The 55,626-nt window shown below is 74.1% G+C and carries 49 protein-coding genes, 1 tRNA gene and 2 pseudogenes (1 of these 52 only partly in view); 34 read left to right on the top strand and 18 right to left on the bottom strand.

All coding sequences use genetic code 11. From position 1 onward, the window contains the following. Together ACTSKS_RS06335 and ACTSKS_RS06330 are read right to left on the bottom strand one after the other, a co-directional pair. Positions 1-739, bottom strand: partial view of a putative hydro-lyase gene (locus ACTSKS_RS06335; RefSeq protein WP_317676553.1) — the 5' portion only. 74 nt of this gene lie to the left of the window's left edge; only the first 739 of its 813 coding nucleotides appear in the window; the start codon lies at positions 737-739; its stop codon lies off the left edge, out of view. Next, positions 732-2,015 (bottom strand): NRAMP family divalent metal transporter, encoded by a 1,284-nt coding sequence (locus ACTSKS_RS06330; protein WP_041104497.1) that lies wholly within the window; start codon positions 2,013-2,015, stop codon positions 732-734. The genes ACTSKS_RS06335 and ACTSKS_RS06330 overlap by 8 nt, the downstream gene beginning before the upstream one ends. A gap of 168 nt (positions 2,016-2,183) precedes the next feature. Between ACTSKS_RS06330 and ACTSKS_RS06325 the strand changes: the two genes are divergently transcribed. The 15 genes from ACTSKS_RS06325 to ACTSKS_RS06255 all read left to right on the top strand — a co-directional run bounded on the left by ACTSKS_RS06325 (position 2,184) and on the right by ACTSKS_RS06255 (position 16,014). Further along, complete coding sequence (locus ACTSKS_RS06325) at positions 2,184-2,939, top strand: VIT1/CCC1 transporter family protein (protein WP_041104498.1); 756 nt, start codon at positions 2,184-2,186, stop codon at positions 2,937-2,939. A gap of 465 nt (positions 2,940-3,404) precedes the next feature. Then, on the top strand, positions 3,405-3,641 hold the full coding sequence (gene rpmB / locus ACTSKS_RS06320) for a 50S ribosomal protein L28 (protein ID WP_002858335.1): 237 nt from the start codon (positions 3,405-3,407) through the stop codon (positions 3,639-3,641). A gap of 1 nt (position 3,642) precedes the next feature. Beyond that, the gene (gene rpmG / locus ACTSKS_RS06315; RefSeq protein WP_002858336.1) at positions 3,643-3,810 is read left to right on the top strand and encodes a 50S ribosomal protein L33; all 168 of its coding nucleotides are present in this window, start codon (positions 3,643-3,645) and stop codon (positions 3,808-3,810) included. A 1-nt stretch (position 3,811) separates the two neighbouring features. Further along, positions 3,812-4,117, top strand: coding sequence for a 30S ribosomal protein S14 (gene rpsN, locus ACTSKS_RS06310; RefSeq protein ID WP_002858338.1), 306 nt, complete (start codon positions 3,812-3,814; stop codon positions 4,115-4,117). Positions 4,118-4,346: 229 nt separating this feature from the next. Continuing rightward, positions 4,347-4,628 (top strand): HU family DNA-binding protein, encoded by a 282-nt coding sequence (locus ACTSKS_RS06305; RefSeq protein ID WP_002858339.1) that lies wholly within the window; start codon positions 4,347-4,349, stop codon positions 4,626-4,628. Positions 4,629-4,785: 157 nt separating this feature from the next. Next, complete coding sequence (locus tag ACTSKS_RS06300; protein WP_044658836.1) at positions 4,786-5,481, top strand: hypothetical protein; 696 nt, start codon at positions 4,786-4,788, stop codon at positions 5,479-5,481. 110 nt (positions 5,482-5,591) lie between these two features. Beyond that, complete coding sequence (locus ACTSKS_RS06295; RefSeq protein ID WP_044658837.1) at positions 5,592-6,275, top strand: copper resistance CopC family protein; 684 nt, start codon at positions 5,592-5,594, stop codon at positions 6,273-6,275. A 103-nt stretch (positions 6,276-6,378) separates the two neighbouring features. Beyond that, positions 6,379-7,008, top strand: a complete 630-nt coding sequence (locus ACTSKS_RS06290; RefSeq protein ID WP_044658838.1) for a copper chaperone PCu(A)C — start codon at positions 6,379-6,381, stop codon at positions 7,006-7,008. After that, entirely contained in the window at positions 6,995-8,407 is a 1,413-nt protein-coding gene (locus ACTSKS_RS06285; protein ID WP_095694942.1) for a Dyp-type peroxidase, read from the top strand. The genes ACTSKS_RS06290 and ACTSKS_RS06285 overlap by 14 nt, the downstream gene beginning before the upstream one ends. A 73-nt stretch (positions 8,408-8,480) precedes the next feature. Then, positions 8,481-10,739, top strand: coding sequence for a cytochrome c oxidase assembly protein (locus tag ACTSKS_RS06280; protein WP_044658530.1), 2,259 nt, complete (start codon positions 8,481-8,483; stop codon positions 10,737-10,739). Further along, complete coding sequence (locus ACTSKS_RS06275) at positions 10,729-11,583, top strand: hypothetical protein (RefSeq protein WP_178329097.1); 855 nt, start codon at positions 10,729-10,731, stop codon at positions 11,581-11,583. Before ACTSKS_RS06280 ends, ACTSKS_RS06275 begins: the two co-directional genes overlap by 11 nt. Positions 11,584-11,678: 95 nt before the next feature. Then, on the top strand, positions 11,679-13,778 hold the full coding sequence (locus ACTSKS_RS06270) for an NHL domain-containing thioredoxin family protein (RefSeq protein ID WP_044658531.1): 2,100 nt from the start codon (positions 11,679-11,681) through the stop codon (positions 13,776-13,778). Between the two features lie 40 nt (positions 13,779-13,818). Continuing rightward, positions 13,819-14,298 carry a flavodoxin domain-containing protein gene (locus ACTSKS_RS06265; protein ID WP_134415860.1) on the top strand — a complete coding sequence of 160 codons (480 nt, stop codon included), beginning with the start codon at positions 13,819-13,821 and terminating at the stop codon, positions 14,296-14,298. Between the two features lie 118 nt (positions 14,299-14,416). After that, on the top strand, positions 14,417-15,010 hold the full coding sequence (locus ACTSKS_RS06260) for a hypothetical protein (RefSeq protein WP_134415858.1): 594 nt from the start codon (positions 14,417-14,419) through the stop codon (positions 15,008-15,010). A 44-nt stretch (positions 15,011-15,054) separates the two neighbouring features. Then, the gene (locus tag ACTSKS_RS06255) at positions 15,055-16,014 is read left to right on the top strand and encodes a diaminopimelate dehydrogenase (RefSeq protein WP_036385002.1); all 960 of its coding nucleotides are present in this window, start codon (positions 15,055-15,057) and stop codon (positions 16,012-16,014) included. A 55-nt stretch (positions 16,015-16,069) separates the two neighbouring features. Here the strand turns inward: ACTSKS_RS06255 and ACTSKS_RS06250 are convergent, their stop codons facing one another. Beyond that, positions 16,070-17,050 carry an AEC family transporter gene (locus ACTSKS_RS06250; protein ID WP_442927371.1) on the bottom strand — a complete coding sequence of 327 codons (981 nt, stop codon included), beginning with the start codon at positions 17,048-17,050 and terminating at the stop codon, positions 16,070-16,072. Between the two features lie 260 nt (positions 17,051-17,310). Here ACTSKS_RS06250 and ACTSKS_RS06245 point away from each other — a divergent pair, with 260 nt between their 5' ends. Continuing rightward, the gene (locus ACTSKS_RS06245) at positions 17,311-17,757 is read left to right on the top strand and encodes a DUF2087 domain-containing protein (protein WP_020626108.1); all 447 of its coding nucleotides are present in this window, start codon (positions 17,311-17,313) and stop codon (positions 17,755-17,757) included. Between the two features lie 167 nt (positions 17,758-17,924). Here the strand turns inward: ACTSKS_RS06245 and ACTSKS_RS06240 are convergent. Together ACTSKS_RS06240 and ACTSKS_RS06235 are read right to left on the bottom strand one after the other, a co-directional pair. Beyond that, positions 17,925-17,998 (bottom strand) — tRNA-Gly (locus tag ACTSKS_RS06240). A gap of 99 nt (positions 17,999-18,097) precedes the next feature. Then, positions 18,098-18,286: pseudogene (locus ACTSKS_RS06235) on the bottom strand (cation:proton antiporter); the annotation flags it as partial. Positions 18,287-18,407: 121 nt separating this feature from the next. Here ACTSKS_RS06235 and ACTSKS_RS06230 point away from each other — a divergent pair. The 9 genes and pseudogenes from ACTSKS_RS06230 to mnhG all read left to right on the top strand — a co-directional run bounded on the left by ACTSKS_RS06230 (position 18,408) and on the right by mnhG (position 28,539). Then, on the top strand, positions 18,408-19,937 hold the full coding sequence (locus ACTSKS_RS06230; RefSeq protein ID WP_248086546.1) for a hypothetical protein: 1,530 nt from the start codon (positions 18,408-18,410) through the stop codon (positions 19,935-19,937). A 3-nt stretch (positions 19,938-19,940) separates the two neighbouring features. Next, positions 19,941-20,522: a dCTP deaminase gene (dcd, locus tag ACTSKS_RS06225; RefSeq protein WP_002858370.1), complete on the top strand. Its 582-nt coding sequence runs from the start codon at positions 19,941-19,943 to the stop codon at positions 20,520-20,522. Further along, a pseudogene (locus ACTSKS_RS06220) lies at positions 20,471-21,841 on the top strand (MFS transporter); the annotation flags it as partial. The gene dcd and the pseudogene ACTSKS_RS06220, both read left to right, overlap by 52 nt. A 68-nt stretch (positions 21,842-21,909) precedes the next feature. Next, entirely contained in the window at positions 21,910-25,008 is a 3,099-nt protein-coding gene (locus ACTSKS_RS06215) for a Na+/H+ antiporter subunit A (RefSeq protein ID WP_061867680.1), read from the top strand. Continuing rightward, positions 25,005-25,565 carry an NADH-quinone oxidoreductase subunit K gene (locus ACTSKS_RS06210; RefSeq protein ID WP_002858374.1) on the top strand — a complete coding sequence of 187 codons (561 nt, stop codon included), beginning with the start codon at positions 25,005-25,007 and terminating at the stop codon, positions 25,563-25,565. The genes ACTSKS_RS06215 and ACTSKS_RS06210 overlap by 4 nt, the downstream gene beginning before the upstream one ends. Continuing rightward, positions 25,562-27,193 (top strand): Na+/H+ antiporter subunit D, encoded by a 1,632-nt coding sequence (locus ACTSKS_RS06205; protein WP_044658842.1) that lies wholly within the window; start codon positions 25,562-25,564, stop codon positions 27,191-27,193. The genes ACTSKS_RS06210 and ACTSKS_RS06205 overlap by 4 nt, the downstream gene beginning before the upstream one ends. Next, positions 27,180-27,797: a Na+/H+ antiporter subunit E gene (locus tag ACTSKS_RS06200; RefSeq protein ID WP_036383643.1), complete on the top strand. Its 618-nt coding sequence runs from the start codon at positions 27,180-27,182 to the stop codon at positions 27,795-27,797. Before ACTSKS_RS06205 ends, ACTSKS_RS06200 begins: the two co-directional genes overlap by 14 nt. Next, entirely contained in the window at positions 27,797-28,135 is a 339-nt protein-coding gene (locus ACTSKS_RS06195; RefSeq protein WP_036383645.1) for a monovalent cation/H+ antiporter complex subunit F, read from the top strand. Before ACTSKS_RS06200 ends, ACTSKS_RS06195 begins: the two co-directional genes overlap by 1 nt. Continuing rightward, positions 28,132-28,539, top strand: a complete 408-nt coding sequence (gene mnhG, locus ACTSKS_RS06190; protein WP_036383647.1) for a monovalent cation/H(+) antiporter subunit G — start codon at positions 28,132-28,134, stop codon at positions 28,537-28,539. Before ACTSKS_RS06195 ends, mnhG begins: the two co-directional genes overlap by 4 nt. Positions 28,540-28,617: 78 nt before the next feature. On the opposite strand, the gene ACTSKS_RS06185 is transcribed toward mnhG, so the two are convergent. The 5 genes from ACTSKS_RS06185 to ACTSKS_RS06165 all read right to left on the bottom strand — a co-directional run bounded on the left by ACTSKS_RS06185 (position 28,618) and on the right by ACTSKS_RS06165 (position 34,417). After that, the gene (locus ACTSKS_RS06185) at positions 28,618-28,896 is read right to left on the bottom strand and encodes a DUF4235 domain-containing protein (RefSeq protein WP_036383649.1); all 279 of its coding nucleotides are present in this window, start codon (positions 28,894-28,896) and stop codon (positions 28,618-28,620) included. A 77-nt stretch (positions 28,897-28,973) separates the two neighbouring features. Next, the gene (locus ACTSKS_RS06180; protein WP_036383651.1) at positions 28,974-29,975 is read right to left on the bottom strand and encodes an aminotransferase class IV; all 1,002 of its coding nucleotides are present in this window, start codon (positions 29,973-29,975) and stop codon (positions 28,974-28,976) included. A 64-nt stretch (positions 29,976-30,039) separates the two neighbouring features. Further along, positions 30,040-33,321, bottom strand: coding sequence for an MMPL family transporter (locus ACTSKS_RS06175; RefSeq protein ID WP_134415852.1), 3,282 nt, complete (start codon positions 33,319-33,321; stop codon positions 30,040-30,042). 110 nt (positions 33,322-33,431) lie between these two features. Then, positions 33,432-33,944: a para-aminobenzoate synthase component I gene (locus ACTSKS_RS06170; RefSeq protein ID WP_044658845.1), complete on the bottom strand. Its 513-nt coding sequence runs from the start codon at positions 33,942-33,944 to the stop codon at positions 33,432-33,434. Continuing rightward, the gene (locus ACTSKS_RS06165) at positions 33,941-34,417 is read right to left on the bottom strand and encodes a MarR family winged helix-turn-helix transcriptional regulator (protein WP_044658846.1); all 477 of its coding nucleotides are present in this window, start codon (positions 34,415-34,417) and stop codon (positions 33,941-33,943) included. The genes ACTSKS_RS06170 and ACTSKS_RS06165 overlap by 4 nt, the downstream gene beginning before the upstream one ends. 64 nt (positions 34,418-34,481) lie before the next feature. Between ACTSKS_RS06165 and ACTSKS_RS06160 the strand changes: the two genes are divergently transcribed. Then, entirely contained in the window at positions 34,482-36,776 is a 2,295-nt protein-coding gene (locus ACTSKS_RS06160; protein ID WP_061867625.1) for an MMPL family transporter, read from the top strand. Positions 36,777-36,872: 96 nt separating this feature from the next. Here ACTSKS_RS06160 and ACTSKS_RS06155 read toward each other — a convergent pair whose 3' ends face one another. Continuing rightward, the gene (locus ACTSKS_RS06155; RefSeq protein ID WP_153236557.1) at positions 36,873-38,423 is read right to left on the bottom strand and encodes a hypothetical protein; all 1,551 of its coding nucleotides are present in this window, start codon (positions 38,421-38,423) and stop codon (positions 36,873-36,875) included. A 340-nt stretch (positions 38,424-38,763) separates the two neighbouring features. Here ACTSKS_RS06155 and dnaK point away from each other — a divergent pair, with 340 nt between their 5' ends. From dnaK to ACTSKS_RS06130, 5 genes are all read left to right on the top strand, one after another. After that, on the top strand, positions 38,764-40,623 hold the full coding sequence (gene dnaK / locus ACTSKS_RS06150; protein ID WP_134415850.1) for a molecular chaperone DnaK: 1,860 nt from the start codon (positions 38,764-38,766) through the stop codon (positions 40,621-40,623). Between the two features lie 163 nt (positions 40,624-40,786). Beyond that, a complete protein-coding gene (locus tag ACTSKS_RS06145) occupies positions 40,787-41,449 on the top strand; it encodes a nucleotide exchange factor GrpE (RefSeq protein ID WP_010080231.1) in 663 nt (220 codons plus the stop codon). 69 nt (positions 41,450-41,518) lie between these two features. After that, entirely contained in the window at positions 41,519-42,511 is a 993-nt protein-coding gene (locus ACTSKS_RS06140; RefSeq protein WP_078026125.1) for a DnaJ C-terminal domain-containing protein, read from the top strand. Beyond that, complete coding sequence (locus ACTSKS_RS06135) at positions 42,508-43,059, top strand: heat shock protein transcriptional repressor HspR (RefSeq protein ID WP_095694935.1); 552 nt, start codon at positions 42,508-42,510, stop codon at positions 43,057-43,059. The genes ACTSKS_RS06140 and ACTSKS_RS06135 overlap by 4 nt, the downstream gene beginning before the upstream one ends. Then, complete coding sequence (locus ACTSKS_RS06130; protein ID WP_235186512.1) at positions 43,038-44,105, top strand: alpha/beta hydrolase; 1,068 nt, start codon at positions 43,038-43,040, stop codon at positions 44,103-44,105. The genes ACTSKS_RS06135 and ACTSKS_RS06130 overlap by 22 nt, the downstream gene beginning before the upstream one ends. Before the next feature lie 22 nt (positions 44,106-44,127). Here ACTSKS_RS06130 and trmB read toward each other — a convergent pair whose 3' ends face one another. From trmB to ACTSKS_RS06115, 3 genes are all read right to left on the bottom strand, one after another. Beyond that, entirely contained in the window at positions 44,128-45,123 is a 996-nt protein-coding gene (trmB, locus tag ACTSKS_RS06125; protein ID WP_134415848.1) for a tRNA (guanosine(46)-N7)-methyltransferase TrmB, read from the bottom strand. 70 nt (positions 45,124-45,193) lie between these two features. Beyond that, on the bottom strand, positions 45,194-46,537 hold the full coding sequence (locus ACTSKS_RS06120; RefSeq protein ID WP_043280891.1) for a hypothetical protein: 1,344 nt from the start codon (positions 46,535-46,537) through the stop codon (positions 45,194-45,196). Positions 46,538-46,542: 5 nt separating this feature from the next. Then, entirely contained in the window at positions 46,543-47,289 is a 747-nt protein-coding gene (locus ACTSKS_RS06115) for a DedA family protein (RefSeq protein WP_036382290.1), read from the bottom strand. A gap of 200 nt (positions 47,290-47,489) precedes the next feature. Here ACTSKS_RS06115 and ACTSKS_RS06110 point away from each other — a divergent pair, with 200 nt between their 5' ends. After that, positions 47,490-48,083 carry a hypothetical protein gene (locus ACTSKS_RS06110; protein WP_020626481.1) on the top strand — a complete coding sequence of 198 codons (594 nt, stop codon included), beginning with the start codon at positions 47,490-47,492 and terminating at the stop codon, positions 48,081-48,083. 89 nt (positions 48,084-48,172) lie between these two features. On the opposite strand, the gene ACTSKS_RS06105 is transcribed toward ACTSKS_RS06110, so the two are convergent. Genes ACTSKS_RS06105 through ACTSKS_RS06095 form a run of 3 tightly spaced genes read right to left on the bottom strand, consistent with a single transcriptional unit; the run spans position 48,173 to position 50,626 of the window. Next, on the bottom strand, positions 48,173-48,976 hold the full coding sequence (locus ACTSKS_RS06105) for an amino acid ABC transporter ATP-binding protein (protein ID WP_036339321.1): 804 nt from the start codon (positions 48,974-48,976) through the stop codon (positions 48,173-48,175). Between the two features lies 1 nt (position 48,977). Beyond that, positions 48,978-49,808 carry an amino acid ABC transporter permease gene (locus ACTSKS_RS06100; protein WP_052006995.1) on the bottom strand — a complete coding sequence of 277 codons (831 nt, stop codon included), beginning with the start codon at positions 49,806-49,808 and terminating at the stop codon, positions 48,978-48,980. Next, complete coding sequence (locus ACTSKS_RS06095) at positions 49,805-50,626, bottom strand: ABC transporter substrate-binding protein (RefSeq protein WP_036382225.1); 822 nt, start codon at positions 50,624-50,626, stop codon at positions 49,805-49,807. The genes ACTSKS_RS06100 and ACTSKS_RS06095 overlap by 4 nt, the downstream gene beginning before the upstream one ends. Positions 50,627-50,886: 260 nt before the next feature. On the opposite strand from ACTSKS_RS06095, the gene ACTSKS_RS06090 reads away from it, so the two are divergent. Beyond that, the gene (locus ACTSKS_RS06090; RefSeq protein WP_228062970.1) at positions 50,887-51,639 is read left to right on the top strand and encodes a hypothetical protein; all 753 of its coding nucleotides are present in this window, start codon (positions 50,887-50,889) and stop codon (positions 51,637-51,639) included. Positions 51,640-51,643: 4 nt separating this feature from the next. Here ACTSKS_RS06090 and ACTSKS_RS06085 read toward each other — a convergent pair whose 3' ends face one another. Further along, on the bottom strand, positions 51,644-52,825 hold the full coding sequence (locus ACTSKS_RS06085) for a YihY/virulence factor BrkB family protein (RefSeq protein WP_442927368.1): 1,182 nt from the start codon (positions 52,823-52,825) through the stop codon (positions 51,644-51,646). Between the two features lie 146 nt (positions 52,826-52,971). Here ACTSKS_RS06085 and clpB point away from each other — a divergent pair, with 146 nt between their 5' ends. After that, on the top strand, positions 52,972-55,566 hold the full coding sequence (gene clpB, locus ACTSKS_RS06080) for an ATP-dependent chaperone ClpB (protein WP_442927367.1): 2,595 nt from the start codon (positions 52,972-52,974) through the stop codon (positions 55,564-55,566). The last annotated feature ends 60 nt before the right edge of the window (positions 55,567-55,626 follow it).

Below are 55,626 nucleotides of genomic sequence, written 5' to 3'. Positions count from 1 at the left end.
GCGGGCGGGACTCCATGATCGCCGCCTGCGGCGTCACCCCGCACGCCCAGAACACGGGCAGGTGGCCCTGCGGGACCTCGACGGCGTCGCCGAAGTCCGGTGCCGCCAGGTCCGTGATCCCGAGGCCGGCCGGGTCGCCCACGTGCACGGGCGCGCCGTGCACCGCGGGGTAGCGGGAGGTGATGCGCACGGCGTCGGCCACGCGGTCGGCGGGGAGGGGGCGCATCGAGACCACGAGCGGGCCCGAGAGGCGGCCCGCCGAGGCGCAGCGCCGCGTGGTGCGGTACATCGGCACGTTCACACCGGCGTCCTGGTGGGCCATCCGCATGCCCTCGGCCACCAGGGCGGACTCGAAGGTGAACGAGCAGCCGATCACGAACGTCACGAGGTCGTCCCGCCACACGTCGAGCAGATCCGTGGGGCGGTCCGTCTCGACGCCGTCGCGGTACACCACGTACTGCGGTACGTCCGTGCGGACGTCGCCGTCCAGTGCGGGGCCGTTGACCTCGCCGGCCTCGAACACGCCGAGCAGCGGCAGGGCCTGGGGGTTGCGCTGGGCGAAGAGCAGGACGTCGTAGGCGTGGTCCTGCGGGATCGAGACGAGGTTCGCCTGCGCGTAGCCGTCGGCGATCCCCGAGGTCGGCCGCACGAGCCCCGCGCGGAAGCGCTCGCGGGCCTGCGCGGGGGTCGTGGCGCCGTCCAGCGGCGGCAGCGGTTTCGTCGTGGTCATCTCAGGCACCGGTGATCATCTCGACCATGGGGATGAACCCGCGCACCGCGATGAACACGGAGACGATCCACGCGAGCGCGCCGATCACGAGCAGCCACCCGGGGTAGCGGTAGCCGTGCAGCAGGTCGCGGCGGCGCCAGGCCACGTACAGGAGGGCGGCGAAGCCGACCGGCAGGATCATGCCGTTGAACGCGCCGGCGAACACGAGCAGCGTCTGCGGTGCCTGGCGCAGCGCCAGGTAGAGGGCGGTGCAGACCACGATGAAGGCGACCGTCAGCAGGTTGCGGGTGCGGGCGCTGGTGGTGGAGCGGGTGACGAAGCTGATCGAGGTGTACGACGCGCCGATCACGGAGGTGACGGCGGCGGCCCACAGGACGATGCCGAACATGCGCAGGCCGATGTCGCCGGCGGCGGCCTGGAAGGCGGAGGCGGCCAGGTTGTCCTTGGACAGCACCGCCCCCGAGGCGACGACGCCGAGGATCGCCAGGAACAGGAGGGCGCGCATCAGGCCGGTCACGAGGATCGAGGCCACGGAGCTGCGGGTGATGTCCTGGACGTCGTCCACGCCCTTCACTCCGGAGTCGATCATGCGGTGGGCGCCCGCGTAGGTGATGTAGCCGCCGATGGTGCCGCCCACGAGGGTGACGATCACGAAGAAGTCGACCTCCTCCGGCATCACGGACTGGCGCAGGGCCTCGCCCACGGGCGGGGCGGAGGTGATGGCCACGTACAGCATCAGCAGGATCATGACGGCGCCGAGCGCCACCACGATCCGGTCCAGGGCCACGCCGGCGCGCTTGGAGAGGAAGATCAACAGCGCGATGAGCGCGGAGACGCCGCCGCCGATCAGGGGGTCGACGCCGAGCATGGCGTTCGCGCCGAGGCCGGTGCCGGCGATGTTGCCGATGTTGAAGACCATGCCGCCGAGGAACACGAGCGCGGCGAGGACCCAGCCGAGGCCGGGCAGGACGCGGTTCGCCAGCTCCTGGGCGCGCATGCCGGAGACGCCGATGACGCGCCACACGTTCATCTGGACGGCGATGTCGATGAGGATCGAGACCAGGATGGCGAACGCGAACGCGGCGCCCATCCGGACGGTGAACGTGGCGGTCTGCGTGATGAAGCCGGGGCCGATGGCCGAGGTGGCCATGAGGAACATGGCGCCGAGCAGCGCGGTGCGCCGGGTGGCGCTCGCGGCACGGGAGTCCGTCTTCGGTGCGGTGCCCGAGGGGGTCGAGCCGTCCGGCCCGGCGTGGGGGATGTCTGCGTGGGACACGGTGGTCACCTTCGTCGAGGGCGCCGGGCGAGGTGACGGGCGTCACGAGGCGCTGGGGGAGACGGTAGCTGTTGTTGAACAATCCTGGCAACAGGAAGAGCGAGTGTCGTGGCACCCCGTCCGAAGGAACGCCTCACCTGCCTGGCGCGCCCCGCCCGGCGCCGCGACCATGGAGACATGTCGCACACGTCTGAACAGTCCTCGCCCCTGGCAGATCAGCTCCCGCCGGGCGGTCCCGACGAGCCGCACGCCACCGGCGGCGTGCATGCACGCCTCAACTGGCTCCGCGCGGGCGTGCTCGGCGCCAACGACGGCATCGTGTCCGTCGCCGCCACCGTCGTCGGTGTCGCCGGCGCGACGACGGCGCTCACCCCGATCCTGCTGGCCGGCGCCGCCGCCGTGGTCGGCGGCGCCTTCTCCATGGCGCTGGGCGAGTACGTGTCCGTCTCCTCGTCCTCCGACTCGCAGAAGTCGCTGATCGCCAAGGAGCGCCGTGAGATCGAGGAGGATCCCGAGGGCGAGCTGGAGGAGCTCGTGCGGCTCTACGAGGCGGACGGCCTGAGCCGGGCCACGGCCGAGGCCGCCGCGCGGGAGCTCACCGAGAAGGATGCGCTCGCCGCGCATCTGCGCATGGAGCTGGGCATGGCGGAGGAGGACGTCGTCAGCCCCTGGGCCGCCGCCGGAGCGTCCTTCCTCGCGTTCCTCGTGGGCGCACTGCTGCCCTTCCTGACGGTCGTCCTGGCGCCGGTGGGCCTCCGCGTCCCGTTCACGTTCGGCGTCACCCTCCTGGCCCTCGCCGTCACCGGCTGGGTCGGGGCCCGGCTCGGCGACGCGCCCGCGCTGCGGGCGGCCGTGCGCGTCGTCCTCGGCGGCGCCCTGGCGCTCGGCCTGACCTTCGCGGTGGGCTCGCTGCTGGGGGCGTCGGTCGCCTGATACACGCCGGAGGGGTGGGCCGGCCCAGCGCCCGTGGCCGCGCCGTGGCGCGCGCGGAGCGGTCCTGGAAGCCGAGGACCGTGCGCATACCACAGGCGCCCCCCGTCGAGTTGAAGCGACGCCCACGGTTCGCGTAAGATAGGACGGCGCACGCCGCGTTGTTCTCGTCGTTCCATCGGTCAGGTGACCGGGCGGACGGCGGGTCGGAAAAGCAACGCGCTCCCGCAGACCGGATCCCGGGACGCCCTCAGGGCGGACCGGGGCTCACCGTCCACACCAGCGATCCCATAAGGAACTTCGGTTGGCTCTCACCCAGCCTGGTCCACCTTTTCGAGAAGTCGCAGTAAGAGTGCGGTGTCCACACCCGGGGCGGGGCTCACAACAGGTGTCCGCGGACAGGTCCGCGGCTCGCCGCCATGCGGGTTCCGCCCGTCCTTTTACTACTACTTGCCACGAGGAGTGATCATGGCAGCTCACTGCCAGGTAACCGGGGCTGGGCCGGGATTCGGCCACAGCATCTCCCACTCGCACCGTCGCACCAAGCGCCGGTTCGACCCGAACATCCAGAAGAAGACCTACTGGGTCCCCTCCCTGCGCCGCAACGTCACGCTGACGCTGTCCGCCAAGGGCATCAAGACCATCGACGTGCGCGGGATCGACGCCGTCGTGGCGGACCTGATCGCGAAGGGAGTGAAGCTCTGACATGGCCAAGGACAAGGACGTTCGTCCGATCATCAAGCTGAAGTCCACCGCCGGCACCGGGTTCACCTACGTGACCCGCAAGAACCGCCGGAACAACCCGGACCGCATCACCCTGAAGAAGTACGACCCGGTGGTCCGCAAGCACGTCGACTTCCGAGAGGAGCGCTGAGATGGCCAAGAAGTCCAAGATCGCCAAGAACGAGCAGCGCAAGGCCATCGTGGCCCGTTACGCCGAGAAGCGTCTCGAGCTGCGCAAGACCCTCGTGGACCCGAACGCGTCGGATGAGGCCCGCGAGGCCGCCCGCCTGGGCCTGCAGAAGCTGCCCCGCGACGCCTCCCCGGTCCGCGTGCGCAACCGCGACGCCATCGACGGTCGCCCCCGCGGCACCTTCCAGCGCTTCGGCATCTCCCGCGTGCGCTTCCGCGACATGGCGCACCGTGGCGAGCTGCCCGGCGTGACCAAGTCCTCCTGGTGACCTGAGGCCCGGTCTCCGGGCGCTCGGCACCACCGCGACGGCGGCGTCCCTCCTCAGGAGGGGCGCCGCCGTCGTCGTGCCCCGGGGATGAGGGCCACCCGGGTCACGGGAAATCGCGGATTCTCGCGGTTCAGGGGGCGATTCGCCCGCGGAGAGGTGGTACGTTCACAACTGGCAGCCCGGTCCGAACGGCCCGGGAACCGTAACCGACGTCCCATAGGGAGGACCCATGGCCATGAACCGCAAGGAACTCGTCGCCGCCGTCGCCGAGCGCTCCGGCAACACCCAGGCCGCCGTCAGCGATGTGCTGGACGCCCTCTTCGAGGTGTTCACCGCCCAGGTCAAGAAGGGCGAGAAGGTCTCGATCCCGGGCTGGCTGGCCGTGGAGCGCACCGAGCGCAAGGAGCGCACCGGCCGCAACCCGCGCACCGGCGAGGAGATCACCATCCCGGCCGGCCACTCCGTGAAGGTGACCGCCGGCTCCAAGCTCAAGGCCGCCGCCTCCGAGTGATCCCGGTCGCGGTGCGCGTCCCCGGACCCACGCCGCAGGCCGCAGGACGGGCGTCCCACCCTCGGGTGGGGCGCCCGTCGTCGTCTCCGGCCGCGTAGGATGGGCGGACGATCGTCCGGCCGACGTGGGCCGGGGCCGTCAGGAGAGGAGTCGTGGCATGCGCAGCGCCGTCGCCGCCGCTCCGTGGGCCCCGTCCGGCCTCGAGGACGCCCCTCCGCGCGTCGTGCGTGGGCCGGCCCGTCTGGCCCGGGGCTGGGCCGGGGCCCTGGCGATGACCGCCCTGGCCGCGCTGTTCCACACCGCCGCCGAGCCCGGTCACGGGTTCCCCGAGGTCGGCGTGGTCGCCTTCGCGGCCGTCCTCGCCGCCCCGCTCTGCACCGCCCTGGCGGGCCGCGCCCTCTCGCTGTGGCGCACCGCCGCGGCCGTCGCGATCGCCCAGGGGCTGTTCCACGTGCTCTACGGGCTCGCCGCCGGCGGGCACGCCGTGGCGCCGGCCGCCGGCGTCGACCCGGCCCACCTCGGCCACGCCCGTCCCGGCACCGGGGCCCTCCTGGCGTCGGGGGAGGCCCTGTCCAGCGCCCCCACCGGCCACCTGACCGACCTGCGCATGCTCGCGGCCCACGTGATCGCCGCGGTCCTCACCGTGCTGGCGCTGCGGCGCGGCGAGGCCCTCGTGCTCACCATCGCCGAACGCGTGGTGGCCGCCGTCTGCCCGCCGCCGGCCGCGCACGGCCCCCTGCCGACGCCGGCCCGCGTCCGGGTCCCCGTCCCGCCGGCGCTCCGGCCGGCGACGTCCCTCGCCCTCCTCAGCTCTCCGGGGCGGCGCGGCCCGCCGTTCGCCCTCGCGGCCTGAGGACGCCGGCTCCGTCCGCGTCTCGAGGCCCGACCGCGCCCGACGACCCTTCGGAACGGTCCGCCCGCGACTCCCGTCCGGGACCGCGGCAGACCCGTGAGGACACCACCATGCATCACCAGACCACCCCTGTCCGCCGCGCCGCTCGCGCCGCCGCCGGACTCGCCCTGCTGCCCGCCCTCGTCGTCGCCGGGGCCGCCCCCGCGGCCGCACACGACGAGCTCATCCGCACCGCCCCCGCGGTCGACGAGACCGTCACGACGGCGCCGTCGGAGGTCTCGCTGACCTTCAGCGGCGACCTGATCGACGGCGAGGGCATCCAGAACCTCCTGCAGGTCCGCGACGCCGACCGCAACCAGTGGCAGTCCGCCGCCGGCACCGTGGACGGCCCCACCTTCTCCGCGCCGCTGTGCGAGGGGCTGCCCAACGGCGACTACGAGGTCGCCTACCGCGTCGTCTACTCGGACGGGCACTCCGAGGAGCGCTCGTTCGACTTCGCGGTGGACGACCCGGCCGCACCGGCCGCCGGCACCGCGCCCCAGGGCTGCGGCTCCGCCGTCTCCGGGGCCTCGATCGCCGCCTCCCCGGAGGCCGCGGCAGGCCAGGGCGACGCCGTCTCGGCCGAGGCGACCGCGCAGGCGGACGCCTCCGACGCCGCGCAGCCCGCGGACTCCGACGCGCTGCCCGCCTGGGTGTGGGTCGCCGGCATCGCCGGCCTGGCCGTGCTCGTGGTGGCCTTCCTCCTTATGGGCCGCCGCGCCCGCGCGCTCGGCCACCTCGACGACGGCCGCTGACCTCTGACCCCCGGCCGGCCCCACGAGGGGACCGGCCCCGCCCTCGCGCGCCCGCACGCCCCGCGCGTCGTCGCGCGCCCGCCTGACAAGGAACCCCACAGACATGACCACCTCCTCCCCCCGCGCCCCTCGCCGCCTCGGCGCCGCCGCCGTGCTCGCCGTTGCCGCCCTCGGCCTGACGGCCTGCGCCGGAGACGAGGCCGGCTCCGCCCCGAGCGCGTCGGATGCCTCGAGCGTCGCGCCGGCCACGGGCGCCGCCCCGGCCTCGGATTCCTCGTCGGCCGCGTCCACCGCGGACGGCCAGGCCGCCGGCCTCACGATCACCGACCCCTGGACGAAGGCCACCGAGGAGGGCATGACCGGCTCCTTCGGCATGCTCGAGAACTCCTCGGACCAGGACCTGCACGTCGTCGGCGTCCGCTCGGAGCTGGGTGAGACGGTCGAGCTCCACGAGATGGTCTCCGGCGAGGACGGCCAGATGGTGATGCAGCGGAGCCCCGACGGCTTCACCGTGCCCGCCGGAGGGAGCTTCGAGCTCGCCCCGGGCGGCAACCACGTGATGTTCCTGGGCCTGACCGACCCGATCGAGCCGGGTGAGGACGTGACCTACGACCTCGAGCTGGAGGACGGCTCCACCCTCGAGGTCACCTCCGTGGTCCGGCCCTTCACCGGCGCCAACGAGTCGTACCACGGTGGCGAGTCCCACGAATCGGAGGACCATGCCGACCACTGACCCCGCCGGCCGGCCGGACGACCACCACGGGTCGGGCGGGCGCGAGGGCGCCCGCCCGGCCCCGGGGGGCCCCTCCCGCCGCGGCCTGCTCCTCGGGGCGGGCGCGGTGGGCGGCGGCCTGCTGGGCACGGCACTCGGCTATGGCGCCGGCCACGCGTCGGCCTCGACCGCCCCGGGCGCGTCTACCGCGCCCGGGGCGGGGGCCTCGCCGTCCGAGGTCATGGGCGACACCGGCATCGAGGGCGACGTCGGCCGGGCCGGCTGGGCCGAGCCCGGCGGCCAGGCCGCCCGGGTGGCCGTCAGCTCGCCCGTGGGCACGGACACCGTGCCGTTCCACGGGCCGCGCCAGGCCGGCGTCGACACCCCCGCCCAGGCCCACGCCGTCTTCCTCGCCCTCGACCTGCGCGAGGACGCGGACCGGGTGCGCATCGAGCGGATGCTGCGCCTGCTCACCGACGACGCGGCGCGCCTGACCCAGGGCCGCGCCACGATCGCCGACACCGAGCCGGAGCTCGCCGCCGCCCCCGCGCGGCTCACCGTGACGTTCGGCTTCGGCCCGGAGCTCGTCCGCCGCGTGGCCCCGGACCGGGCCCCGGCCTGGCTGCGCCCGCTGCCGGCGTTCGAGCAGATCGACCGCCTGGACCCCGCGTTCAGCGACGGCGACCTCCTGCTGCAGATCTGCGGCGACGACCGGATGTCCGTGGCCCACGCCCGGCGCATGCTCCTCAAGGCGGCCCGGCCGTTCGCCACCGAGCGCTGGGTGCAGGAGGGCTTCCGCTCCGCCCGCGGCGCCCACCCCACCGGCACCACCATGCGCAACCTCTTCGGGCAGGTGGACGGCACCGGCAACCCGGCCGCGGACACCCCGCACCTCGATCGCGTGGTGTGGGGCGTGGGCGCCGAGCAGGTGGGCGTCACCCCGTGGATCGCGGACGGCACGTCCGTGGTGATCCGGCGCATCGAGATGCTCATGGACACGTGGGACGAGCTCGACCGCCCGGCCAAGGAGAAGGTCATCGGCCGTCGCCTCGGCACCGGCGCCCCCCTCACGGGGGAGCAGGAGCACGACGAGCCGGACTTCGACGCCGTCGGCCCCACGGGCTTCCCGGTCATCTCGGACATCGCGCACCTGCGGCGGGCCCGCGGGGAGGAGCCCGAGTACGGGATGCTGCGTCGCAGCTACAACTACGACGACCCGCGCGGGGCGCTGGAGGCGGGCTCCGGCCTGATCTTCGCCGCCTACCAGGCGGACGTGGACCGACAGTTCGTCCCCGTCCAGGCCCGGCTCGCCGAGTCGGACCACCTGAACCTGTGGACCGTGCCCGTCGGCTCGGCGGTCTTCGCGATCCCGCCCGGCTGCGCCGAGGGCGGGTTCGTGGGCGACGCCCTGTTCGCCTGACCCAGGGGCCCGACGACGGCGGGGCCGCTCCCGTCGTCGCCGGGCGTCCGCACGCTTTGAGAGGATGGACCCCATGTCCGCCGCCACCGCCCCCGCCCGGGGCAGCCACCCCGCCGAGAACGACGACGCCGCCCGCCCCGGTCCGTCGGGGCCGGTCGGTGTGCCCCGGTGGATCTGGGTGCTCGTGGCCGCCGCGGGAGCCGCCGGCCTCGCCGCCGCCGGCTGGCTGACCGGGGTCACCGCCGCACGCCAGCTCTCCGACCCGGGGTGGATCACCCGCTGGGGCGTGCCCGTGGGGGAGCTCGTCTCCAACCTGGCGATGTCCCTGACCATCGCGGCGCTGATCTTCGCGGCCGGGGTCCTGCCGCCGCACGCGGCGGGCACGGAACGGTGGCACCGCTCCGCCCGGCAGCGGCGCGAGGACGCGGACGCCGCACCGCTGCCCGAGCACCCCGCGTTCACCCGCGTGATGCGGATCGCCGCCGTCAGCGCCGGCGTGTGGACGGTGGCCGCGCTGGCCGTCGGCGTGCTGTCCTACTCGGATCTCGCCGGCATCCCCGTCACTGCGGGGCAGGGCTTCACGGACGGCCTGGCGGCCTACGTGGTCGGCATCTCGGTGGGCCAGGCGTGGTTCTGGGTCACCGTGATCGCCGCCGTCGTGACCACGTTGGCGATCGCCGTCCGCTCCCACAACGGCCTGTTCTGGACCGGCATCCTGGCGATGCTCGCCCTCGTGCCCCTGGCCCTGATCGGGCACGCGGCGGGCGGTGACGACCACACCGGCGCCGTGAACTCGATCGGCCTGCACCTGCTCGGCGTCGTCGTGTGGGTGGGCGGACTGCTCGTGCTCGTCGCGATCTCGGACACCCTCGTGGGGCCCAACGGGGCGCAGGGGCGGGGCCGCAGCCTGCGCCGGCAGGGCCCGGCGCCCCTGCTGCACACGGTCCTGACCCGCTACTCCGTGCTCGCCGGGCTGGGCCTGGTCACGGTGGCGCTGTCCGGCGTGGTCAACGCGTCGATCCGCATGGACGATCCGGCCCAGCTGCTGAGCCCCTACGGCATCCTCGTGTCGGCCAAGTTCCTGGCGGCCCTGGGCCTCGGCCTGATCGGCCTGCTGCACCGCCGGTGGGTGATCCCCCGCCTCGACGCCGGCCCGGACCGTCCCAGCCCCGCCCCCGCGCGTCGCCTGCTGTGGCAGCTCATCGCCGTGGAGGCCGTGATCATGGGCGCCGTCATGGGCGTCTCCTCCGTGCTCTCCCGGACGGCCCCGCCCGTGCCGGAGGAGCTCGCGCCGGACGCCTCCCCGGCCCGCATCCTCACCGGCTACGAGCTGCCGCCGGCCCTCGAGGGCGCCCGGTGGATCACGATGTGGCGGTTCGACTGGCTGTGGGTCGCGATCATCGCGTTCCTGACCCTCTGGTACCTGCGCTCCGTGTGGCAGCTGCGCCGCCGCGGCGACCGCTGGCCCGTGCTGCGCACCGTCGCGTGGCTCGCGGGCCTGGCCGTGCTGCTGTGGGCGACCTCCGGGTCCCCGGCCGTGTACGGCCGCGTCCTGTTCAGCGCGCACATGGTGGGCCACATGACGCTGACGATGCTCAGCCCCGTCTTCCTCGTCCTGGGCGCGCCGATCACCCTGGCGCTGCGGGCCCTGCCGTCCCGCACGGACGGGACGCGCGGCCCGCGCGAGTGGATCCTGTGGATCGTGCACTCCCCGTGGGGGCGGTTCATCACGAACCCGATCGTGGCGGGGGTCAACTTCGCCGGCTCGATCCTGGTGTTCTACTACACGGACTTCTTCCGGTTCTCGCTGGAGACCCACGTGGGCCACGAGTTCATGAACGTCCACTTCCTGCTGACCGGGTTCCTGTTCGCCCTGGTCATGATCGGCTCGGATCCGCTGCCGCGCCGGCCCCCGTACGCCCTGCGGCTCGTGCTGCTGATGGCCACGATGATCTTCCACGCCTTCATCGGCGTCGCCATGACCTCCTCCACCGGCCTGATGCAGGCGTCCTGGTTCGGCAACATGGGCCGCGACTGGGGCCCCACCGCCCTCGAGGACCAGCGCATCGGCGGCGCGGTGATGTGGGGCATCGGCGAGTTCCCCACCGTGATGATGGCGGTGATGGTGGCCGTGCTCTGGTATCGCAGCGACCGCAAGAACGCGGTCCGGCTGGACCGGCAGGCCGACCGCGACGGCGACGCGGAGCTGCGCCGCTGGAACGAGATGTACGCCCGCATGCACGGCACCCCGGTCACCGACGCCCCGAGCGGCGCCGAGCCCGTGGCCCGTGACTCCTCCACCGGCCCCGAGGAGGCCCGTGATGTCCGCTGACCTCCTCCCTCCCCTCGGCCGCCCGGCCGCGCCCCGGCGTGGTCGGCTGCGCCTCGCGGCCGCCGTCGCCGCCGGCCTGCTGGCCCTGACGGGCTGCAGGGCCGGGGACGGCGATCCGGCCGCCGCGTCCGCGCCCGCGGACGGAGTCCACGGCGACGCCGGCACCGCGGCGCCCACGGAGTCGGCGGCCCCGGAGGGGCTCGGCCTGGGCGACCGTCAGGACGAGCGCATGGCGCAGGCCGCGGCCGAGCGTGCGGCCACGTTCGGCTTCGTCCGGCAGCGGGCCGCCACGGCGGAGGAGATCGACGCGGCCCGCGAGGACTCCCGGGACCGGCGCGCGGACGCGGACCGGACCACCGTGCAGCCGGCGCAGTGCAAGGCGCCGCTGACCGCCCTGGACTTCTCCCCGATCGCCCTCGACGAGGCCGAGGCCACGCGCGTGGACGTCGGCGCCGACACCTTCACGGGCACGGGCACCGTGGAGGTCGCCCGGCTCACGGGCCAGGGCCGCCAGGACGTCGAGCGCCACATCCAGACCGTCAACGCCCTGCGCGCCGACTGCCGCGAGATGACCATGACCGTGCAGGAGGGGGACGCGACCGTCGACTACCGCCTCGAGGTCTCCGACGCGCCGCTGTCCGACGGCACGCCGGCGCAGTCCGCCCTCGTGTGGGAGCGGACCGTGGCCTCGGAGTCCGAGCCCCAGCTCACGGCCCAGGTGCTCACCGCCGTCACCTCCGACGCCGTGGTGATGGTCTCCTTCGTGGGCCGGCCCGAGGCCGGGCGCAAGGAGTTCACCCTCATCGCCGAGGAGATGCTGGCCGCCGCCCTGGCCGCCGACTGAGCCGGACCCGCCCGGCGGCGTCGTCTTTCCCCCTGTGACGCCGCCGGCGTCCGCTCACGGCTGACGCGTCCGGGGCGTGCGTCATGATGGTGGACATGACCGCACCGCAGACCCCGAACCCCGCCCCGACCGCTGACGCCCCCGCCGCCGTGCCGCGCGCGGCCACCCGGGTGCGCGCGTCCGAGCTCGTGGGCCGCGGCTGGCTGAACACCGGCGGCGAGCAGGTGAGCCTCGAGGACCTGCGCGGCAAGGTCGTCCTCCTCGACTTCTGGACGTTCTGCTGCATCAACTGCCTGCACGTCCTGGACGAGCTGCGCCCGCTCGAGGAGGAGTTCGCGGACGTGCTCGTCACGGTGGGCGTGCACTCGCCCAAGTTCGAGCACGAGGCGGACCCGGACGCGCTCGCGGCCGCCGTCGAGCGCTACGCCATCGAGCACCCCGTGCTGGACGACCCCGAGCTGACCACGTGGCAGGCGTACTCGGCGCGCGCGTGGCCCACCCTCGTGGTGGTGGACCCGGAGGGCTACATCGCCGCGCACCTGTCCGGAGAGGGGCACGTGGCCGGGCTCTACGGGCTCGTGCGCGAGCTCGTGGCCGAGCACGAGGCCAAGGGCACGCTGCACCGCGGCTCGGGCCCCTACGTCCCGCCCGCCCCCGTGGCCCGGGACCTGTCGTTCCCCGGCAAGGCCGTGTCGCTCGGCGGCCGCGGCTCCCGCCCGGGCACGTTCCTCGTCTCGGACACCGGCCACCACCGCCTCCTGGAGGTCGCCGAGGACCTGACCACGGTGCTCCGCGCGTTCGGCGGCGGGGACCCCGCCACGGCGGACGCGGGCCAGGCCGAGCTCGCATTCCCCACGCCCGGGGAGAAGGGCCACGCGGACGGCGGGCCGGACCAGGCGCTGTTCAACGAGCCGCAGGGCCTGGCGCTGCTGCCCGAGGACGTCGCCCAGCGCGTCGGCTACGACGTCGTCGTGGCGGACTCCGTCAACCACCGGCTGCGGGGCCTGCGCCTGTCGGACGGGCACGTCAGCACCCTCGCCGGCAACGGCGTGCAGAAGCTCATCGACTCCGAGCGCGCCAAGGAGGCCGCCGCCGTCGACGACGAGGGGGACGTCGCCGTCGACCTCGCGGACCTGCCCGGGGAGCCGACCGCGATCTCGCTGTCCTCCCCGTGGGACGTCGTGTGGCACCCCGCCCTGGGGCGTGTGGTGATCGCGATGGCCGGCACGCACCAGCTCTTCGACTTCGACCCCGTCACAGACGCGCTCGCGGTGCACGCGGGCACGGCGCTCGAGGGCCTGCTGGACGGCGACGCCGGACGGGCCTGGTTTGCGCAGCCCTCGGGGCTGTCCGTGGGCGCGGACGGCACGCTGTGGGTCGCGGACTCGGAGACCTCCGCGGTGCGCTGGGTGCGGACCGGGGAGGACGGGCGCCGCGAGGTCGGGACCGCCGTCGGGGCGGGCCTGTTCGACTTCGGCCACGTGGACGGGGAGGCGGACCGCGCGCGCCTGCAGCACGCGCTGGGCGTCACGGCCCTGCCGGACGGCTCCGTGCTGATCGCGGACACGTACAACGGCGCGATCCGCCGGTACGCCCCGGCCGGCGAGGATGCCGCGGGCCGGGCGGTCCCGGCCACGGTGACCACGGTGGCGCGCGGGCTGCTCGAGCCCTCGGACGTGCTCGTGGAGCACGACGCGGACGGGAACGACACTGCGATCGTGGTGGTCGAGTCCAACGCCCACCGGCTCACGCGGCTGGCGGTGCCGGAGGAGTTCCTCACCGTGGACGAGGGCGCGCGGCAGACGCAGCGTCCCCGCACCCCGGTGGTGGCCGGCGACCTGGACCTGACGATCGGCTTCGCCGCGCCCACGGGGCAGAAGCTGGACGACCGCTGGGGCGACCCCACGCAGCTGAAGGTCTCCTCGTCCCCGGAGGAGCTGCTGCTCGAGGGCGCGGGCACGTCCACGGGGCTGCACCGGACGCTGCGGCTGAACCCCGAGGTCGAGGAGGGCGTCCTGCACATCACCGCCCGGGCCGCCGCGTGCGACGGGGAGAAGGGGCAGCCGATCCCCGACCACGCCGCCTGCCACCTGTACCAGCAGGACTGGGGCATCCCGGTCACGGTGCACACCCCGGACCGGGCCCCGGAGGGCGCCGAGACCCGCCTGGACCTGGACCTGCGCGGGATACACTGAGCGCGTCGTCCGCCCCCGACCCCGAAGGCTGCGCCCCACCATGACCACGCTCATCGTCACCTCGTCCGCCCACGGATCCACGCGAGAGATCGCCGAGCGTGTCGCGGAGGTGCTGCGCACGTCGCAGGCCGTCCCGACCGTGGTGGAGGACGTCGAGGGCGCCGCCGCGTGGCTGGCCACGGCGGACGCGGTGATCGTCGCGGCCCCGGTCTACACGGGCTCGCTCGCCGCCGACGCGCGGGCGTTCCTCGACACCCGTCGGGCCGAGCTGGCGGACCTGCCGCTCGTGATCCTGGCCTCCGGCGGCGCGCCCGAGCTGGCCCCGCCGGTGCGGAAGAAGCTCGAGTCCTACGGTCCGCGCGAGGTGGCGTACTTCCGCGGGGCGCTCGTCGAGGAGCGCCTGGGCCGGCTGGAGAAGCTCAAGCTCAAGCTCTCCCGCAACGAGCACTACGGCGACTACCGCGACTGGGACGCCATCGAGGCCTGGGCCAAGACCCTCTCCGGCGCCGGCGTCCGCTGACCTCACCTGCCGCTGTCGTCGACGAGACGGTGGGGGCGCCTCCGCAGACGCTGTCGTTGACGAAACGGCGACGGAGGCTCTCGTGTCCGCAGCCGAGGCGAGCGGTTAACCTGGCCGCATGTCCCATGCCGCCCGTCGCCCCGCCGCGTCCTCCCGCCCCGCCCGGCCCCGCCCGACGACGGCGCCCCTCGCTCTGCCCGACCGGCCCGGCTGGGTGCGGCTCGCCGCGGGTGCGGTGGTCCCGGGCGTCGTCGCGGCGGTCGCGGCGCTCGCGGCCCTGCAGGTGTTCGTCCTCAACCCGTTGGCCGCCGCGCCCGGCGACCGCGGCCTCGGGAGGATCTACGCGGACCTGAGCGCGGCGGGCCAGCTCGGCGTCCCCTTCGTCCTTCCGGCCGTGATCCTAGCGGCCGGGTTCGGTGTGGCCGCGATCCTGTGGTTCCTCACGTGGCGTCGCGAGGAGGTCGACCCGCTGGCGGTCCTCGCCCTGGGCCTCGCCTCGCTCGTCGCCGCGTCCCCGGCCTACTTCATGGCCTCGTTCGGGCCGGGCATGGCGCTCGCGGACACCTACGGCATCGGCGGGGGCGACCACAGCCCGTGGGCCTGGCCGATCTACGTGGTCAGCGTGCTGGCGTCGGCGGGGCTGGTCGCCGTCGTCGTGCTCCTGCTGCGCGGTCCGGTGGGCGGACCCGGCGCCCCGCGGCGCCGGGCCTAGGCTGGCGGGACCGACCTGACCACGACCCCACCAGGAGGACGCACATGACCATCCGCGCCGGCATCGTCGGATACGGGAACCTCGGCCGCAGTGTGGAGAAGCTCGTGAAGCTCCAGCCGGACATGGAGCTGGTGGGCATCTTCTCGCGCCGCACCGGCCTGGACACGGACACGCCCGTGCTCCCGGCGGAGCGGGCCGCCGAGCACGCCGGGGAGATCGACGTGCTGTTCCTCTGCCTCGGCAGCGCCACGGACATCCCCGAGCAGGCGGCCGGCTACGCGCGGCACTTCACCACCGTGGACACCTACGACAACCACCAGCTCATCCCGCGGCACCGCGCCGAGATGGACGCCGCGGCCCGGGAGGGCGGGCACGTGGCGATGATCTCCACCGGCTGGGACCCGGGCCTGTTCTCGGTGAACCGGGTGCTGGGCGCGGCGCTGTTCCCGCAGCCGCAGCAGAACACGTTCTGGGGCAAGGGCCTCTCGCAGGGCCATTCCGACGCCGTCCGGCGGGTCCCCGGCGTCCGGCGCGGCGTGCAGTACACGATCCCCAGCGAGGAGGCGATCGCCGAGGCCCGCGCCGGACGGGGCGCCGAGATCACCGGCGCCTCCGCGCACGTGCGTGAGTGCTACGTGGTGGCCGACGAGGCCGACCACGCGGCCATCACCGAGGCCATCACCACGATGCCCGACTACTTCGCCCCGTACGAGACCACCGTGCACTTCATCTCCGAGGAGGAGTTCGAGCGCGACCACCAGGGCATGCCGCACGGCGGCCACGTCGTCACCTCGGGCGACCTCGGCGGCTCGCGCAGCGCTGTCGAGTTCGTGCTGGAGCTGGAGTCCAACCCCGACTTCACCGCCGCCGCGCAGGTCGCCTACGGCCGTGCCGCCGCGCGTCTGAAGGCCCAGGGGGAGACGGGGGCGCGCACCGTGCTCGAGGTCGCCCCGTACCTGCTCTCGCCCACGGGGCTGGACGAGCTGATCCGCCGGGACGTCTGAGCCGCGGCGAGGCGTCCGGCGCGTGACACCGGGCCGGGCGCCGCCGTCGTCGGCCTCAGGCCAGCAGCAGGGCGACGGCGATCATCGCCGGGATCGCGACGATCGTGGTGACCAGGATCGTGTCCTTCGAGACGCGCAGCCCCGCGTCGTAGCGCACGGCGGTGACGAACACGTTCTGTGCGGTCGGCAGGGAGGCCAGGACGACGGCGACGAACACGTGCCGCGCATCCAGGCCGAACACGAACTGCGCGAGCAGCCAGGCCAGCAGCGGATGCACCACCAGCTTCACCGCCGAGGCGAGCAGCACGTCCGCGCGTCGCCCGCCGGCCCGCTCGAGCGGCCGCGAGCCGACCAGCGACATGCCGAACGCCAGGAGCATCGCCGGGATGGACAGCCCGCCGATGAGCTCCACGGACTCCATGAGGGGGCCCGGCAACGACCAGCCGGTGAGGGAGAAGACCAGGCCGGCCACCGAGCCCAGGATCAGGGGGTTGGTGACCGTGTGGCGGACCTGGTCGGCCACGGCGCGCCCGGGGGAGCGGCGCACCGCCCGGCGCCGGCCCGCCGTCGTGCGTCGCCGGACCTCGCGCGCGGTGGCGGCGTCCATCGCGGCCACGTAGAGCGGCGTGTAGATCGCCAGCTGGAAGATGAGCGCCGGGGCGGCCAGGGCGGCGTCGCCGAGGACGTAGGCCGCGATGGGGATGCCGAGGTTCGCCGAGTTCACGAGCGAGGCGCTGAGCGCGGACATGATCCGCTCCGAGGCCGACCTGCCCTTCAGCAGCGGGACCGTCACCGCGAGGTACAGTGCGGCCGCGGTGAACGCGGACAGCGTGGCCACCCACAGCTGGGGGCCCAGCACGGCGCCCACGTCCGCGCGGGAGAGCGTGCCGAACAGCAGCGCCGGGTTGCCGATGAAGAACGCCGCGCGGGAGAGCACGGTGCGGCCGTGCTCGCCGAGCACCCCCGTGCGCCCCACCAGGACGCCCACGAGGATGATCACCCACACGACCGCGAAGCCGGAGAGCACCTGGGTCACGGACGGGCCTCCACAGGTCGGGGTGGGGCGGTCCGCGGCGGGGTCAGGGGCATGGCGCGATCCTACGTCGCGGGCGTCGGCTAGCCTGGATCACGACGGCGGCGCCCACCGCCGAGCGCGCCACGCGGCCCGGTCCCGCGCGGCAGGGCCCTGCAGCCCGGCGCGAAGGGGAGCGGATCCTCGGGCCCACCCGCACGCGACGGACGTCGTCCCCGACCCGCGGCGCGGCATGGCCGGGAGCGCGCCGGCGAGGATGCACCATGACCCGTCAGTCCGACCTCAAGACCCTGATCCGTGCCCGCATGGCCGTCACCGGTGAGCGGTACACCGCCGCGGCGGCGGCCCTCGCTGACGAGTGGCAGTCCGCCGAGCGCTACCACGCGACCGTGCTCACCCGCTTCTTCGACGGGGACCGGCTGCGCTCCATCCCTGCGCGTCGCAAGCCGCGGGTGGCCGTCCTTCTCGAGCTGCTGCGTCGCTTCAGAGCGGGCCGCGCCTACGCGGAGGCCGAGGTCAACGACCTGCTGCGCCCCGCCCACGAGGACGTGGCCACGCTGCGTCGCGAACTCGTGGACTACGGGTTCCTCGACCGCGCCGACGGCGTCTACCGGCTGGCGGACGCCGGGCCCGACCTCGACCCGCGCTTCGCCGCGGACCTGCCGGTCGACCTGGAACGCCGGCTGCGCGAGATCCGCGCGGGCCGTTGAGGGGAGCGGGACCCCGCACGTCGACCTGGAACGCCAGCGGTCGCCATGACGCCGGAATGTGGCCGCATTCCGACGTCTCGCGTTCCCGGTGCGGCCGTGGCGGGGCGACGTGGACCGACACGGCCCCGGGTCCCTCGCGTGAGGGGCCCGGGGCCGTCGTCGTGGTGTGGAGCGGGCGACGGGAATCGAACCCGCGTATCTTGCTTGGGAAGCAAGCGCTCTACCATTGAGCTACGCCCGCGCAACCGCTCAGCTTCCGCCTGCGGCGCGGGCACCACCATACACCAGCCCGGCCGGTGCACCGGCCCCGCGTCGTCATCGAGCCCCGCGGACCCGTACGTCAGTGCACCGGGTCCGCTGCGGCGACCTCGCGCGCCCGCACCCGCCGCGTCGCCGCCCGGGCGCGCGAGCGACCGAACGCGTCCGCGTACCGCGTGAGCACCGGCCCGGCGATCACGATGGAGAACTCCCCGCGGATGGTCAGGGCCGCACCCGCGCGCCAGCGGCCGGCCACGCCGTTTCCCGAACGAAAGCGCACCAGGGGCCGCCGTTTCCCGAACGAAAGCGCGCCGGGGGCCGCTGGTAGAGTCCGAACCGCGCCCGGCCGCGGCCGGACGCGTCCGGCAGCCCCTGTCCCGGAAGGACGTCCCATGCGCGACACCACGGCCGACGCGGCCCAGGTCCCCGCCCGCCCCGACGACGCGGCGGTGTACCGCTACCTCGCGTTCGGGGAGGCGGACCGCCCCTTCCTCGTCGGCGGTCCCCGGCCCGCACCGCTGGCCCCCGCCGCGACGCCGTCCCCGGTCGCCGACCTCGAGTCGGTCCGCGCCGCGATCCGCGCCCACGGCGGCCCCCTGGCCTCGACCGCGCACGTGTGCGGCCGCCCCGCCCCGACGCCTTCGGCCGCCGACGCGCCCCGCGGCCTGCGCGGTGCCGCGCGCACCCTGACCGCGACCCGCCGCGACGTCGCCGCACGCCTGGCCGACTCCCGCGAGCGCGCCGACGTGCCCGTCGAGGCGCTGCTGAACTCGGCCTTCGTCGACGCCCACGCGGACGAGCGCCCCGCCGATCGCGGCGTGCCGCGCGGGCGGCTCGCCGGCCTGGTGGACGCCGTCCTCCCGCCGGCCCGCCACGCGGACGACGACGCCGCGGCCGGCCTGCTGCTCGCCCTGCGCGAGCCGGTCCGCGAGGTGTTCGCCTCCGACTCGTTCGCCGCCCGCCCGTACGCCGACGCGCCCACCGTCCGCGCGCTCTTCGAGGACTTCCTCGCCCACCCGCGCCGGCACGACCCCGAGCGCTTCTGGCGCCTGCTCAACCTCGAGCTCTGGCTGCGCGACGCGGTGGACGCGGACGCCGCCCCGGCCGGCCCCGCCACCGCGGTCGACGAGGCCCCCACCGCCCCGGCACCGGCCAAACCGGACCACGAGCCGAACCCGGGCAAGGAGCTCGACCTGGTCTCCGCCGAGGACGGCCGCCGCTACCGCCGCTTCCCGGTGCAGACCGGCCTGGTGGACCGGGACACGGACCTGCAGGCCTACCTGCGCGGCGAGATCGAGGACTTCTTCCGCGACCTGCCCGCGGACGCGATGCCGCAGGACGCCCCGTGGCACTTCTCCGTGTCCGAGAAGATCGTGGCCATCACCCAGGGTCGCTCCTACTACACGTGGGAGGTCCGCCCCTCCGTGGCCGCCCGCGTCCTCTCCCGCCTGGTCACCCGCACGCCCGCGGGCATCGGCCTGGGCGATCCCACCACCATGCAGCTGGCCATCCAGGAGGCGGGCCTGCCGCGCATCGTGCTCTCCGCGGCGGCCGGCGCCGCCGGCAAGGTCGCCGGCAAGCGCGGTGTGTTCTACAACGTGGTGGGCGGCAACGTCCGCGCGATCGACGGGCCCACCACCTACTCCACGTTCCCGGCCAACGTCTCGGCCAAGCTGCCGCCGGCCGAGCCGGACCGGGTGGCCGCCGAGGTCTCGGCGATGATCCGGGCGGCGGACATCCCGGCCTGGGCGAAGGCATCCTTCGCCGGCACCGTCGTGATGGACGCCAACGACATCGGCCGCAACGCCCTCGGCCGGGACACGGAGGCCTCCGCCGCCGTCCTCGAGGCCGCCTTCGCGGACAACCCGCTGGGCCAGGGCCGCGAGCGCACCCCGCTGGCCGTCGTCGTGCGAATGGACTGAGCCGTGCTGCTCTCCGACCGCGACATCCGCGCCGAGCTCGACTCCGGGCGCGTGGGCCTGGACCCCCTCGACCCGGCGATGGTCCAGCCCGCGTCCGTGGACGTGCGCCTGGACCGGTTCTTCCGGCTCTTCGACAACCACCGGTACGCGCACATCGACCCGCGCCAGGAGCAGGACGAGCTGACCCGGCTGGTGGAGGTGGACCCGGACGAGGCGTTCATCCTGCATCCGGGGGAGTTCGTGCTCGGCTCCACCTATGAGCAGGTCACGCTGCCGGACGACCTCGCCGCCCGCCTCGAGGGCAAGTCCTCGCTGGGGCGGCTGGGCCTGCTGACGCACTCGACCGCCGGGTTCATCGACCCCGGGTTCTCCGGGCACGTCACGCTCGAGCTGTCCAACGTGGCCACGCTGCCCATCACGCTGTGGCCGGGGATGAAGATCGGCCAGCTGTGCTTCTTCCGGCTCTCCTCGTCGGCCCAGTCGCCGTACGGCACCGGGGCCAACCAGAACCGGTACCAGGGTCAGCGCGGGCCCACGGCCTCCCGGGCGCACCGGGACTTCCACCTCACCCGCATCGAGCGATGACCGACGTCGCGCTCCCGCCGGTCGCCTCCGCCGCCCCGCGCCGCCAGGTGGCCGCGTGGGCGCTGTGGGACTGGGGCTCGGCCGCGTTCAACGCGGTCATGGTCACCTTCGTGTTCGGCACCTACCTGGCCTCGGACGCGTTCGGGCCGGACGAGCGGGGCACGGCCTGGCTCTCGACGGCGATGGCGGTGGCCGGCGTCGTCATCGCGGTCACCGCGCCCGTGCTGGGGCGTCGGGCGGACGGCGCGGGACGGCGCCGGCGGGGGCTGGCGCTGACCACGGGCGCCGTGATCGCGTGCACCGCAGCTTGCTTCTGGGTCACCCCGGAGGAGTCCTCCCTTCTGCTGGGCGTCACCCTGATCGCCCTGGGCACGGTGTTCTTCGAGTTCGCGGAGGTGCAGGTCAACGCGATCCTCGTGCACATCTCGACGCCGGCCACGATCGGCCGGATCTCGGGCATCGGCTGGGGCGCGGGGTATCTCGGCGGCATCCTGCTGCTGCTGATCGTGTTCGTGGGCTTCGTCTCGGGTGACGCGCACTGGTTCGGCGTCACGGAGGACGCGGCGCTGAACATCCGGGTGGTCGCGCTCGTGGCCGCCGCGTGGTTCCTCGTGTTCGCGATCCCCGTGCTGGTGGCCGTGCCGGACCCGGCCCCCGCCCCGGCGGCGGACGGCGGGCCGCGCCGTGAGTCGGTGCTGGGCTCCTACCGCGAGCTGGGGGCCACGCTGGCCCGGATGTGGCGCGAGGATCGGAACACGCTGTGGTTCCTCGTGGCCTCGGCGGTGTTCCGCGACGGCGTGGGCGCGGTGTTCGTCTACGGCGCCATCCTGGGCACCACGGTCTACGGGCTGGCGACCTCGGACGTGATCCTGTTCGCGATCGCGGCCAACGTGGTGGCCGCCCTGGGCGCCTTCGTGGGCGGGCGGCTCGACGACGCGGTCGGTCCGCGCCGGGTGATCCTCGGTTCGCTGGCCGCCATGGTCCTCGTGGCCGGGGCGCTGTTCTTCGCCTCGGGCACCCTCGCGTTCTGGGTCGGCGGGCTGGCGCTGTGCCTGTTCGTGGGCCCGGTGCAGTCGGCCTCGCGCGCGTTCCTGGGCCGGCTCACCACGCCGCGGACGGCTGGCGAGGTGTTCGGGCTGTACGCCACCACGGGCCGCGCGGTCGGGTTCATCACGCCCGCGCTCGTCACGCTCGCGCTCGCCCTGCACCCGGACAACCGGGTGGTCATCCCCGTGATCGCCGTCGTGCTCGTGGCCGGTGGGCTGCTGTTCGCCCGGGTCACGGAGCCGATCACGCGGAGCGCGGAATCGGTCCGCTGACCCCGGGTGGGGCGCATCCCTCCGTTAGGCTGGACCGGACCCTCGCCCGTGCCTGACGAAGGGACCGCATGCTCGTCATCCTGACCGCGCTCTTCGTCGTCGCGCTCGCCGCCCCGGTGCTCTTCCGGTGGACGGGACGTCAGGGGTTCTATCTGCTCGCCGCCGCTCCCGCGGCGGGCTTCGTCTGGCTGCTCACTCAGCTGCCGCACGTGTTCGCGCTGCAGGAGGCGCTCGACGCCGGCCGGCCGGTCCCGGCCTCGGCGGCGCGCCTGGACCGCGCCGTGCCGTGGGTGCCGTACCTCGAGATCGAGCTCGCGTTCCGCATGGACATGCTGGCCGCGTTCATGTCCCTGATCGTGCTGGGAGTCGGCGCGCTGGTCCTGGCCTACTGCGCCCGCTACTTCCGGGAGCACGAGCCGCGCAACGCGGTGTTCGGCGGGCAGCTGCTGGCGTTCGCCGGCGCGATGTTCGGGCTCGTCACCACGGACGACCTGATGGTGCTCTACACCTTCTGGGAGATCACGTCCGTCCTGTCCTTCCTGCTGATCGGCTACTCGGGCCACCGCATCTTCGCCCGCCGCTCCGCCATCACCGCCCTGATCGTCACCACGTTCGGCGGCCTGGCCATGCTCGCCGGCCTCATCATGCTGGCCCACGTCTCCGGCTCCTGGCGGATCTCCGGCGTGCTCGAGGCGGCCCCGGCCCTCATGGCGGACCCCGGGATGCGCGGGCTGCTCGAGGTCGCCGTCGCGCTCGTGCTGATCGGCGCCCTGACCAAGTCGGCCCAGGCGCCGTTCCACTTCTGGCTCCCGGCCGCCATGGCCGCGCCCACCCCCGTGTCCGCGTACCTGCACGCGGCGGCCATGGTGAAGGCCGGCGTGTTCCTCGTGGCCCGCCTGGCCCCGGAGTTCCACGACCTCACGTCCTGGCAGGTCCTGGTGCTCGGCGTCGGCCTGTGGACCCTGGTGCTCGGCGGCTGGCGCGCCCTGCGGCAGACGGACGTCAAGCTCGTGCTCGCCTACGGCACGGTCTCCCAGCTCGGCTTCCTCATGGTGGCCAACGGCCTGGGCACCCGGGACGCGGCGATGGCCGGGCTCGCCATGCTCCTGGCCCACGCGGTGTTCAAGGCGCCGCTGTTCATGATCGTCGGCATCATCGACCATGAGACCGGCACCCGCGACCTGCGCCAGCTCTCCGGCATCGGGCGCCGCCATCCGGTCCTGGCCGCCGTCGCCGTGGCGGCGGGGCTGTCCATGGCCGGGCTGCCCCCGCTGTTCGGCTTCGTGGCCAAGGAGTCCGTGCTCGAGTCGCTGGCCGCCCACGGGGCCGCCCACGGCGGCGTGTGGGGCTGGACGCCGCTCGTGCTCATGACCGTGGGCTCGGTGCTCACCTTCGCCTACACGTGGCGGTTCCTGTGGGGCTCGTTCGCCGCCAAGCGGGACGAGGAGGGGGCCGCGGTCCCCGTCACGCGCTTCCACACCCGCGTCACCACCCTCGAGCTGGCCCCGGCCGCGCTGCTCGCGCTCGCCGGCCTGGTGCTCGCCTTCCTGCCCGGCCCGGTGGAGGGGATCATCACCGCCCACACGGGCTCCCTGCCGCCGCTGGACCCGGAGGAGGCGCCGGCCTACCTGGCCCTGTGGCACGGCTGGACGCCCATCCTCGCCCTCTCCGCGGGGGTCTGGGTGCTCGGCGCGCTGCTCGCCCTCGGCCGGCCGGGAGTCGAGGCGTTCCAGCGCCGCGTCGAGTTCCCGGTCGACGCCCTGCGCACGTACCGGAAGATCACCGGCGCCCTCGACGAGGTCGCCATCTGGGTCACGGGGCGCACCCAGACCGGCTCCCTGCGCCGCTACCTGGGCATCATCCTGGCCACCGCGTTCCTGCTGCCGGCCGCGTTCCTGCTCTTCCCCGTGGGGCGCAGCGAGCGCACGCTGGCCACCTCGTTCCTCTCCGCGGACGTCGCCTGGTTCCAGACCCCGGCGCAGCTGGTCGTGGTGCTGATGATCGCCGTCGCCACCGTGTTCGCCGTCCGCGCGCGCCGCCGCTTCAAGGCGATCATGCTGGTGTCCGTGACCGGCTACGGCGCCGCCGCCCTGTTCGCGATGCGCGGCGCCCCGGACCTCGCGATCACCCAGGTGCTCGTGGAGACCATCATCCTGGTCACCCTCATCCTGGGCCTGCGCGTGCTGCCGCCGGACTGGTACGACCGCCGCACCGGCTCGCGGCGGCTGGGCCGCCTGGCCGTGGCCGTCGGGTTCGCGCTGACCATGATGTGGATCGCCGCCACCGCGCTGGCCGCCCGCACGGCGGAGCGGATCTCGCTGCCCATGCCGGAGCTCGCCTACACGGACGGCTACGGCACGAACGCCGTGAACGTCACCCTCGTGGACATCCGCGCGTGGGACACGTGGGGCGAGATCACGGTGCTGGCCGCCGCGGCCACCGGCGTGGCCTCCCTGATCTTCCTGCAGCACCGCGACGGGCGCACCCGCAGCATCGACGACGTCGCCCCCGGCTCCGTCGGCGACTTCGGCGCCGACTCCTCGCTCGGGGCCCGCGAGCTGTCCGTCGTGCGCAGCTTCGCTGTGGACGATCGCAAGGGCCAGTGGCTCGTGGCCGGCCACACGATGGCCCCCGAGCGGCGCTCGATCATCCTCGAGGTCGTCACCCGCTTCATGTTCCCGATCATGATGCTGCTCTCCGTCTACCTGCTGCTGGCCGGGCACAACACCCCCGGCGGCGGCTTCGCCGGCGGCCTGCTCGCAGGCCTGGCCCTCACGCTGCGCTTCCTCGCCGGCGGCCGGTACGAGCTGCAGGAGGCCTCCGTGATCCCGGCCGGGCCCATGATCGGCCTGGGCCTGGCGATCGCCACGCTCACCGGGATCGCCCCGCTCTTCTTCGGCGGGCAGATCCTGCAGTCCTATGTGGTGGAGTTCACCGACCTGCCGCTGTTCGGCGACGCCCTCAAGCTGGTCTCGGCCACGGCGTTCGACATCGGCGTGTACCTCGTGGTGGTCGGGCTCGTGATCGACGTGCTGCGCTCGCTCGGCGGTGAGGTGGACCGCCGGGGCGAGGAGGCCCGCCGCGCCCGCCTGCGCGCCGCGGCCCGCCGTCGTCATCCGCGCATGCCCACCCCGTCCACCCCCGACGCCCCGGAGGCCGCCCGATGATGACCGTCGACCTGGCCCTGCTCCTGGCGATGGGCGTGATGTTCGCCGGGGGGATCTACCTGGTGCTCGAGCGCAGCCTGACGCGCATCCTGCTCGGCATCGTGCTGATCAACAACGGCGCCATCATGCTGCTGTTCCTCTCCTCGGGCGGCACGGGCCTGGCCCCGCTGTTCGTGCGCGGACGGGACCCGCACGAGTACGCGGACACGCTGCCGCAGGCGCTGATCCTCACCGCGATCGTGATCGGCTTCGCCGTGGTCGCGTTCCTGACCGCCATGATCTACCGCTCGTGGCTGCTCGTCCGCGAGGACGAGGTCGAGGTGGACGCGGAGGACGTCAAGATCGCCCGGATGCCCGCCTGGGACGCGGAGGACGACGCGGAGCTCGTGGAGGAGTCCTCCGAGTTCCTGGACGACGCCGCGGACCCCAACGCCCACTACGAGCACGCGACGGAGGCACGGCCCCAGGTGCAGCACGCCACGCCCGCCCCCCAGGCGCCCACCGGATCCGGGGCAGCGTCCCGCGGCCGCCGTCCCGAGGGCGGGGAGCGCGCATGAGCATCGGTTCCGTCCCCCTGACCGACCTGGCCCCGCTGGCCGTCATGCTGCCCGTGCTGGGCGCGGCCGTGACCTTCATGCTCGTGCGCCGCCCCCGCGCGCAGATCACCGTCACGGTCTCCGCGCTCGTGCTCACCCTCGTGCTGGACGCGCTGCTGCTGGCCGCGGTCTGGGACACCGGGGTCGCGGCCGTCCACCTCGGCGGCTGGCCGGCCCCGCTGGGCATCAGCCTCGTGGTGGATCGGCTCTCGGCCCTCATGCTCGTGGTGTCGGCGCTGATCACCCTGGCGGTGCTGCTGTACGCCTCGGCGCAGGGGCTGATCAACCGGGACGAGGGTGGGCCGGTCTCGATCTTCCACCCCACGTTCCTGATCCTCGTGGCGGGCGTGTCCAACGCGTTCCTCGCCGGCGACCTGTTCAACCTCTACGTGGGCTTCGAGATCCTCCTGACGTCCTCCTACGTGCTGCTGACCATGGGGGGCACCGCCCAGCGCATCCGCGCGGGCGTCACCTACGTGGTGGTCTCCGTGCTCTCCTCGGTGGTGTTCCTGATCGCGATCGCGATGATCTACGCGGCCACCGGCACCGTGAACATGGCGGACCTGGCCGTGAAGCTGGGCGAGCTGCCCACCGACGTGCAGATGGTCCTGCACGTGCTGCTCCTGGTGGGCTTCGGCATCAAGGCGGCCGTGTTCCCGCTGTCCTTCTGGCTGCCGGACTCGTACCCCACCGCGCCCGCCCCGGTGACCGCGGTGTTCGCGGGCCTGCTCACCAAGGTGGGCGTGTACGCGATGATCCGCACCGAGACGCTGCTCTTCCCGGGGGAGCACGTCAACGCGCTCCTGCTCGTGGTGGCCGCGCTGACCATGGTGGTGGGCATCCTCGGCGCGCTGGCCCAGACGGACATCAAGCGCATCCTGTCCTTCATCCTCGTCTCCCACATCGGCTACATGATCTTCGGCCTGGGCCTGGCCACGGAGGCGGGGCTGGCGGCCACCGTGTACTACGTGGCCCATCACATCACCGTGCAGACCGCGCTCTTCCTCGTCACGGGCCTGATCGAGAACCGCGCCGGCACCGCGAACATCGACCGCCTCGGGTCCCTGGCGAAGGTCTCCCCGTTCGTGAGCGTCCTGTTCCTCGTGCCCGCGCTCAACCTCGGCGGCATCCCGCCGTTCTCCGGCTTCCTCGGCAAGGTCGGCCTGCTGCGCGGCGGCGTCGAGCAGGCCACGCCCCTGGCCTACACGCTGGTGGGCGTGTCCCTGCTCGTGTCCCTGCTGACCCTGCTCGTGGTGGTGCGCGTGTGGACCCGCGCGTTCTGGCGCCGCGTCGAGGACGTGGAGCACCCGCCCGCCCAGCTCGTGGCCGCCTACGAGCGGGCCGTCGCCCGTGGCGAGCGCCCCCGCCCGCTCGAGCCGGGCCTCGTGCTGCCCACCACGGCGCTCGTGGGCCTGACGCTGGTGTTCACGGTGGCCGCCGGTCCGCTGTTCGCGCTGGCCGACGAGGCCGCCACGGACATGCTCGACCGCTCGCCCTACATCGCGGCGGTGCTCGACGACGCCGCGGCCGAGCGGGCCGCGGCCACCCTCAGCGTCGACCCGACGGAGGTGCACGATGCCCGGAAGTGACTCCGCCCGCCGCGGCGTGGTGCGCCCCGACCGGATCCGGGGCATCGTGGCCCAGTGGCCGCTGATCCTCGTGATGGTGGCCGTGTGGTGCGCCCTGTGGCAGGACTTCGCTCCGCACGTGGCCCTGACCGGCCTCGCCTTCGCGCTGCTGATCATCGGGCTCTTCCCGATGCCGAGCATCCCGTTCAGCGGCCGTCTGAACCCCTGGTGGTCCCTCGTGTTCACGGTGCGGTTCCTCGTCGACGTCGTGCGCGCCTCAGTCAACGTGGCCGGGACGGTGCTGCTGCGTGGCCGCCGCGCCCGCGGCTCGATCGTGGGCGTCCCGCTGCGCAGCCACGACGACCTCATCATCACGCTCGTCAGCCACGCCCTGGCCCTGGTGCCGGGCTCGATCGTGCTGGACGTGGACCGGGTCCGCTCCGTCCTGTACCTGCACGTGCTCGACGCGACCACGGACGAGGACGTGGCGGGCTTCCGCGCCAAGGCCCTCGACGTGGAGGCGGGCATCATCCGCGCCGTCGGCACGCGTGAGGACCTCGAGCTGGTCCGCCGCTTCCCGAGTTCGGCGCCCCCCGCCGCCCGCCCCCCGAAGGAGGAGGCCTGATGGACCCCATGGACCTGGCCACGTGGGCCGGCGGGGCGCTGCTCGTGGTCGGCGCCGTCGGTGCGCTCTACCGGATCGTGCGCGGCCCCTCGCTGCTGGACCGGGCGGTCGCCACGGACGTGCTGCTCGTGGTGTTCTCCGGGATGCTCGTCCTGGAGATGGCCGTGCACCGCCACACCCACCACGTGGTCCTCGTGGTGCTGGCCGCCACCGTCGGCTTCGTCGGCTCGGTGACGGTGGCGCGCTTCGCGGAGGACCGGCGCCCGGACCACTCGCTCGAGGACCAGGCGCGCGTGCCCGGCACCACGGACGTGCCGGGCGGGGAGGAGGGCCGATGACCGACACCGCCACGCTCCTGGACTGGCTGGCCGCGTTCCTGCTCGTCAGCGGTGCCTTCTTCTCCCTGGTGGCCGGCGTGGGCCTGTTCGTGCTCCCGGACCTGCTGGCCCGCATGCACGCCGCCGCCAAGCCGCAGGTCCTCGGCCTGCTGCTCATGCTCGCCGGGCTGGCGATCGAGTGGCGGTCGTGGGTGTGGCTGCCCGTGCTGTTGCTGGCGTGGGTCACCCAGATGGTCACGGCCCCGGTGGCCTCCCACCTGGTGGGCCGTACGGGCTACCGCACCAAGCACGCCCGCCGTGAGCTGTTGCACCGGGACGAGCTGGCCGCCGTCGTCCGTCGCGCCGAGCCCCCGGCGGACCCCGGGCCGCGCCGCGCCGGCGCCCGGCCGCGCGGGCGCCGCTGACACCACCCCGCATAGCACGACGGCCGCCGTCCGGATCCCTCCGGGCGGCGGCCGTCGTCGTGGTGGTGGCGGGGCGGCTCAGACCTCGTGGTCCACGCGGTGCGCGGTGGACTCGGACACCTTGCGGATCGCGGCGCCGGCGCCGCGCTGGCCGGCGACCTTCAGCAGCGCCGCGACGCCCGCGGAGATGAACGCGAAGGACAGGGCCTCGATGAGGGGCAGCGTCTCGTCGGCCGCGTCGTTCGGGGCGCTGTGGCCGGTGACGAGCCGCCAGCCGCCCGCCACCACGCGGGAGCCGACGATGCCGCCGACCAGCGTGATGCCGGCGGACAGGGCCTTCTGGGCGAGCGTGTTCATGGTGCGCCTTCCGTGGTCGGGGATCTCACGTGCGGTTGCGGCCGCGGCCGACGACGCCGGACGGGCCGGTCCCCAGCCTAGCCCGCGGTGGGCACCGGGTCGCCGCTGACGTGCCGGCCGGGGTCGCCGTCGGCGTCCAGATGGGCCTGCAGCATGCCGGTGAGCTCGTGGTCCACGGGGATCTCGACGCCGTCGACGGCGCGCACCGGCAGGACGCCGCGCACCGAGGAGACGAGCCAGACGCCCTCGGCGCCCTGGAGGTCCGCCGGGACGAGCGGGCCGTAGCCGAGCTCCCAGCCGTCCGCGTGGGCGGCCGCGAAGATCACGGCCTGCGACGTGCCGGCGAGGATGCCCTTCTGGCGCAGCGGGGTGAGGAGGCGGCGGACGCCGTCCTCCCCGGTGCGCACGATCAGCACCGTGGAGGTGGGGCCCTCGAGCAGGTAGCCGTCCGCGCTGGTGAAGACGACGTCGTCGGCGCCGTGCGCGCGGGCGTAGCGCAGGGCGGCCATGTTCACGGCGTAGGAGAGGGTCTTCGCGCCGGTGAGCAGCCACGGGGAGCGCTCGGGGGCCTGCGAGTCGATGCCGCGGTCCAGCAGCAGCACCCGCAGCCCCCGCTGCCGCTCCTCGTCCTGGATCGCCGGGGCCGGGCTCAGCAGCGCCCACGCGGTGGGCGTGGGCACCGCGCCGGGAGCCGCGTCCGGGCCGCGGGTGACGGTCAGGCGCACGGCGAGACGGTCCCCGGGCGCGACGTCGTTGGCCTCGGTGAACGCCCGCAGGCCGAGCGCGACGGCGGCCTCCCACGCCGCCGCCTCGGGGGCGGCCAGCTGCAGGGCGGCGGCGGACGCGGCCAGCCGGCCGAGGTGGGCTCCGAGCTTGCGCATGCGCAGGGTCCCGAGCCCGTCGGCGACGGCGAGCGCCGTCTCGAAGATGCCGTCGCCGCGCGTGACCCCCTGGTCCGTGACGCTCAGGTGCGGGACGGCCGGGTCCGCGAGCCGCGGGGCGGGGGCGCCGTCCGCGTCCGTCTCGAGCAGGACGAGGACGGGCGAGCCGGCGGCGGGGGAGAAGGCGGTGGGACGCATCCGCCCAGGATAGACGCCCGCCCCCGGCCGATCGGGGCCGGGGGCGGGCATCAGTCGGGGGCGGTCAGGCCCGGTGGGCGCCGCCGTCCGGGGCGGGGACGGAGGGCTGCGCCGGGGCGTGGGCGCGCTCGAGCTGGGCGCCCTCCACGTCCACGTCCGGCATGATCCGGTCGAGCCAGCGCGGCAGCCACCACGCCTTCTCGCCGAGCAGGTGCATCAGCGCCGGCATCAGGAGCAGGCGCACCACGAACGCGTCCAGCAGCACGCCGAAGGCCAGGCCGAAGCCCATCGGGCGGATCATCGCGTCGTGGGCGAAGATGAACCCGCCGAACACGGAGATCATGATGATCGCCGCGGCGATCACGACGGCCCGGCCCGAGCGCAGGCCGGTCAGCACGGCCTGGCGGGCGGGCAGGCCGTGGGCGTAGGCCTCGCGCATGCCGGAGGCGATGAACAGCTGGTAGTCCATGGCCAGGCCGAACAGCACGCCGATCATGATGGTCGGCAGGAAGCTGAGCACGGGGCCGGGGTTGTGGACCCCGAACACCGAGCCGAGCCAGCCCCACTGGTAGATGGCCACCACGCCGCCCATGGCGGCGAACATGGAGAGCACGAACCCGCCGGTGGCGATCAGCGGCACCAGGATCGAGCGGAACACCAGCACCATGATCAGCAGGGACAGGCCCACCACCACGCCCAGGTAGAGGGGCAGGGCGTCGGAGAGCTTCTCCGAGACGTCGATGAACCCGCTGGTCATGCCGGCCACGCCGAGGTTGGAGGCCTCGCCGGCCGGCTCGGTGGCGCGCAGGTCGCGCACCAGCTCCTCGGTGGAGACGGCGTTCGGGCCCTCCTCGGGCAGCACCTGGAACATGGTGACGGTGCGGTCCTCGTTGAAGCCCGCGGGCACCACGGCGTGCGCGTGCTCGAGGCCGGCGAGCTGCTCGCCCACCGCCAGGCGGGCGTCCTCGGCCGCGTCCTCGTCCAGGCCGGCGGGCAGGTCCACGGTCACCACGAGCGGGCCGTTGTAGCCCTCGCCGAACTTCTCGGCGGTGAGCTCGTACGCAACCTGCGAGTCGGAGCCCTCCGGCTCGGACCCGCCGTCCGGCAGGCCCAGGCGCATCGAGCCGACCGGCAGGGCCACGAGCACCAGCAGGGCGACGGCCGCCAGGGCCGAGGCGATCGCGGCCGGGGTGGACATGGTCGAGCGGCGCCCGGCGCGGCGCACGGCGGCGGAGCCCTCGGCGACGGAGGCGGGACCCTCGTCGGCGAGGCGGGCCCGCTCCTTCTTCGAGAGGATCCGCATCCCGGCCAGGGAGAGCAGGGCCGGGGTCAGGGTGACGGCCACCAGCACGGCCACGGCCACGCAGACCGCGCCCACGGTGCCCATCAGGCCCAGGAACGGGATGCCGGTGACGTTCAGGCCCACGAGGGCGACGATCACGGTGATGCCGGCAAACACCACGGCGTTGCCGGAGGTGCCGTTGGCCAGCGCGATCGACTCGTGCAGGCCCGTGCCGCGACGCAGCTCCTGGCGGTGCCGGTTGACGATGAACAGCGCGTAGTCGATGCCCACGGCCAGGCCCAGCATCACCCCGAGCACCGGGGTCACGGAGATCATCTCCACGGCGGAGGAGAACGCGAGCGCCCCGGCGGCGCCCACGCCCACGCCCACCAGCGCGTTGACCAGCGGCAGACCCGCGCCCACGAGGGTGCCGAGCATGACCACCAGCACGATCGCGGCGACCACGAGGCCCACGACCTCGCCCGGGCCGAGCAGGGAGGACACGGTGGCGTTGAGCTCCTGGGAGGGATGCACGGCGACGCCGTCGATGTCCGCGCCGGTGAGGGCGCCGGTGACCGCCTCCTTGTCCTCGGCGGTGACGTCCGGGGTCGGCGTGGTGAAGGTGACGATCCCGACGGCGGTGCTGCCGTCCTCGGACACGGTGCGGAAGTCCTCCGCGAGGGCCAGGGTGCGCTCGCCGCGCTCGGCCTCGACGCGGCCGTCGTCCAGCTCGGCGCGGCCGTCGGCGAGGTCGGCCTCGGCCTGGTCCAGGCGCTCCGCGCCGGCGGCCAGCTGGGCCCGGCCGTCCTCGAGCTCGGCGACGCCGCGCTCGTACTCGGCCCGGCCCTCGTCGATCTTCTGCTGCTGCGCGTCGAGCTCGGCCTCGGCCGCGTCCAGGGCCTGCTGCCGTCCCGCGGCCACCTGCTCGCGGCCGGCCTCGAGCTCGGCCTCGGACTCCTGCAGCTGCTGCCGGCCGGCGGCGAGTCGGGCGGCGCCGTCGTCGGCCTCCGCCTGGGCGGCCGCGAGCTGTTCGGCGCCCGCGTCGGCCTCGGCCTGGGCGGCCTCCAGCTGCGCGCGGGCGGCGTCGGCCTGGTCCTGACCGGCCGCCAGCTGTGCCTCGCCGGCGGCGAGCTGCGCCTCCTGGTCGGCGAACTGCGCGGCGACCTGCTCCGCCGGGATGCCGGCGGCCTCGGCCTCGGCCAGCGCGGCGTCCCGGGCCTGCTCGAGCTCGGCGCGGCCCGCGGCCAGCTGCTCGGCCTGGGCGTCGAGCTCGGCCTGCCCGGCCTCGAGCTCGGCCCACCGGGCGTCGAGCTCGGCCTGCGCGGCCTCGAGCTCCTGACGCTGTGCGTCGAGCTTGGCCTGGCCGGCCTCGAGGCGCTCCGCCTGCTCCTCGAGCTCGGCGCGGCCGGCGTCGAGCTGCTCCTGGCCTTCGGCCACCTGCTGCTCGGCCTCCCGGAGCGGGGCCAGGGCCTCGGCCGGCAGGGCGTCCAGGCCACGCTCCTCGAGGTCGGCGCGCGCGGCGTCGAGCTTCGCCTGCCCCTCCTCCAGCTGGGCGGCGGCCTCGGCCAGGCGCTGCTCGCCCGCGTCGGCCTCGGCCGTGCGACGCTCGAGCTCGGCCCGGCCGTCCTCGATCTCCTGGCGTCCGTCCGCGAGGCGCTGCTCGCCGTCGGCCAGCTCGGTGCGGCCCTCGTCCAGCCGGGTGCGGGCGTCGTCCTGCTGGGCCTGGGCCTCGAACGGGTCCACGACGCCCTCCACGGCCGGCTGCTCGGCGACGTCGTCCAGCAGGGCGGTGATCTGCTCGCGCTGGGCGTCGGTCAGGGGGGAGCCGTCCTCGGTGGTGAACACGACCTGGCCCCTGCCGCGGGAGGCTTCGGGGAACTCCTCCTTGAGACGGTCCGTGACCTGGGCGGTGGGGGTGCCGGGGATGGTGACGGTGGAGGAGAGCGTGCCGCCGAAGGCGAGGAACCCGCCGACGGCGAGGGCCAGGGCGAGCACCCAGGCGAGGATCACGAGGAGGGGGCGGCGGGCGGCGCCGAGGCCGAGACGGTAGAGCAGTGTCGCCATGGGAAGGGGAGGTCTCCTTGCGCTGGGGTGGGACGCGGCCGGACGCGGCGCGCCGCCTCCGATGCTACACCTAAGCGGAGCGAACCGCTCCGGTCCGGGCGGCGCCCCCGTCAGGCGGAGGGCAGGCGCAGGACCAGGTCCGCCGCGGCGCGCGGGGCGTGCCGGGCCAGGTAGTCCTCCTCCTGTGCGGCCCAGCGGTCCCAGTGCGGGGCGAAGGTCTCACCGTCCCGGGCCAGCGCCCGCGTGCGCCGCGCGGGGGTCTCGAGCTCGAGCCACACCGCCAGGTCGAGCAGCGGTCGGGCGGCGGTGCTGAGCGCACCCACGCCCTCGCACACCACGACGTCGGCCGGCGCGGTCCGCCGCGGCGGACCGGGGGCGGCGCGGTGCCAGTCCCACGTGGTCCAGGTCGCCGTGCCCCGCTCCCGCAGCGCGCGCACGACGGCCGGGTAGGGGCCGTCGTCGCCCACCGCGGCGGCCAGCCCGTCCCAGCCCTGGTACATGGACTCGATCTCGATCACCTCGACGCGCGCGAACGGCGCGATCCGGGCCGCGAGCGCGGCGGCGAGGACGGTCTTGCCCGACCCCGAGCGGCCGTCCAGGCCGATGAGCGCCGGTCGGGTCACGGGTCCTCCGGGGTGGGGTCCGTCAGCGCGGCGGTGGCCGCCTCGAGCACCCGCACCGCGGCCCGCAGCTCCGCGACGGAGAACCCCTCGAGGGCGGCGCTCAGCCGCTGGGACATCGGTTGGAACGCGCGCTGCCCGTCGCGGCGGGCCGTGTCCGTGTGCTCCACCAGCACGCGCCGCCGGTCGCCCTCGTCCCGGCGGCGGCGGACGTGGCCCGCGGCGGCCAGGCGGTCCACGAGGGCGGTGGCCGAGGCCCGGGTGAGGTGCAGGTGGGCGCCGAGGTCCGAGGCGGTGACGGGCTCACCGGCCGCCGCGCGGGCCATCAGGTACGCGAGGGCTCTGAGGTCCGTGCGATGCAGGCCGACGCCGCGGCCGGCCTCGTCGACGGCGTGCTCCGCGCTCTCGCTGAAGACGCGCAGCGCGTGGACCACGGCGAGATGCTCCGCGGGGGCGGAGGGGGGCTGCGTGGTCATGGCCGGGAGTCTAGCCAGCCCCCATGGTTGTTTGATCATCGAACCATCCCCTACGCTCGGGGGCATGCCCACCGCGCCCGACCTGTCCGCCTTCCGCACCCCCGCCGCGCCGGGGCGTCCCTCTCGGGGGCTGCGGCTGGGCCTGGCCGCGGCGCTCGCCGTGGTCTGGTTCGCCGTGCTCGGCCTGGGCGGCCCCGTGTTCGGCGCGATCGGCGACGTCTCCTCGAACGACCAGGCCACCTTCCTGCCGGCGTCGGCCGAGTCCACCCGCGCGGGGGAGGAGGCGGCGGCGTTCCAGGACGGTGAGGCCGTGCCCGCCGTCGTCGTGGGCCCGGCGAGCACCGCGGACCCCGCGGCCGCCTTCCCCGCGCTCGCGGACCTCGCGGGCCTGTTGGGCGAGGTGCCGGGCGTGGTCGACGTCGCCGGTCCGATCCCCTCCGAAGACGGTGCGGCGGTGCAGTTCCTGGCCTTCGTCGACTCCTCGGCCGGGGCTGAGCGACCCGTGGCCGACGTGGTGGCCGACCTGCGGGAGGTCGTGGCGGACCCGGCGGCCGCCGCCCCCGCCCTCGCCGGGACCGTGGCCGCGGACACCGAGTGGCACGTGGGCGGTCCGGCGGGCCTGGTCGCGGAGCTGGGCGGCGCGTTCGCGGGGATCGACGGGCTGCTGCTGCTCGTGGCGCTCGTGGTGGTGTTCGTGATCCTCGTGGCGGTCTACCGCTCCGTCCTGCTGCCGGTCCTCGTGCTCCTGACGGCCGTGGCCGCGCTCTGCGGCGCGATCGTGGCCGTCTACGGGATGGCCCTGGCGGGCTGGATCCAGCTCAACGGCCAGGCCCAGGGCATCCTCTCGATCCTCGTGATCGGCGCGGCCACGGACTACTGCCTCCTGCTCGTGGCCCGGCACCGCGAGGAGCTGCTGGTCCGCGCGGAGGTCGGGGAGGCGCTGCGGGCCGCCGTGCGCGGGTCCTTCGGCGCGATCACCGCGTCCGCCTCCACCGTGGCCCTCGCCCTGCTGATCCTGATGGCCTCGGACCTCAACTCGACGCGCTCCCTCGGCCCCGTGGCCGCCACGGGTGTGGCCTTCGCGTGGCTCGCCGCCCTGACCCTGCTGCCGGCGCTGCTGCGGCTGACCGGGCGTGCCGCCTTCTGGCCCACGATCCCGTCCCCCGAGCGCGCGCGCCGTCGCACGGAGCGCCGCGCCGCCCGGGGCCGGGCCTTCACCCCGCCGCGCGACGGCGCGGGCCGGCCCATCGCCGGCCTCGAGGAGGACCACGGGGTGTGGACGCGGGTGGGCACCGTTGTCGCGCGCCGGCCCCGCCCCGTCTGGGTCGCCACGACAGTCGGGCTCCTCGCCCTCTGCGGCGGCCTGCTGCAGCTGCGCGCGGACGGCGTCGCCCAGGAGGACGTGCTGCTCGGCGACTCCGACGCCCGGCAGGCCCAGGCCCTGCTGAGCGAGCACTTCGACGCCGGCGCGGGCGCTCCCGCCCAGATCCTCGCGCCGGCCGGGGACGCCGAGGCGGTGCTCGCCGCCGTCGCGGAGGACCCCGGCGTGGCCGAGGCGGAGGTCACCGCGGACGCCCCCGGGACCGCCGCGGTCCCGCCCCCGAGCGCGCTCGAGGCGGAGGGCGGGACGGGCGCCGCGTCCGCGCCGGAGCCGCAGCCTCGCGTGGTGGACGGCCGCGTGCTGGTCTCGGCCACCCTGGCGGACCCGGGCGAGTCCCTCGCCGCGCAGCAGACCGTGGCCCGCCTGCGCGACCGGCTCGCGGATCTCCCCACCTCGGGCGAGATCCTCGTGGGCGGCCCGGCGGCCCAGGCGTTGGACACGAACGTCACCACGCAGCGCGACCTGCGGGTCGTCATCCCGCTGATCCTCGCGATGCTGCTGGTCATCCTCGCGGTGCTGCTGCGCTCGCTCCTGGCGCCCGTGCTGCTCGTGGCGGCCACCGTGGTCAGCTTCGGTGCGGCCCTGGGCGTCTCGGCCCTCGTGTTCCGGCACGTGTTCGGCTTCGAGGACGCCGACCCCACCGTGCCGCTGTACGGCTTCGTCTTCCTCGTGGCGCTCGGGATCGACTACACGATCTTCCTGATGACCCGGGCGCGGGAGGAGACCCCGCGGCACGGCACGCGGGCGGGCGTGCTGCGCGCCCTCACCGTCACGGGCGGGGTCATCACCTCGGCCGGCGTCGTGCTGGCGGCCACCTTCGCCGCGCTCGCGGTGATCCCGCTGATGTTCATGGTGCAGTTGGCGTTCATCGTGGCCTTCGGCGTGCTGCTGGACACCCTGGTGGTGCGCACGCTGCTGATCCCGGCCCTCGTGTGGGACATCGGCCCGAAGGTCTGGTGGCCGGCCAAGGCCGCCTGACCTGGTCGGTCCCGGACCCTTCCCGACGACGGCCCGCACCTCCTCCGCCGAGGTGCGGGCCGTCGTCGTCCCGACACGGCGGGCGTGGGGCGTCGGTCAGTCGCCGAGGGTGAAGTCCACCATCAGCAGGTGGGACAGCGCCACGGAGTGACCGGAGTGGGAGTGGAAGGGCTTGCCCAGCGCGCGCAGGGCCTCCACTGTGCGGTCTGTGCGCGCCATGGCACGGCCCATGATGAAGCGACGCACCTCCGGGCGGGCGGCGGCCCGGTCGATGTCCTGCAGCCAGCGCTGGAAGCCGGCGGACAGGGGATCGTCCGGGTCGGCTGTCTCGACCGTGTCGTCGCCGTAGGCCGTGCCGGCGGCGAGCCGGTCCGAGGCGGGCAGGACGAGCAGGCTCTCGAGCTCCTGCGCGGTGGGTGCCTTGCGGGCGTTGTCGTAGTCCACGTCCTTGAGCCCGGGGGCGAGGGACTCCATGACGTCGAAGTAGAAGCGGCGGCGCACGTCCTGGGGGAGGGAGGTGAGGGCCCGGATCGCGTACTTCGAGTTGAGCGGCATGAACAGCGGGCGGGCCTTCGGGATGTGGCCGAAGTGGAAGCGGTTCCGGAACTCGAGGTAGTGTTGGATGCTCGGCACGACGCCCGGGGCGGTCTGCTTCAGTTGCTCCTGCGTGGTGGCCATCTCCTCCTGCCAGAGGGCGAAGTCGGCGGCGGGCATCTTCTCCTTGAACGGCTCCAGCAGGCGCAGCGGCTCGGCATGCCGGTAGTACTGCTTGATGGTGCCGCCACCGCCGCCGTGTGCATGCACCTCGAACGGGTTCTGGAACGTCGACGACATGTAGACCGGGGTGTACACGCCGAGGCTGTTCTCCCGCCAGTGGCGGTAGGCGCGGGACCCGGACACCAGGGTGCGGGTGGGCGGCTTGGGGCCGTTCACCGTCAGGCCGTGGGCCTCGGCGATCCCCTTTGCGACGGCCAGATCCTCCTTCTGGTTGACGCCCGAGTGCAGCCAGAACCGGTCCGAGTCCGTGCGGAACAGGCCGGACTCGAGGAGGAACGCGAACACCGTGCGGGAGTCCACGCCGCCGCTGAGGTCCGCGGTGAAGGTGACCCGCGGGTCCGCGAGCAGGGCGCGGGTGCGCCCGCGCCAGACGTCGAGGTACTCCTGGAGCGCCGCCTCGTACTCGAGCGGCTGGAGCTCGGGGGCGCGCTCGAGGGAGAGGACGCTGCCGCGGATCACCACGACGGTGCCGACCGGCAGGAGTCGGATCTCGTCGAACGGGGTCTGGAAGATGGACAGCTGCATGGTCAGCGTCTGGCGGAGGGCGAACGGACGGAGCCTGCCGAGCCGGGGCGTGAGCGTCATGCCCTCGGTGCGCAGGTGCTCCACCAGCCCGCTGTAGGAGGAGCCGAGCGCCCAATCGTCGCCGCTGCGGTAAAGGAAGAGACGGCCCAGACCGCTGGCGTCCGTGCCCACCTCGAAACGGCGGCCGAAGAGCCTGCCCGCCCGGCGTGCGACCACGTAGCAGCCGTCCTCGCCGGGGCCGACGGTGCGGCCGGTGCGCGCGCGATACGCAGTCATGCCCGCGGGCCCGTGCACGTAGTCCGTGCCGACGAAGGCGTATCCCTCGAACTGCTCTTTGGGTCGCATGCGACTCGAGAGGATGAGCACGTGTCACTCCTGGGTTGCGGGTCCGATTTCCAGAAGTCTAGTCAGCACCTGTGCGCCGGCACCGAGAGGGGCTCGGCAGGGCGCCCGCGAGATGCCTGAGAGGGGGATTCACGGAGGGTGTGACGAGGATCACCGACGGGCGGGAATGAAGCGCACGGGGGTGTGGTTGCACTGCACGACACCAGAACATGAGTCGAGGTGACTCAGGTTTCTTGACAGACCTTCCGCCCCGGTGGCAGGTTGAGTCCAGAACGCTCAAGGGCGGCCGGCACCGGTCGGCCGCGGTCACCTCGAGCAGCAGTCGACGAAAGGACACATGATGTCGCGAGCAGTGGGTATCGATCTTGGCACCACCAACTCCGTGGTTGCCGTCCTCGAGGGTGGCGACCCGGTCGTCATCGCGAACGCCGAGGGCGCCCGCACCACCCCGTCCGTCGTCGCGTTCTCCAAGGGCGGGGACGTCCTGGTCGGCGAGGTCGCTAAGCGCCAGGCCGTCAACAACCCGGAGCGCACCTTCGCGTCCATCAAGCGCCACATGGGCACCGACTGGACCACCGAGGTGGACGGCAAGAAGTACACCCCGCAGGAGATCTCGGCCCGCACGCTGATGAAGCTCAAGCACGACGCCGAGGAGTACCTGGGCGAGAAGGTCACCGACGCGGTGATCACCGTGCCCGCCTACTTCAACGACGCCGAGCGCCAGGCCACCAAGGAGGCCGGCGAGATCGCGGGCCTGAACGTCAAGCGCATCATCAACGAGCCCACCGCGGCCGCCCTGGCCTACGGCCTGGAGAAGGGCAAGGAGGACGAGCTCATCCTGGTCTTCGACCTGGGCGGCGGCACCTTCGACGTGTCCCTGCTCGAGGTCGCCAAGGACGAGGACGACTTCGCCACCATCCAGGTGCGCGCCACCGCAGGCGACAACCGCCTCGGCGGCGACGACTGGGACCAGCGGATCGTGGACTGGCTGCTCCAGCAGGCCAAGTCCAAGGGCGCGGACCTGTCCAAGGACAAGATCGCCCTGCAGCGCCTGAAGGAGGCCGCGGAGCAGGCCAAGAAGGAGCTCTCCTCGGCCACCTCCACCAACATCTCGCTGCAGTACCTGTCCGTGACCCCCGAGGGCCCGGTGCACCTGGACGAGCACCTCTCCCGCGCCAAGTTCCAGGACCTCACCAAGGACCTGCTCGAGCGCACCCGCAAGCCGTTCGAGGACGTCATCAAGGAGGCCGGCGTCAAGGTCTCCGACATCGACCACGTGGTCCTCGTCGGCGGCTCGACTCGCATGCCCGCCGTCTCCGACCTGGTGAAGGAGCTGACCGGCGGCAAGGAGCCCAACAAGAGCGTGAACCCGGACGAGGTCGTCGCCATCGGCGCCGCGGTGCAGGCCGGCGTGCTCGCCGGCGAGCGCAAGGACGTGCTCCTGATCGACGTGACCCCGCTGTCGCTGGGCATCGAGACCAAGGGCGGTGTGATGGCCAAGCTCATCGAGCGCAACACGGCCATCCCGACCAAGCGCTCCGAGACGTTCACCACGGCCGAGGACAACCAGCCCTCCGTGTCCATCCAGGTCTTCCAGGGCGAGCGCGAGTTCACCCGGGACAACAAGGCGCTGGGCACCTTCGAGCTGACCGGCATCGCCCCGGCCCCGCGCGGCATGCCCCAGATCGAGGTCACCTTCGACATCGACGCGAACGGCATCGTGCACGTCTCCGCGAAGGACAAGGGCACTGGCACCGAGCAGTCGATGACCATCACGGGCGGCTCCTCGCTGTCCAAGGAGGACATCGACCGCATGGTCAAGGACGCCGAGGCCCACGCGGACGAGGACAGGAAGCGCCGTGAGGCCGCCGACCGCCGCAACCAGGCGGAGCAGTCCGCGTACTCCGTGGACAAGCTCCTGCAGGACAACGCGGACAAGCTGCCCGAGGACGTCAAGACCGAGGTGCAGGCCGACGTCGACGCCCTGAAGGCCGCCCTGGAGAAGCAGGACAACGACGACGAGGTCGCCGCCGCGTTCGAGAAGCTCCAGGCCTCCCAGGTCAAGATCGGCGAAGCCCTCTACGCCCAGCAGGGCGCGGAGTCGGCCGACGCCGGCGCCGAGTCCGCCGCCCCGCAGGACGACGACGAGGACATCGTCGACGCCGAGGTGGTCGACGAGGACGACGAGAAGAAGGCCTGACACCCCGGTGCCGGGGCGGGCGTCCACGCCCGCCCCGCCCGGAGGCCCACGACGCCGGCGGGCCGGCCCGGCAGCGCCCCTGCCGGGCCGGCCCGCCGGCCTTCCCGCACCACCCCCCCGCGCGGCGGACCCGCCGCGCCCACCCGCTTCGAAAGGACACACCATGAGCGCCGACCAGCAGCGTCCGCACGGCTCCTCCGATGCCGAGCGCGGCTCCGAGGAGGAGCCCATCGTGTTCAACGACCGTCGCCGCATCGACCCCGAGACCGGTGAGCCCCGGGTCTCCGCCGAGAGCGCGGCCGAGCAGGCCGAGGACGGCGACGCCCTCGCCCAGGCCGAGCGCATCCTCGACGAGGCCGGCGCGCAGGCCGGGACCGAGGCGCCGCAGCCCGCGGCCTCGGACCGCGAGGCCGAGCTCGAGACCGACCTGCGCCGGCTGCAGGCCGAGTTCGTGAACTACAAGCGTCGCGTGGACCGCGACCGCGACCTGGCCAGGGACGCCGGTGTGGTCAAGGCCGTGACCGCGCTGCTGCCGGTGCTCGACGACATCGACGCCGCCCGCGCCGCCGGCGACCTGACGGACGGTCCGTTCGCCGCGATCGCGACCAAGCTCGACACCGCCCTGGCCGGCCTCGGCCTCGAGCGCCACGACCAGGAGGCGCTGGCCGGCGTCGAGTTCGACCCGGCCGTGCACGAGGCCGTGATGCGCCAGCCGCACGCAGAGGTGCCCGCGGACCACGTGGTCCAGGTCTTCCGCAACGGCTATCTCCGGGACGGCCGCGTGCTGCGCGCCGCCCAGGTGATGGTCTCCGCCGGAGACGAGTGACCCCGTCGGCCGGCGGCCCCCCCCGCCGCCGGCCGACCCCCCTGACCGATGCACACGAGAGGAGGCACCATGGCCTCGCAGGATTGGATGGACAAGGACTTCTACGCGACCCTGGGGGTGTCCAAGGACGCCTCCGACGCGGACGTGAAGAAGGCCTACCGCAAGCTCGCCCGCATGTACCACCCGGACCAGAACCCCGGGGACGAGGCGGCCGAGAAGAAGTTCAAGGAGATCTCGGAGGCGTACGCCGTCCTGAGCGACCCCCAGGAGCGGCAGGAATACGACGCGATCCGCGCGATGGGCGGCGGGGCCCGGTTCTCCGCCCCGGGCGGTGCCGGCGGCGGAGGCTTCGAGGACGTCTTCGGCGGCATGTTCGGCGGCGGGGGCGGCCCCCGCGCCACGCAGTCCGAGCCCGACCTGTCCGACCTGTTCAGCGGGATGTTCAGTGGCGCCGCCGGCCAGCCCGGCGGCTTCGGCCCCGGCGGCTTCGGCGACGCCGGCTACGCACGGCCGCGCCCCACGAAGGGCGCGGACCGCACCGCCACCACCACGATCTCCTTCCGCGGCTCGATTCAGGGCACCACGGTGTCCCTGCGCGGCCCGGACGGCGAGACGATCGAGGTGAAGATCCCGAAGGGCATCCGCGACGGCCAGAAGGTCCGTGCCCGCGGCAAGGGCTCGCCCGGCCCGGCCGGCCGCGGCGACCTGCTGGTCACCGTGCACGTGCGCGAGCACGAGTTCTTCCGCCGGGACGGGGACGACCTGCGGATCACCGTGCCGATCACCTTCCCCGAGGCCGCCCTCGGCGCCACGATCGAGGTGCCGACGCTGGAGCGCCCCGTGAAGGTGAAGGTGCCGGCGGGCTCCCAGTGTGGCCGCGTGCTGCGCCTGAAGGGCCGCGGTGTCGAGCGCGGGAAGACGACGGGTGACCTGCTCGTGGAGCTGCGCGTCACCGTGCCCACCACGCTCAACGACGACGCCCGCGCCGCCGTCGAGGCCCTGCAGTCCGCCACTGCCGGCGACGATCCGCGGCGGGAGCTGGCCCGGAAGGCAGCCTGGTGAGCGCCCGCGACGGCGCCGCCCGTGCGGACCGGGGCCGCGAGGGGGGTCCCGACCGGCACGCCCCGGTCTTCGTGATCTCCGTGGCCGCCGAGATGGCGGACATGCATCCGCAGACCCTGCGCCAGTACGACCGGCTCGGCCTCGTGGTCCCCGCCCGCCAGGACGGACGGCACCGCCGCTACTCCCTCGCCGACGTCGAGCGGCTGCAGACCGTGCAGACCCTGAGCCGTGAAGGCATCTCGCTGGAGGGCATCCGCCGCGTGATCGCGCTGCAGCGCGAGGTCGAGCAGCTGCAGGACACCGTGGTCGAGCTGGCTGCCCAGGTGGACCGCCTCCACCACGCCTCCCGCCTGGCCCGCGTCTTCACCGTGGGCTCCGGCGGCGACGTCTCGGCCCGCTACGCCGACCGGATGGCCGCCCGCCGTCACGCCGCGGCACGGGCCGGGGCGGACACCGCGGGCGAGGCCCGCCCGAGCGGCCTGCGGAGGCTGCCCTCCGGCGGCGCCCGCCTCCGACGGGTGCCCACGTGGCAGTCCGAGCAGGACTGAGCCGGGCGTCGTTCGGGGCGGCCGCGCGGTCCCGCGTGCAGGAGCGGCTGCGCGCCGACATGGCCCGGCGCGACGGCCTCGGCCGGCAGGCCCGCAGCGCCCTGGACGGGATCGTCCACGCCCTCAAGCCGGAGGGCATGGACCCGCACCTGCCCGCCCGGCATCTGCTGGACTACGTCCTCGACGGCCCGGACGGTCCGCGCGCGGTGGTCGCCGCGGGGGACCCCGCGACCGCCACGCATCTGACCTGGCTCGTCTCCGGCATGGGCATCCGCCCCCAGACGGCCATGTGGGGGACGGCCCGGGAGGCCGCCCACCTCGCCGCCGCCCAGCGCGCCGCCGGCGCACCCCGCCCCGTCGTCATCGCGTGGCTCGGCTACCCCGCGCCCACACCCTGGCGGGTGGTGCTCGACGGCCCCGGCCGGCGCGGCGGCGCGATGCTCGCCGCGGATGTCCGGGCCTGGTGGGAGTTCCTGCGCCACGGGCCGGGGGAGGACGACGACGCCGCCCCGGCCCTGCGCGCCCGCGGGACCGCCGTGCACGGGGCCGTGGAGGCCCACTCGTACGGCTCGCTCGTGGCCGCGCACGCCCTGCGCCTGCTCGCGGACCGGGGCCTGCAGCCCGACGACGCCGACGCCCCGTGGCCGGCCGAGCGTCCCGTCGAGGCCCTCGTGGTCTCGGGCGCGGTCGGCCTGCCCGCCGCCCTGGCAGCCCGGGCCGCGCACCTCGGCCTGCGGTCCGGGCGGACGTTCCGCGCCCTGGCCCCGGGCGATCTCCTCGCCCGGGTCGGCCGCGCGGTCGGCCGTCGTCGGGACTGGACGGACGCCGCCGTGCTGCCGGTGGCCCCGCGGCCCGGCCTGGCGGGGGCCGCCGTCCGCGGCCACCGCACGGCCCGCTGGTCGCCGACGGCCCCCGGGGACGCCCCGAGGGGCTACCGGGACGCCGGGTCCGTGACGCTCGCGGCGACCGCGCGGGTGACCGCCGGCCTGCCGGTGCCGCCCGTCCCGGACGGCGCCGACCCGGCCGGGCCGGTCGCCCCGGCCTGAGCGGCCCCGTCGGGCCCCGTGCTCAGCGGCGGCGGTACGCCAGGTCGAACACGAGGCGTCCGGCCCGCTGGGACTTCGCCTCGAAGCTCGTGATCGGTCGGCCCTCGAACCGGGGCGCCCAGCCGCCCGCGTGGTCCACGGGGTCCGCGGCCGCCGCGCCGGCCCGCGCCTCACCCAGGCCGGCCCGCAGCGGGCGCTCCTCCTCGGCCGCGCTCTCCCATCCCGAGGGCAGCGGCTGGGCCCCCACCTCGGTCTCCCTGCCCTCGCGGCGCACCCGCGTGAGCGGGGAGCCCTCGCCCGCGGCGCGCCCGGGGAAGAGGTTCTCGAACTCCGGGTGCGCCTCGAGCACCTCGCGCATCTGCACGGCGTAGCCCGACCAGTCCGTCGCCAGCCGCAGCACCCCGCCGGGGGTGAGCACCCGCGCCACGCGGTCCGCGAAGGCGGGGGAGACCAGGCGGCGCTTGTGGTGCCGCTTCTTGTGCCACGGGTCCGGGAAGAACACCCACACCTCGGAGACGGAGCCGGGCGTGAGCAGGGCGTCCAGCAGCTCGGGGGCGTTGGCCTCCACGGCGCGGACGTTCTCCAGGCCCTGCTGCTCCACGCGCGTCATGAGCGCGGCCAGGCCGGGCACGTAGACCTCGACGGCGAGCACGTTCCAGTCCGGCCGGTCGGCGGCGGCCTGCGCCGTTGACTCGCCCAGCCCGGAGCCGATGTCGACCAGCAGGGGGGCCTCGCGCCCGAACACCCCCGCCCAGTCCAGTCGGGCCTGGCCGTCCACCGAGGTGGCGCCGCGGCCGCGAGGCACGTCCACGAGGACCCGCTCCGCCTGGCGGTCCCACACGGCCTGCCGCCCCGCGTTCAGGCGCGCACCACGTCGGACGAAGGAGACCGGCTCCCGTCGGACGAGGGCGGGGTCCTTGTCCCGATTGTGGTCGTGCGCGTGGACGCGCTCGGCGGGCGGCGGCACGGCGTCGGGGCCGGGTGCGTCCGGGCAGGGGCGGGGCAGGTGCTCAGTCATCGCCCCGATCCTGCCACGGCCGCGCGTCGACGGTGCAGACCGCGGCCGACGACGGCGCCCGGCGCCGGGGTCAGGGGGTGCTGCTGGAGCGGTCCCCCGACGTGGGCGACGCGGACGCGGAGGCCGTGGTGGCGGTCGGCTCGGGTGCGGACTCGGTCGGGTCCGGCGCAGGGTCCGTGGCCGGCGCGCTCGTGGACGGACCGGACGCGCTCGTGGACGGACCGGACGGGCTCGGGGACGTCGGGGTCGGGGACGTCGGGGTCGGCGTCGCGGAGGTCGGCGTCGGGTCGGGGGTGCTCGGCGTCGGACTGCCGGATCCCGTGCCCGACGGCGAGGACGAGGTGGGGGGAGACGACGGGGAGGACGGCGTGGCCGAGCGGGTGGGCGCGGGGGCCGAGGAGGACGGGGCCGTGCTGCTCGGCACCGGGGTGGTCACGCTGGGCGTCGGGGCCGCCGTGTCGGCGGGCGCGGACGGGGGCGGCACGGGTGCGCCGGTGGCCTCCTCCGTCCACGAGGACGTCTCGGGCTCCGGCTCGGGGGCGGGCTCCGGCTGCTGCTCCTCGGGGGTCGGGGTGGAGCGGTCCGGCAGACGCAGGTCGGCGGGGGCGGAGGCGGCGTCCGCGGCGACGTGGCCCAGGTCGGACAGCCAGGCGGTCGCCGTGTCCCGAGGGATCCGCACCGTCAGCACGCCCGCGGCGGCCGGCGCCATGGACGCCTGGTCCGCCTCGAGCATCAGGCTGCCGTCCGGCAGGAAGACCACCGCGTCCCAGACGCGACGGTTCTCCACCTGCTCCGGGGCGTCGACCGCCGAGTCCAGGCGCGAGCCGATCACGTCCGGGTCGTTGGCCATGCGCTGGCGCACCTCGGCGCGGAACGCGTCCCAGCCGTCGGGGGTGAAGAGATCGGCGGTCTCGAGCACGCGGTCCTCGCGGGCCGAGTACCAGATCACGTGCGAGGTGGACACGGAGTCCGTGCCGCGCCGCTCCGTGGCGAGCAGGCGGGCCGCGGCGATGTCCTCGGCCACGACGGCGAGCTGCGGCTGGATCTCCAGGCGCGGGTCCGCGCTCGGGTCGGTGTCCCGGCGGTACTGGTCGATCTGGTCGCGCACGGCCCCGGCCATGGCGTCCGTCCAGGCCGGCGCCCCGGACACCTGCAGCCACGCCCCGTGGTGGTCCGGGTCCTCGCCCTCGAGCACGGCGACGCTCGCCTCCGGCACCCGCTCGAGGTCGTGTGAGGGGACCTCGACCGTGAACGGGGCCATGTCCATGGACGGCAGGGCGGAGGCCGCCGTCGTGGCGGGCGCAGGCTCGGGCTGCGGCTCGGTGCGAGCACAGGCGCTCAGCGCCACCAGGGCGACGGCGGCCAGGCCGAGGGCCGCGCGGCCACGGCGGGGGGAGGGCAGGACGGGGTGCATGCGATTCACTTCCGGTGGTCGGAGGACTCCAGGATGGCCTCGACGCGGGCGGCCATCTCATCCGCGGTCGGCGGGCGCCAGTCCGGGTCGTTCCGGCGGCGGGCGTCACGGCGCAGGCGCAGGACCACCCAGATCGCGAGGAAGGCCAGGATCAGGACCAGGACGATGTTGGAGAAGACGTCCGCGTACTCGGAGACGACGTGGAACCGCTCCCCGAGCGCGTAGCCGCCGTAGACGAAGATCGCGTTCCAGATCAGGGAGCCCAGCGCCGTGAACAGGGTGAACTTCGCGAGGTTCATCCGCTCGATGCCCGCGGGGATGGAGATCAGGGAGCGGAACACGGGGACCATGCGGCCCAGGAACACGGTCCAGTAGCCGTATCGGATGAACCAGCGCTCGGTCTTGGCCACGTCCTCCATGTCCACCAGCGGCATGCGGTCCGCGAGGCGGTACATGCGGTGGCGGCCGAGCCACGCGCCGAGGCCGTAGAGGGCCAGCGCTCCGACGATCGAGCCGACCGTCGCCCAGACCAGCGCGGCATGCGGGCTGAAGGCGCCGCCGGCCGCGGTGAAGCCTGCCAGGGGCAGGATCACCTCGGACGGGATGGGCGGGAAGATGTTCTCCGCGAAGACGGCCAGGCCGACGCCGATCGGGCCGACCGCCTCCATGATGTCCACGACGATGTTGCCGAGCCAGCCGTAGTCGGTGGGCGCGGCGGCGGCCACGGTCAGGGGTGCGACGAGGGGGAGCATGCGCCCCATTGTCCATCATCGACCGCCTCCGCGACGTGGTGGAGGCGCCGACGTCGTCCGCTCTGCGCGCACAGCCGCGCCTCCGGGCGGGCGGGAGCGGGCTGCCATTGGTACTGTCGGAGGTGCAGACCGCTCACCGACCGTTCGCGCCACACCCCACTCCACGTGCGTGCCGCGGGCCCTACTGGAAGGAAGACTCCATGAGCATCGTCCAGATTCCGCTGCGCCTGGCCTCCGGCGCGTTCATCCTGAACTCCGGCCTGAACAAGCGCGGCATCTCCGCGGAGCAGGCCCAGGGCCTGCGCGACATGAGCGCCCGCGGCCTGCCCGCGCTGGCCAACCTGTCACCGGAGCAGTTCAAGAAGTTCCTCGTGACCACCGAGATCGGCGTGGGCTCGGCCCTGCTGGCCCCGTTCGTCCCGGGCTGGCTCGCCGGCTCCGCCCTGACCGCGTTCTCCGGCGGCCTGTTCTCCATGTACCTGAACACCCCGGAGATGACCGAGGCGGACGGCGTGCGCCCGTCCCAGGAGGGCACCGCCGTCGCCAAGGACATCTTCCTGGTCGGCTCCGGCCTGGCCATCGCCGCCGACTCCGTGGCCAACCGCCCCGGCAAGCGCCGCAAGGCCGCCAAGAAGCGCGCCGCCCGCATCGAGGGCGCCCGCGACGCCAAGGTGCAGGCCATCCGCGACGCCCAGGACGAGAAGGTCGCCGCGATCCACGCCGCCCGTGAGGAGCAGGTCGCCGCGCTGCGCGAGGCCCGTGACGAGCTGAAGAAGCTGCGCAAGAAGGCCTGACGCCCCCGCCGCATGCCTGAGGGGCCCCGCCCGGACCACGGTCCAGGCGGGGCCCCTCACGCATGCGCCCGCCCACCGGGCGGGCAGGCTCAGAGGTCGATCTCGGTGGGGTGCAGCACGCGGCGCAGGAAGTCCTGGGTGCGCGGCTGCTGGGGGTCGGAGATCACCGCGGCGGCCGGGCCGGCCTCCACCACGACGCCGCCGTCCATGAACACGACCCGGTCGGCCACCTCACGGGCGAAGCCCATCTCGTGGGTGACCACGAGCATGGTCATGCCGTCGCGGGCCAGCTGACGCATGATCGCCAGGACGTCGCCGACGGTCTCGGGGTCGAGGGCCGAGGTGGGCTCGTCGAAGAGCATCAGCTGCGGGTCCATGGCCAGCGCACGGGCGATCGCCACGCGCTGCTGCTGGCCGCCGGAGAGCTGGTCCGGGTAGCGGTCCTCGAGCTCGGCCAGGCCCACGCGGGCCAGCTGCCGACGGGCGATGTCCGCCGCCTCGGCCTTGCCCCGCTTGAGCACCTTGAGCTGGGCCACGGTGCAGTTCTCCAGCACGGACAGGTGCGGGAACAGGTTGAACTGCTGGAACACCATGCCCACGTGGCGGCGCAGCACGTCCAGGTCCACGTCCTCGTCCGTGACCGTGAACTCACCGACCGTGACGACGCCCGAGTCGGGCTTCTCCAGCAGGTTCACGCAGCGCAGGAGGGTGGACTTGCCCGAGCCGGACGGGCCGATCAGGCACACGACCTCGCCAGGGGCGACCTCGAGGTCGATGCCGCGCAGCACGTGGTTGGCGCCGAAGGACTTGTTGAGGCCGGCCACATGCACGCCGGCGGCGTCCGCGGCGGCCACCGCGCCGAAGGATCCGGTGATGGGGTTCTGCTGGGCCATCTCAGTGCCCCTTCTTGGTCGAACGGGCCTCGAACCGGCGGGCCAGCAGGGACAGCGGCACGGTGATCACGAGGTAGAACAGGCCGGCCACGAGGATCGGCGTCATGCCGGCGTCGAGGGCGGAGATGCCGTCGCGGCCGAACTTGGTGAGCTCGTACTCGTGCGCGGCCAGGCCGAGCACGTAGACCAGCGAGGAATCCTTGGTCAGGAGGATGACCTCATTGGTGAGCGGCGGCAGCACGATGCGGAACGCCTGGGGGATCACGATGGTGACCATGGCCCGCCACGTCGGCATGCCGAGGGACCGGGCCGCCTCCATCTGGCCGCGGGGCACGGCCTGCAGGCCGGCACGCAGGGTCTCGGCGATGTAGGCGGCCGAGACCATGCCCAGGGCCGCCATCACGACGACGGGGATCGGCCAGGACACCCCGAACGCGAAGGGCACCCCGTAGCCGAAGGCGAGGAACACCAGCAGCGCGGGGACGCCGCGGAAGAACTCCACGTAGGCGGTGGCCAGCCACCGGTACGGGCCGAACGAGCTCAAACGCATGAGCGCGAGCACGATGCCGCCCAGCAGGCCGACGACGAACGAGGTGACCGTGTAGAACAGCGTGTTGCCCAGCCCCACGAGGATCACGTTGGGGAACATCGGGGCCACGGCGGGGAAGTTCAGGACGTTCTCGGCGAGCGCGCCCCAGTCGATGAGGACGGCCAGGACGACGAGGGCGAGGACGAAGACGGCCGCCTGGATGATCAGGGACAGCCGACGACGGCGGCGCGCGCGGCCGGGCTTCAGGGCCGGTGCCGGCGAGACGGGGGCCTGCGTGCTCATCGGTAGTCCTCCTGTGCCTGACCGAACCAGCGCTCCTGGAGCTCGGCCACGGTGCCGTCGTTGCGCAGCTCCTGCAGCGCGCGGTTCACGGCGGAGCCGAGCTGCGCCTTCTGCGGGCCGACCGCCATGCCGAGCTGCTCGCCCGTGGGCAGCGACTCGACCACCTCGAAGCGATCGTCGTCCTTGAGGGAGTAGAGGAGCACGGACTGGTTGCCCAGGGCGGCGTCCACGGTGCCGGCCTGGAGGGCCTGGATCTGCATGCCGCCGTCCTCGAACTGCACGGGGCTCAGGCCGTTCTGCTGGGCGTACTCGTCGCCGGTGGTCGCGGCCTGCACGCCGATCCGACGGCCCTTCGCGGAGTCGACGTCGGTGATGCCGGAGCCCTTCTTCGCGACCAGGACGAGGTCGTCGTCGAGGTAGGGGAGGGTGAAGGCCATGACGCGCTGGCGGGCCTCGGTGATGGAGATCGACGAGGCGTTCACGTCGCAGCCGGTGAGCGAGGCACCCGACTCGATGGCCTCGAAGGAGGAGTCGATCACGTTCACCCCGAGACCCAGCTCCTCCGCCACCGCCTCGACCAGCTGGATGTCGTAGCCGGTCAGCTCACCGTTCTCCTCGAACTCGAAGGGCGGGTAGGGGATGTCGGAGCAGACCGTCAGGACGCCGGGCTGGACGAGGCCGTACGAGGTGCTCAGGTCGTCGTCGGACACGATGCCGGCGGATCCGGCGTCGCCGCCGAGGACGGCGCAGCCGGTGAGCAGCGCCGCCGACGCGGTGAGCCCCACGGCGCCGAGGAGGCGGGAGTGGATGCGGGTCATGGAGTGCCTTCTGGGCCGCCGTCGGGAGGACGGGCGTGCGGGTCGGAGGGAGCCGGCAGAGTGACGTGTTCCGCCGTGATTGGTGGTCATCGTAGTGCGTCGGGGGCCGTCGCGGGCGCCGGGAGACGACTCGTCCCCGCGGAGCGAGCCGATCGACCGGTGGCCCTGCCGCGGCCCGCCTCGGCAGACGAAGACTGGCCTTGCGCTGTGGAGATTGTCAGGCTGGTCACATCGTCGTCACCCGGTCTGAGAGGTCTCTCATGCTCCGCACCGCCGCCCCCGCTCGCCCCGCTGCCCCCCTGTCCCTGCTCGCCGTGGGCGCCCTCGCGCTCGTCGGCTGCGGTGGGGGAGGCGGCGAGGCCTCGTCCTCCTCGGCCGACGCGTCCGAGTCCGCCCCGACGGGGGCCGGCTCGGGCCTCACGGCCGAGCAGGAGGAGCGCGTGGAGGCGCTCGAGGACGTCCTGCTCACCCCCGAGACCGCGCCCGACGGCGTGTTCACGGACATGGAGACCCAGGCCGGCGGCGGCGGGGAGCCGATCAGCACCAGCCTGAGCCTGACGGGCGTCACCCCCACGGGCGCCTGCGCGGACCTCATCGAGCAGATCAACACGCAGCAGGCGCCCGGGCTCGGCGGTGCGCTGGCCCAGTACGAGGTGGACCCGGACGCCGTCACCGGCCTGGCCGGCTCCCAGGCCGGGGCGTTCGGCATGGTCGCGGTCACCGACGACGGCACCGATCTGCTGGCGCCCTTCGGCGAGCTGGCCGACACGTGCGGCACGTTCGGCGACCCGGACGGCGTCGAGGCGGCCTTCACGAAGGTGCCCGGCGTGCCGGACGCGGTCCACATCGCCCTGGGGAACTCGGGCATGGACACGGCCGTGTTCACCATGACCGTCGGCGGCGTCACGGACGGGGACGAGCTCGTGTACCTCGGCATGGTGGGCCTCGACGAGGAGATCGCGGCCGAGACGCTGCGTGCCCAGGTCGAGGCGTTCGAGAAGCGGGAGCGCTGACCTCTCAGTCGTCGGGCCGGGGCGTCGGCTCGAGGCGGGCGCCGTCGTCGGACACCGGGTCCGCGTGGAACGGGCTGCCCGAGCTGACGTCCTCCGGGCCTCGCCGTCCCGACTCGACCGCGAGGAGGCGCCCCTCCTCGGAGAGCAGGGGTGTGGCCTCGATCGTGAGGTCCTCGCCGGCGCGCACGGCGTCGGCTACGAGCCGGGCCAGGCGGCGGTTGCGGGCCTCGTACCGTTCGGAGTCCTCGAGCACCGCGGTGTGCCGCGTCGCCAGCTGGATCTCGACGGAGGCGTCGATGCCGACGGCCAGCTGGCGGGCACGCAGCACCTCCGCGTCGAAGGCGGCCCCGGCCAACAGCACGATGCACGCCACCCACGCGAGGGCGAGCACGCCGATCGCGGAGTTGATCCGCCCGACCACGGCGAACTGGCCGAACCGGTCCGTGATCCAGCCCAGGGCCACGGTGGCGCCGAAGAGCAGGACCACCACGGCCACGGCGCCGAGCGAGAGCGGGCGGTAGCGGGGCTGCCGGACGTTGGGACCCAGGCGGTAGGCGAGGGTCACGATCAGGGCGATCACCACGAGGATGACCGGCCACTTCACCACGTTCCACGTCTGGACCGTCTCCTCCGGCAGGCCGACGGCCTGGCCGAGGCGCTGGGAGAGGTCCCCGCCGACGACCACCAGGATCGTGATCAGCACGGCGCCGAGCATGAGGGCGAGGGTCTCGACGAAGACCACGAGGCGGAAGTGGAGGAAGGGCCGGCCCTCGCGGGTGTCGTGGATGCGGTGCATGGCCCGGTGGAACGCGGCGACGGCGCCCGAGGCGGACACCACGGTGCCGACGGCCCCCAGGACGACGGCGCCGGTGCCGGGCCCGGCCGAGCCGAGGGTCAGGATCCACTCGCGGACGACGTCGGGCGTCAGCGACGGCCAGATCTCGGCGGCCAGGTGCGCCGCGGCGTCCACGGTCTCCTCCTCGACGCCCAGCAGCGAGACCACGGAGAGCAGGGCGACCACGGTGGGCAGCAGGGACAGCGCCCCGAAGAAGGTCATGGCGGCGGCCACATCCCAGACCTGCAGCTCGAAGAGCCGGTGCAGGGTGCGGCGCAGGACGTACAGCAGGGACACCCGCGGTCGGGTGTACGTGCGGAGGCGCCGGGGCGCCGCTGTGGAGCCGGCCATGGCACCAACGTACCGGCGCGAGGGGGAATAGCCCTGGTGCGTGGAGGGTTGAGCTATATAGACTCAACTTCGTCTGCGGCGGGAACGGCCCGCGGTCGACGGTTGTCCGACACCCCGGGACACGGGAGAGAAGGAGCCAATAGTCCATGGATGCCAAGTTCACCACCAAGAGCCAGGAGGCGCTCTCGGCTGCGGCCATGAACGCCTCCACCGCCGGCAACCCCCAGGTCGAGCCGGCCCACCTGCTGAAGGCCCTGATGGACCAGCGGGAGTCCGTCGCCGTGGCCGTCCTGAAGGCCGCCGGGGCCGACCCCGACGCCGTCTCCACGGCGGCCTCCTCGGCCATCCGACGCCTGCCCTCCACCCAGGGCAGCACGGTGGCCCAGCCCCAGTTCTCGCGCGCCGCCCTGCAGGTCGTGCAGAACGCGCGCACCCAGGCCGAGCAGCGCTCGGACGAGTTCGTCTCCACCGAGCACCTGCTGCTCGGCGTGGCAGCGGACTCCGGCGAGGCCGGTGAGGCACTGCGCTCGAACGGGGCGAGCCTCGAGGCGCTCGCCGCCGCCCTGACCCTGGTGCGCGGCGACTCCCGCGTCACCACCCAGGACCCGGAGACCACCTTCCAGTCCCTGGAGAAGTACGGCACGGACCTCACCGAGATCGCCCGCTCCGGCAAGCTCGACCCGGTGATCGGCCGCGACGCCGAGATCCGCCGTGTGGTGCAGGTGCTCTCGCGCCGCACCAAGAACAACCCCGTGCTCATCGGCGAGCCCGGCGTCGGCAAGACCGCCGTCGTCGAGGGCCTGGCCCAGCGGATGGTGGCCGGGGACGTCCCCGAGTCCCTGCGCGGCAAGACGCTGATCAGCCTGGACCTGGGCGCCATGGTCGCCGGCGCCAAGTACCGCGGCGAGTTCGAGGAGCGCCTGAAGGCCGTCCTCGAGGAGATCAAGGCCGCCGAGGGGCAGGTCGTCACGTTCATCGACGAGATCCACACCGTCGTGGGCGCGGGCGCGTCCGAGGGCGCCATGGACGCCGGCAACATGCTCAAGCCCATGCTGGCCCGCGGCGAGCTGCGCCTGATCGGCGCGACCACCTTGGACGAGTACCGCGAGAACATCGAGAAGGACCCCGCCCTGGAGCGCCGCTTCCAGCAGGTCTTCGTGGGCGAGCCCAGCGTGGACGACACGATCGCCATCCTGCGCGGGCTCAAGGAGCGCTACGAGGCCCACCACAAGGTGGCCATCGCCGACTCCGCGCTCGTGGCCGCGGCCGCGCTGTCCGACCGGTACATCACCGGCCGCCAGCTGCCCGACAAGGCCATCGACCTCGTGGACGAGGCCGCCTCGCGCCTGCGCATGGAGATCGACTCCGCCCCCGAGGAGATCGACGTCCTGCGCCGCCAGGTGGACCGCCTGACCATGGAGGAGCTCGCCCTCGAGGGCGAGACGGACCCGGCATCCGTCGAGCGGCTCGAGGCCCTGCGTGCCGAGAAGGCGGACCGCGAGGAGGAGCTCACCGCCCTCACCGCCCGCTGGGACGCGGAGAAGGCCACCCTGAACGAGGCCGGTGACCTGCGCGCCAAGGTGGACGAGCTGCGCTCGCTGGCCGAGAAGGCCCAGCGCGACGGCGACCTCGCCGAGGCCTCCCGCCTGCTGTACGGCGAGATCCCCGCGCTGGAGAAGCAGCTCGAGGAGGCGGACCGCGCCGCCCGCGAGGCCGACCGCTCGGCCACCGAGCCGATGGTCTCCGAGGAGGTCACGGCGGACGACATCGCCGAAGTGGTCTCCGCGTGGACCGGCATCCCCGCGGGTCGCATGCTCACCGCCGAGTCCGAGAAGCTGCTCACCATGGAGGAGCACCTCGGCGAGCGGCTGATCGGGCAGCGGGACGCCGTCGTCGCCGTCGCGGACGCGGTGCGCCGCTCGCGGGCCGGCATCGCGGACCCGAATCGGCCCACCGGCTCGTTCCTGTTCCTGGGCCCCACGGGCGTGGGCAAGACCGAGCTCGCCAAGGCGCTCGCGGAGTTCCTCTTCGACGACGAGCGCGCCATGGTGCGGATCGACATGTCCGAGTACGCGGAGAAGCACTCCGTCTCCCGCCTGGTCGGCGCCCCTCCGGGCTACGTCGGCTACGACGAGGGCGGCCAGCTCACGGAGGCCGTGCGGCGCCGGCCGTACTCGGTGGTGCTGCTGGACGAGGTGGAGAAGGCCCATCCCGAGGTCTTCGACATCCTGCTCCAGGTGCTCGACGACGGCCGCCTCACCGACGGCCAGGGCCGCACCGTGGACTTCCGCAACGTGATCCTGATCCTCACCTCGAACCTGGGCTCGCAGTTCCTCGTGGACCCGACCCTGGATGAGGCCGCCAAGCGCGAGTCCGTGATGTCCGTGGTGCGCGGGGCGTTCAAGCCCGAGTTCCTCAACCGCCTGGACGAGATCGTGCTGTTCGACGCGCTCACCGTGGCCGAGCTGACGCGGATCGTGGACCTGCAGGTCGCCTCCCTGCAGGCGCGCCTGACGGACCGCCGCCTCACCCTCGAGGTGTCCGACGCCGCCAAGGCGTGGCTCGCCGAGACCGGGTTCGACCCGGCCTACGGCGCCCGCCCGCTGCGCCGCCTGGTGCAGCGCGAGATCGGCGACCAGCTGGCCCGCGGCATCCTCGCCGGGGAGATCGCGGACGGGGACACCGTGGTCGTGGACCGTGTCGAGGGCGAGAACGGCCTCACCGTGACCCGGAAGGGCTGACGCCGGGACCGACGGACCGTGTTCCTCCTCCCTCTGGCGCGTCGGGGGCGGTTTCGGGTG

The organism is Micrococcus sp. TCR-5 (genome assembly GCF_052220525.1).
Classification (GTDB): Bacteria; Actinomycetota; Actinomycetes; order Actinomycetales; family Micrococcaceae; genus Micrococcus; species Micrococcus luteus.
The sequence above is the reverse complement of the archived record's forward strand: the minus strand, read 5'-3'. Positions and strand labels throughout refer to the sequence as shown.

Bases quoted from the DNA above. Each gene is read 5' to 3' on its own strand.
- ACTSKS_RS06325 (WP_041104498.1), top strand. From the start codon at position 2,184: ATGTCGCACACGTCTGAACAGTCCTCGCCCCTGGCAGATCAGCTCCCG.
- rpmB (WP_002858335.1), top strand. From the start codon at position 3,405: ATGGCAGCTCACTGCCAGGTAACCGGGGCTGGGCCGGGATTCGGCCAC.
- rpmG (WP_002858336.1), top strand. From the start codon at position 3,643: ATGGCCAAGGACAAGGACGTTCGTCCGATCATCAAGCTGAAGTCCACC.
- rpsN (WP_002858338.1), top strand. From the start codon at position 3,812: ATGGCCAAGAAGTCCAAGATCGCCAAGAACGAGCAGCGCAAGGCCATC.
- ACTSKS_RS06305 (WP_002858339.1), top strand. From the start codon at position 4,347: ATGGCCATGAACCGCAAGGAACTCGTCGCCGCCGTCGCCGAGCGCTCC.
- ACTSKS_RS06300 (WP_044658836.1), top strand. From the start codon at position 4,786: ATGCGCAGCGCCGTCGCCGCCGCTCCGTGGGCCCCGTCCGGCCTCGAG.
- ACTSKS_RS06295 (WP_044658837.1), top strand. From the start codon at position 5,592: ATGCATCACCAGACCACCCCTGTCCGCCGCGCCGCTCGCGCCGCCGCC.
- ACTSKS_RS06290 (WP_044658838.1), top strand. From the start codon at position 6,379: ATGACCACCTCCTCCCCCCGCGCCCCTCGCCGCCTCGGCGCCGCCGCC.
- ACTSKS_RS06285 (WP_095694942.1), top strand. From the start codon at position 6,995: ATGCCGACCACTGACCCCGCCGGCCGGCCGGACGACCACCACGGGTCG.
- ACTSKS_RS06280 (WP_044658530.1), top strand. From the start codon at position 8,481: ATGTCCGCCGCCACCGCCCCCGCCCGGGGCAGCCACCCCGCCGAGAAC.
- ACTSKS_RS06275 (WP_178329097.1), top strand. From the start codon at position 10,729: ATGTCCGCTGACCTCCTCCCTCCCCTCGGCCGCCCGGCCGCGCCCCGG.
- ACTSKS_RS06270 (WP_044658531.1), top strand. From the start codon at position 11,679: ATGACCGCACCGCAGACCCCGAACCCCGCCCCGACCGCTGACGCCCCC.
- ACTSKS_RS06265 (WP_134415860.1), top strand. From the start codon at position 13,819: ATGACCACGCTCATCGTCACCTCGTCCGCCCACGGATCCACGCGAGAG.
- ACTSKS_RS06260 (WP_134415858.1), top strand. From the start codon at position 14,417: ATGTCCCATGCCGCCCGTCGCCCCGCCGCGTCCTCCCGCCCCGCCCGG.
- ACTSKS_RS06255 (WP_036385002.1), top strand. From the start codon at position 15,055: ATGACCATCCGCGCCGGCATCGTCGGATACGGGAACCTCGGCCGCAGT.
- ACTSKS_RS06245 (WP_020626108.1), top strand. From the start codon at position 17,311: ATGACCCGTCAGTCCGACCTCAAGACCCTGATCCGTGCCCGCATGGCC.
- ACTSKS_RS06230 (WP_248086546.1), top strand. From the start codon at position 18,408: ATGCGCGACACCACGGCCGACGCGGCCCAGGTCCCCGCCCGCCCCGAC.
- ACTSKS_RS06215 (WP_061867680.1), top strand. From the start codon at position 21,910: ATGCTCGTCATCCTGACCGCGCTCTTCGTCGTCGCGCTCGCCGCCCCG.
- ACTSKS_RS06210 (WP_002858374.1), top strand. From the start codon at position 25,005: ATGATGACCGTCGACCTGGCCCTGCTCCTGGCGATGGGCGTGATGTTC.
- ACTSKS_RS06205 (WP_044658842.1), top strand. From the start codon at position 25,562: ATGAGCATCGGTTCCGTCCCCCTGACCGACCTGGCCCCGCTGGCCGTC.
- ACTSKS_RS06200 (WP_036383643.1), top strand. From the start codon at position 27,180: ATGCCCGGAAGTGACTCCGCCCGCCGCGGCGTGGTGCGCCCCGACCGG.
- ACTSKS_RS06195 (WP_036383645.1), top strand. From the start codon at position 27,797: ATGGACCCCATGGACCTGGCCACGTGGGCCGGCGGGGCGCTGCTCGTG.
- mnhG (WP_036383647.1), top strand. From the start codon at position 28,132: ATGACCGACACCGCCACGCTCCTGGACTGGCTGGCCGCGTTCCTGCTC.
- ACTSKS_RS06185 (WP_036383649.1), bottom strand. From the start codon at position 28,896: ATGAACACGCTCGCCCAGAAGGCCCTGTCCGCCGGCATCACGCTGGTC.
- ACTSKS_RS06180 (WP_036383651.1), bottom strand. From the start codon at position 29,975: ATGCGTCCCACCGCCTTCTCCCCCGCCGCCGGCTCGCCCGTCCTCGTC.
- ACTSKS_RS06175 (WP_134415852.1), bottom strand. From the start codon at position 33,321: ATGGCGACACTGCTCTACCGTCTCGGCCTCGGCGCCGCCCGCCGCCCC.
- ACTSKS_RS06165 (WP_044658846.1), bottom strand. From the start codon at position 34,417: ATGACCACGCAGCCCCCCTCCGCCCCCGCGGAGCATCTCGCCGTGGTC.
- ACTSKS_RS06160 (WP_061867625.1), top strand. From the start codon at position 34,482: ATGCCCACCGCGCCCGACCTGTCCGCCTTCCGCACCCCCGCCGCGCCG.
- ACTSKS_RS06155 (WP_153236557.1), bottom strand. From the start codon at position 38,423: ATGCGACCCAAAGAGCAGTTCGAGGGATACGCCTTCGTCGGCACGGAC.
- dnaK (WP_134415850.1), top strand. From the start codon at position 38,764: ATGTCGCGAGCAGTGGGTATCGATCTTGGCACCACCAACTCCGTGGTT.
- ACTSKS_RS06145 (WP_010080231.1), top strand. From the start codon at position 40,787: ATGAGCGCCGACCAGCAGCGTCCGCACGGCTCCTCCGATGCCGAGCGC.
- ACTSKS_RS06140 (WP_078026125.1), top strand. From the start codon at position 41,519: ATGGCCTCGCAGGATTGGATGGACAAGGACTTCTACGCGACCCTGGGG.
- trmB (WP_134415848.1), bottom strand. From the start codon at position 45,123: ATGACTGAGCACCTGCCCCGCCCCTGCCCGGACGCACCCGGCCCCGAC.
- ACTSKS_RS06120 (WP_043280891.1), bottom strand. From the start codon at position 46,537: ATGCACCCCGTCCTGCCCTCCCCCCGCCGTGGCCGCGCGGCCCTCGGC.
- ACTSKS_RS06115 (WP_036382290.1), bottom strand. From the start codon at position 47,289: ATGCTCCCCCTCGTCGCACCCCTGACCGTGGCCGCCGCCGCGCCCACC.
- ACTSKS_RS06110 (WP_020626481.1), top strand. From the start codon at position 47,490: ATGAGCATCGTCCAGATTCCGCTGCGCCTGGCCTCCGGCGCGTTCATC.
- ACTSKS_RS06105 (WP_036339321.1), bottom strand. From the start codon at position 48,976: ATGGCCCAGCAGAACCCCATCACCGGATCCTTCGGCGCGGTGGCCGCC.
- ACTSKS_RS06100 (WP_052006995.1), bottom strand. From the start codon at position 49,808: ATGAGCACGCAGGCCCCCGTCTCGCCGGCACCGGCCCTGAAGCCCGGC.
- ACTSKS_RS06095 (WP_036382225.1), bottom strand. From the start codon at position 50,626: ATGACCCGCATCCACTCCCGCCTCCTCGGCGCCGTGGGGCTCACCGCG.
- ACTSKS_RS06090 (WP_228062970.1), top strand. From the start codon at position 50,887: ATGCTCCGCACCGCCGCCCCCGCTCGCCCCGCTGCCCCCCTGTCCCTG.
- ACTSKS_RS06085 (WP_442927368.1), bottom strand. From the start codon at position 52,825: ATGGCCGGCTCCACAGCGGCGCCCCGGCGCCTCCGCACGTACACCCGA.
- clpB (WP_442927367.1), top strand. From the start codon at position 52,972: ATGGATGCCAAGTTCACCACCAAGAGCCAGGAGGCGCTCTCGGCTGCG.